Source organism: Wenzhouxiangella sp. XN24 (genome assembly GCF_011064545.1).
Lineage (GTDB): Bacteria > Pseudomonadota > Gammaproteobacteria > Steroidobacterales > XN24 > XN24.
The window spans coordinates 1-53,950 of sequence record NZ_JAAMFG010000037.1 but is presented as its reverse complement, the minus strand read 5'-3'; the positions used below and the strand labels follow the sequence as shown (position 1 = coordinate 53,950).

Sequence of the window (53,950 nt, the reverse complement as noted above, 5' to 3'; positions counted from 1 at the left end):
TCCGCGCGCCCCAGGTCTGCAACTGTTCCACCGCCGCGGCGCGGAAGGTGTCGCCGGCGGCGAGCATGACCGACCGGCCGTCGGCCTTCAGCTTGTGTGCGATCTTGCCGATCGTCGTCGTCTTGCCTGCCCCGTTGACGCCGACGACCAGCACGACGAAGGGACGGATGTCCGGCGGGATCTCGAGCGGCGCCTCGCACGGCGTGAGAATCTCGAGCATCTCCCGGCGGATGGTGTCGATCACGGCGCGGCTGTCGCCGAGTTCGTCGCGCCACAGCTTGCGCTCGAGACCGGAGACGATCTGCGATGTCGCGTCTACGCCGACGTCGCCGGTCAGCAGGCGCGTCTCCATTTCCTCGATGAATTCCTCGCCCACCTTGCCGCCCGGCAACAGGTGCGCGAGGTCGTAGGTGAGCCAGCTGTCGCCCTGGTTCAGGCGCTCGCGGAGGCGACGGAAGAAACCCTTGCGTTTCTGGCCGGACTCCGGCGCGTCGCCGTCGGTCGCGGCGCGTGGCTGGCCGGCATTGGGATCGGGTGTGGGCATCATGAACCGGTGGCAAGCGGGCGGTACCGCTATGCTAACGCCTCCGTCGGGGCGCCGGAAAGAAAGCGGGCGGCCCGGAGGCCGCCCGCCTGTAGTCACCGGCGAGAGCCGGAATCAGTCGTCCGCGGGCGGCGCCGCATTCGCGCGAGTCCGGTTCGGCGCGTTGCAGTCATCGGTGAAGTTGCCGTAGGCCGCGGGGGCGATCGGACTGCCCGTGGCGCCGAAGATCAGCGTCTGGCCGTTGGCGGGCAGCATCGCCATCGGATTGCCCGCGATGAACACCAGTTGCTGCGCCTGCATCTCGCCGGTCGCGGTCTGCGACGCGGCCTCGTCATCAGTCGGCTGGAGCTGCGAACCGTGCGAGGCGCCGTCGGTGAAGCAGACACGCGCCTTGAGGCCCGCCGGGTCGATGACGGGCGTCGGCGAGAAGGCGTAGTCCTCCAGGCCCGCGCGCTCCATCTCGGCCGCCAGGCGATTCGACGCACTGTTCGGCACGACCGAGTCTCCGTCCACCTGGATGAAGTGCACTGCGGTGTTGCCGGCCGCCCGGGCCGCGTGGCTGATCGGGTCGCCGGCGTCCACGATGTTCTGCAGGTCGCGGATGAAGTTGTTGTACAGGCTGGTGTTGGGCACCAGGCCGTTGCCGATCAGTCCTGCCTCGATCCGCGGGCCGAAGGAGAAACTGTCGAGCAGCAGGTCGGATACCGTGCCGCCGCCGACGCCCAGCGTCGCCGTGGCCACCCCGTCTTCCACCGAGAGGAAGTTGGTCCCGGTGATCGCGCCGAGCGACTGGCCGATGAAGTGCACGCGGCTGCCGTCGAAGTCGGGCGCTTCATCGCCGTCGATATCCAGTGTCGGGATCGAACGCGTGAGGCCGACCAGGTCGACGCCGGCCTGGCGCAGGTTGTCGCGGCTGACCAGACCGTTGGCGAGATTGATGAAGTGCGCGCCGCTCTCGTCGATGTTGCCGTCCGGTCCGCTTGCGCCCGTTTCATTGTCGAGCAGGTCGAGATCGAAGGTGCGCTCCGGGACCCCGGGAACCCGGAACAGGGCCGTCGGATTCGCCGCCAGGATCGCGCCGAGCTCTTCAGGCGTGATCTCGGCGAAGTCGATCTGCGCCGCGGCGATGCCGTGGAGGGGCTGGTCGATGGCGATCACGGCGTAGCCGGCGTTGTTCAGCGGTTCGGTGATGGCGAACATGTCGAGCCGGTTGCGCGTGATGCCGTGATTGAAGATCACGACCGGCCAGCCGGCTTCCGGCTTGACGGCCGTGCCGCCGATGGCCGCAGCGTAGTCGGTGTTGTCGTTCGGGATGGTGATCACGACCGGCACGCTGACGTCGGCGCGCTTCAGGGGTACCGGGTTGAACTTGTTGAGCACCGTGCTCGTGTCGTCGAGCGGGCTTTCGGTGGCCGCAACCCACGGGGCGGACAACGGCGCCGCCGGCGCTTCAGCCGTGGGCGGCGACAGGTAGTACGGGATCTGCAGTGCGCCGGCGTAGACATCGCCCTCGCCGGGGATGGCGGAGGCATCGACGTCCTGCAACCCGAGCACCAGCGCCGTGGTGACAGGCGTGCCGGCCGGCAACACGATTTCCCCGGGACCGGGCAGCGGCACGGGGGTGACGAACTGGGCGATCTGCGACGGGCCGGCGGTAGCCATGTCGGCCGCGGTCTGCAGCACGGTCTCGGTATCGAGCGTCGTGAAGCTGGCGGTCACCACGATGTTGCCCACCGGGACGCCCAGGGTCTGGCCGACCTGCAGGTGCGCGGCGATGAACAGCCCGAGCAACTCTTCCGTCGTCAGGTCGGGCGGCAGGGGCGTACCCGGCGGGGGCAGCTGGATTGCGCCCGCCAGGAAGCCCGCGCGAATCTGCGCGAAGGTGTTGTCGGGCTGCGCCGGGTTGCCCTGCGTGTCCGTGATGCCGTCCGTGAGGATCATCAGGTAGCCGTTCTCGGTGCCTGGCGTGAACAGGTTGTCGCGGTTCGAATTCAGCGGCCGCAGCGGCTTGAGCTGGATCGTCTGGCCACCGGCATCGATGTCCGGGGCGAGGCCGACCGAGTAATCGACGCCCTGCACGAGGAAGGGATTGCCCGTCGCGGCGACGCCGATGGCGGCGCAGTTTTCGGCGGGCGCCAGCGCGACCTTGCAGAGGGTCGTATCCGACAGCCCGACCACGGCCTTGTTCGTCGGGCTGATCGCCACCTCGAGCAGGAACACCGTCTGCGGCGTCAGCGTGGCCGGGTCCACCGCGCGGGTGAAGTTGGCCTGGATGCGCGCGTTCGTGGAGAAGCCATCGAGCTGGTTGACCAGCGGCGCGAGCGGCTGCAGTGGTTGCGCCGGCAGGTTGAGCGTGCCGTCGGTGCCCGGGTCCGCAACGAAACCGAGGATGTCGTTGGGATACGGCACGATCGCGCTCAGCGGATCGAATTGCGCCCGGAACGTGGCACTGGCAACCGGGAGTTCAGGCACGCCATTGCCGGTTCCGACAGATGGTGCGTCAGGATCGTTGGCGTCCGACAAACACCCGGAGAGCGCCAGCGCAACTACTGCAAGCGCCACCGAATAGAGGCTTCTCATCGTTATGACTCCTACCAAACAGGAATGATCTTTTTTCGAATCGTTTATCGTCCGGGGACGCGCGTGGCACGGCGCATGTCTCGGCTTGCGCCGCGCGGTCGTCCGGGGAAGCCTACGCTGGTTCTCATCGTCGTTTCAAGGCCTTGAGTTTGCTGCACTTGCGTCATCAGTGACGCAGGGCATCGCCGCCAGGGTTCGCCGCTCGGCACGGGACGATATGATCACGCTTTCGAGAACTCCGGGCAGGCGATGAAGGGATGACGACCAGGCGGGGCAAACCAGGCAGCTTCCGGATCATCGGCGGTGAATGGCGCAGCCGGCGACTGCCGCTGCCGGCCGGCGCCGACGTGCGCCCGACGCCCGATCGTGTTCGCGAGACGCTGTTCAACTGGCTGTCGCCGGTGATCCAGGGCGCACGCTGCCTGGACCTGTACGCCGGCAGCGGGGCGCTCGGGCTCGAGGCCCTGTCGCGCGGTGCGGCACGGGCCGTGTTCGTCGATATCGCGCCCGCAGCACTGCACCAGGTTGCGGCCAGTCTCGAGATCCTGAAATGCACGCGAGGCGAGACGATCCGCATGGACGCGCGGCGGTACCTCGAGGCGCCGGGCACCCCATTCGATATCGTTTTTCTCGACCCCCCTTACCGGCGCGACCTGCTGGCTCCGTCACTCGACGCGCTCCTGCGGCACGGCTGGCTGGCGCCCGGGGCGGCGGTGTACCTCGAGCACGAGGCGGGCATCGCGCCGCCCGTGTTGCCCGCCGGCTGGCAGCTGCATCGGAGCGCGGCCGCGGGCCAGGTGCGGTACCATCTGGCTCGCCCCGAACCTGTGAAGGCAGAGAGTTCATGAGTATCTCGGCGATGTACCCCGGTACCTTCGATCCGATCACCAACGGTCATCTCGACCTCGTCCGGCGGGCGGCCTCGATCTTCGAACGCGTGGTGGTCGCCATCGCCGCGAACCCGGCCAAGGCCCCGCTCTTCAGTCTCGATGAGCGCGTGGAACTGGCGGCTGCGGTGCTCGCGGAACTGCCCAACGTGGAGGTGCGCGGCTACAGCGGCCTCACCGTCAAGTTCGCGCAGGAACACGGCCTGCCGGTGATGATCCGCGGCTTGCGCGCCGTCTCCGATTTCGAGTTCGAGTTCCAGCTTGCGACCATGAGCCGGCACATCGCGGGGCAGGTCGAAACGGTGTTCCTGACGCCCACCGAGCAGTTCAGCTTCATCTCGTCGAGCATGGTGCGTGAAATCGCCATGCTCGGCGGCGACGTGTCGCGCTTCGTGGACCCGGTCGTCGAGGCCGCGCTGAAACGCCGCGCGGCGAGCAGGGCTGAGCGTGGCTGAACTCCACTACGGTCGCGCGACTCCCTGGTACCGCCTGGCCGGCGTGTACCGCGTGCTGGCGCTGTTTCTCCTGTGTCTGCCAGTGTTTGCGTGGGCCGGTGCGCCGGGCCAGGCCGCGATCGCGAGCGCGCATCCGCTCGCCACGCGCGCGGGCATGGCGGTCCTCGAGGCCGGCGGCAACGCCTTCGATGCCGCCGTCGCCGTGAGCGCCGCGCTCGGCGTGGTGGAGCCTTACTCGTCGGGTCTCGGCGGAGGGGGGTTCTGGCTGCTCCATGTCGCCGACGACGGCCGCCAGGTCCTGGTCGATGCGCGGGAGACCGCCCCGGGCGAAGCTCATGCCGAGATGTACCTGGACGAGCAGGGCGAGCCGGTCCCGGGACTGTCGCTGAACGGGCCGCTTGCGGCCGGCATTCCCGGCACGCCTGCGGCATTCGTCCACGTGAGCGAGCGCTATGGGCGCCTGCCCCTGGCGGAGACGCTGGCGCCGGCGATCGCGCTGGCGCGCGACGGCTACCCGGTCTACGAACGGATGCGCCTGGGGTTGAACTTCAAGGCCGAGCAACTGCGCCGCTGGCCCGGCAGTGAACTGTTGCTGCCCGGGGGCGAGGTGCCGCCGCTGGGTGCGCGCATGCGGCTGCCCGGGCTCGCCCGGCTGATGGAGCGCCTCGCCCGCGACGGACTCCCGGGGTTCTACGGCGGCGAGAGCGCGGCCGCCATGGTGGATGCGGTGCGTGCGCACGGCGGCATCTGGTCGCTGGAGGACCTGGAGAACTACCGCGTGATCGAGCGCGAGCCCCTGGCCGCGGAATTCCCCGGGGGACTGAGAATCGTGCTGCCCCCGCCGCCCTCGGCCGGTGGGGTGGCCATGATCCAGGCGCTGAACCTGTTGCAGTCCTATGACCTCGAGACGATGGAGCCCGCTGCGCGCGCGCACCTCGTCGTCGAAGCGCTGCGCCGCGCCTTTCGCGATCGCGGCTACCTAGGCGATCCCGATTTCGTGGACATGCCGCTGGAAAGGCTGTTGCACCCGCATTACGCAGCCGGCCTGCGGACCTCGATGCGCAACGACAGGGCCACTCCGAGTGCGGTGTTCTCGCCGCTGCACCAGGACGAGGACGGCGACCACACGACGCATTTTTCGGTGGTCGACGCGGCCGGCAATCGCGTTGCCGTGACGCAGACGCTGAATGGCTGGTTCGGCAGCAGCTTCATCGTCCCGGGGCTCGACCTGCTGCTCAACAACGAGATGGACGATTTCGCCACCAAGCCGGGCGAACCGAACCTGTACCAGCTGGTCGGCGCCGGCGCGAACGACATCGCGCCGGGCAAGCGGATGTTGTCGAGCATGACACCGACTTTCCTGGAGTCGCCACGCGGCGTCGCCGTGCTCGGCACGCCGGGCGGCAGCCGCATCATCAGCATGGTGCTGCTCGCGACACTCGCCTGGATCGAGGGTGCGGACGCCGCCACGATGACTTCGCTGCCGCGCTACCATCACCAGTACCTGCCCGATCGTGTCGTGCATGAGCCCGAAGCGTTCAGCGCGGAGGAAAGTGCCGCCCTTGCGGCGCGCGGGCACGCCCTGCAACCCAGTCGCCGCATGTACGGCAACATGAACGTCGTCACCTGGGATTACGCGGGCAACCGCCTCGAGGCGGCGACCGATCCGCGCGGCGAGATCGAGGGCTGGACTTACTGAGGCGCGGCTCAGCGCTGGCAGCCGGCGCAGTAGTAACTCGAGCGCTGCCCCTGCACGATGGCCCGGATCGTCCCTGCGCAGCGCAGGCAGGGCTCGCCCGCCCGGTCGTACACGGCCAGCTCGGGACGGAAGTAGCCGCGCTGGCCGTCGCCCCAGGCGAAGTCGCGCAATGTCGTGCCGCCCTGGCGAATCGCCGCTTCGAGCACTTCGCGGATGGCCGTGACCAGCGCCGCCAGGCGCGGCGCGCCGATCCGTCCGGCGGCGCGCAGCGGGTGAATGCCGGCGCGGAACAGCGCCTCGCTGGCGTAGATGTTGCCGACCCCGACCACGATCCGCCCGTTCATGATGAGCTGCTTGATCGCGATCCTGCGGCCGCGGCAGGCTGCTGCGAGGTATTCGGGACTGAAGCCGGGGCCGAGCGGCTCGGGACCGAGCTCGCAGAGCAGCGGATGGCGCAGCGGATCGCCCGCGATCCAGTCGGCTGAGCCGAAGCGGCGCGGGTCGTGAAAACGCAGCAGCCGGCCCCCTTCGAGAACCAGGTCCATGTGATCGTGCCTGCCGGGCGGCGCGGCGGCCTGGAGTATCCGCAGGCTGCCGCTCATGCCCAGGTGCAGCATGAGGGTCCGGTCACCCTCGGCCCGGAACAGCAGGTACTTGGCACGGCGCTCAGCGGCCAGCACCCTGCGCCCGGGCAGCTCGCGCCCGAGGGATGCGGGCACAGGCCAGCGCAGCTGCGGCTGGCGCAGCGCGACCGCGGTGACGCGCGTGCCCTCGATCCACGGTGCGACGCCGCGGCGCGTGGTCTCGACTTCGGGCAGTTCGGGCATGGGGCTGGCTTCGATCCGTGGCGCGCCGCCGAATGACTTCCGGCGGTCAAGCTCCTATAGTGACATTAATTATTCCAATGATTCTCAACACGGTGGTATCCAGGTGATGGAACTCCTTTTCGAATACCAGTACGGCTTGCTCGGCCTGTCGGCCTGGGGCTACGTGCTCGCCTCGCTCATCATGGTGCAGGTGACCGTGTTCGCGGTGACGCTCTACCTCCACCGCGACGCCGCCCATCGCGCCGTCGACCTGCATCCGGCGATCCGGCATTTCTGCCGCTTCTGGCTGTGGATGACCACGGGCATCAGCACCCGCGAATGGGTGGCCATCCATCGCAAGCACCACGCGCGCTGCGAGACACCGGACGATCCCCACAGCCCGCAGGTCGAGGGGCTCAAGAAGGTGCTGCTCGAGGGCGCGGAGCTCTATCGTCACGAAGCGCGCAACCAGGAAACGCTGGCCAAGTACGGCCGCGGCGCGCCGGACGACTGGCTGGAACGCAAGGTCTACGGCGCCGCCCACAACTACCTCGGCATCGTGCTGATGGTCGTGCTGTTTCTCGTGCTGTTCGGCATCCCGGGCATCATCATGATCGCGGTCCAGCTGGCCTCCCAGCCACTGCTCGCCGCCGGCATCGTCAACGGCGTCGGCCATTACGCCGGCTACCGCAATTTCGAATGCGCCGATGCCTCGCGCAACGTCACGCCCTGGGGGCTGCTGCTCGGCGGCGAGGAGCTGCACAACAACCATCACGCCTTCCCCTCGTCGGCGCGTTTCTCCATCCGGCGCTGGGAACTGGATATCGGCTGGGTCGTCCTGCGGGCCTTGTCTTTCTTCCGGCTCGCGAAAGTCCGGCGCACGGCCCCGGTGCCGGCCAGGGCGACGGCCCGCCAGCAACTCGATCTCGACACCGTGCGCGCGATCGTCGTCGGGCGGATGCACGTGATGCGTGATTATTCCCGCATGGTGACGCTGCCGGTGTTGCGTACCGAGTTCGCGGCATTGCGCAAGCGCCTGCCAGAGCGGGCCGGCCGGTTGCGCAAGCTGCTGGTGCGCGAGACGGGGTTGCTCGACGCCAATGCGCGACGGCGGCTCGGCGAGGTGCTGGACAACAGCCAGGCGCTGGCGACCGTCCACGAGTTCCGCGAGCGGCTGAAGGCGATCTGGAACGGTTCGGCGACCAGCAACGAGAAACTGGTGGCGCAGGTGCGGGAGTGGTGTGCGGAGGCCGAAGCCAGCGGCGTGCGCGCGCTGCAGGAGTTCGCCGCCAGCCTGCGGGGGTATGCCTTGCGTCCTGCCTGAGGGGCGCGTGGCCCGCTGGCGGCAGCCGACCGCTGGTCCGCACAAAGAAAAAGCCCGCCGAAAGGCGGGCTTTTTTGTCAGCGCGTCGGCCTGCAGCCAACGCTCATTTTATTTTCGCTTCCTTGTAGGCGACGTGCTTGCGCGCCTTGGGATCGAATTTGATCAGCTCCATCTTCTCCGGATGCAGCCGCTTGTTCTTGGTCGTGGTGTAGAAATGTCCCGTTCCCGCGGACGACACCAGCTTGATCTTGTCACGCATGGCTGGCTCCTCAGTACTTTTCGCCGCGGGCGCGAAGGTCGGCGAGCACCGTCTCGATGCCCTTGCGGTCGATGATGCGCAGCCCATGCTGGGACACGCGCAGCTTCACAAAGCGACGCTCGCTTTCCACCCAGATGCGGTGGGTGTGGAGATTGGGCAGGAAGCGCCGACGCGACTTGTTGTTCGCGTGAGACACGTTGTTGCCCGTGAGTGGCCCCTTGCCGGTGACCTGGCAGACTCGCGACATGATTTTGACCTCGGAAAAAACCGGCAGACCGGCCATTTGAGAGTCGGCCATTATGCCGACGCCTGTCGGACGGCGCAAGCCACCCGCCAGAAACCTAGAGCAGTCCGCGCTCGGCGAAGCTGACGCAGGCGGCGTCCCCCACGACCAGGTGGTCCAGCACCCGGATATCGACGAGGGCGAGGGCGCTCTTCAGCCGCCGGGTGATCACCTCGTCGGCCTGGCTGGGCTCGGCGACGCCCGAGGGGTGATTGTGCGCCAGGATCAGCGCCGCGGCGTTCTGCGCCAGGGCGCGCTTGACGACCTCGCGGGGGTGGACGCTGGCCCCGTCGATGGTGCCGCGGAACAGTTCCTCGAAGAGAATCACGCGGTTGCGGTTGTCCAGGTGCAGGCAGCAGAACACTTCGTGCGGGAGGTCCCGGAGACGCGCCCGGAGAAAGCGCCGCACGGCGTCCGGGGAGCCGAGGGCCGGGCCGCGCCTGACGGTCTCCTCCAGGTGGCGACGGGCGAGTTCCAGGCCCGCCTGCAGCTGGGCGTACTTGACCGGCCCGAGACCCGGCAATGCCGAGAAGCTCGCCAGGTCCGCGGTCAGCAGCCCGCGCAGGCCGCCGAAGCTGAGCAGCAACTGGCGGGCGAGATCCACGGCGCTGTGTCCCCTGGCACCGCAGCGCAGGAAGATCGCCACCAGTTCAGCGTCCGAAAGACGGCCCGGGCCCGTCGCCAGCAGCTTCTCCCGTGGCCGTTCAGCGGCGGGCCAGTCTCTTATAGGCAGGTGATTCATGGCTCAGGCATGCGCCCCGGGTTACCAGCGGAAGGGCCACTCAGGTTAAGCTGCCCGATGCAGTCCGGGCATGGAGCCTTTATGCCTACTCTCACTGGAAAACACGTGCTGCTGGGCGTGACCGGCGGTATCGCGGCTTACAAGTCGCCCGACCTGGTCCGGCGCCTCCGGGCGCAGGGTGCGGAGGTCCGTGTCGTCCTCACGCCATCGGCCGCCCGCTTCGTGACGCCGCTGACGTTCCAGGCGGTTTCCGGGCATCCCGTCCGGGACGGGCTGTGGGACGCGTCTGCCGAGGCGTCGATGAGCCACATCGAACTGGCGCGGTGGGCGGACCTGGTCCTGGTGGCGCCGGCGACCGCCGGTTTTCTCGCGCGCCTCGCAGCCGGCATGGCGGACGACCTGTTGACCACCTTGTGCCTGGCCACCGGCGCGCCGATCGTCGTCGCGCCGGCCATGAACCGTCTCATGTGGGGCAATCCGGCGACCCGCGACAACGTGGCGCGGCTGGCGGCGCGTGGCGTGCGGCTGCTCGGTCCGGGGTCCGGAGAACAGGCCTGTGGTGAAACCGGCGAGGGCCGCATGCTCGAGCCGCAGGAGATCGTCGCTGCGCTGGCCCTGCCCGGTGCGGAGGGTCCGCTCGCGGGCCGCAAGGTCGTGGTGACCGCGGGCCCGACACGCGAGGCGCTCGATCCCGTGCGGTACCTGACCAATCGGAGCTCCGGAAAAATGGGTTACGCCGTCGCAGCGGCAGCCGCGCGGGCCGGCGCCGAGGTGGCGCTCGTCAGCGGGCCGGTGGATCTTCCGGCGCCCCCCGGGGTTCGCGTGGTGCCCGCAGATACCGCCGAGGCGATGCGTGCCGCCGTGCAGGCGGAGCTCCCGGGGGCGGCATTGTTCGTCGGGGCGGCGGCCGTGGCCGACTACCGGCCGGCGCATCCGGCGGCGCAGAAAATCAAGAAGAAGGCCGGGGCGATGACCCTGGAACTGGTGCGCAATCCTGACATTCTCGCGGAAGTGGCCGCCTCTGCGGCACGCCCTTTCGTGGTCGGTTTCGCGGCCGAGACGAACGACGTGGAGGCGAACGCAAGGCTCAAGCTCGAGGCCAAGAAGCTCGACCTGATCGCCGCGAACCGGGTGGGCGCCGACTGCGGCTTCGACCGGGAGGACAATGCACTCGTGGCGCTGTGGGCTGACGGCCGCAAGGATCTCGGCGGGGGAGTCAAGGCCGAACTCGCGGACCGTCTCATCGGACTGATCGTGGAGAGGATGCGTGCAAGCCATCAAGCTCAGGATTCTTGATCCCCGGCTGGGATCGAAATTTCCCTTGCCCGACTATGCGACGCCCGGTTCTGCGGGGCTGGACCTGCGCGCCTGCCTGGACGCTCCCCTGGAGCTTGGGCCCGGCCAGACTGAACTCGTGCCCACCGGCCTGGCCATCCATATCGCCGATCCGGGCCTCGCGGCCGTGCTGCTGCCGCGCTCCGGTCTCGGGCACAAGCACGGCATCGTGCTCGGCAACCTGGTCGGACTGATCGATTCCGACTACCAGGGGCAGGTCTTCGTGTCCGCGTGGAATCGCGGCAGCCAGCCGTTCACCATCCAGCCCGGCGAGCGGATCGCCCAGATGGTCATCCTGCCGGTCGTACGGGCACGCTTCGAGGTGGTGTCCTCGTTCGACCAGAGCGAACGAGGCGACGGCGGCTTCGGCCATTCCGGCCGCCACTGAGGCCGGTCGCCACTGAGGCCGGTCGCCACCGAGGCCGGTCGCCGTTGAGGCGCAACCGGTTTACCGCTCCGGGTCGAGTCCTTCCGGCGGCGTGGGCCCTTCCGCGGTGGTGATGCTCTTGAGTTCGCGAAACCGCAGGATATCGTCTTCGAACTGCGCGCGAATGCGCTCGATCTCCGCGTTGCGGCGCTCCAGTTCGGCATCGTATTCGCCGATGCGCTGTTCGACGGTGGCGAGCTCGTTGATGGCCGCCGGGTTGCCGGCCAGTTCGGTCCGGCGCTGCTGCAGGTTCTGCAGGCGCTCGAGGGCTACGTCGTTTTGCGAATGCAGGTAACCGAGGCGATTGTCGCGGACTGCCTCGATATCGGCCACCGAGGCATAGGTCGTCAGGAGCGCCAGGTCGCGGCTGCTGTATACCGGGCCGGTGTCTTCGTCTTTCTCGCCATGGACCGTGACGCGCGTGCCGCGTCCGTCCAGCACCTCGTGCTTTTCCCTGGAATATTCCGGAGGGATTGCATCGCCGAAGTGGACCACGCCGTTTTCATCGACCCAGCGGTAGACCTTCTGCGCGTCGGCGGTGCCGGACGCGGCGACGAGCAGTATCGCCGCTGTTGCCGACAGAAAAACATCTCTCGTGCGCATGCCGTCCACCCCTGGATCGCTGTTCGGATTGCGTCCACATCATAGCGCCTCGGGCCTGCCGGCTGAAACACGCGCTTCACAATCCGGGAATGTCGCAAAACCGCCTATAACCGCGGCTGGTGGGCCCGAAAAGGCCCGCGCTCAGGCGATGCCGTAGGTTTCCCGGTAGGCGCGCAGCGCCTGGACCTGGCGCGGGTCGGTCGCGCCGCGTTCCTCGAGATCGGCCAAAAGGTCGGCGAGGGTGATGATGCTGGTGACCTGTAGGCCCATGTCCTGTTCCACCTCCTGTACCGCGGAGCGCGGGCCGCGGCCACGCTCCTGGCGGTCCAGGGCCAGCGCGACCCCGCACGGCTCGGCCCCGGCGGCACGGATGATTCCGATCGATTCGCGAATCGCGGTCCCGGCGGTGATCACGTCGTCGATGATCAGCACGCGCCCGGCCAGCGGCGCGCCCACCAGGCTGCCGCCCTCGCCATGGTCCTTGGCTTCCTTGCGGTTGAACACCCACGGCGTATCGCGGCCGTGCCGCTCGGCCAGCGCGACGGCCGTCGCCGTCGCCAGCGGGATGCCCTTGTACGCCGGGCCGAACAACACGTCGAAAGACAGGCCGGCACTGTGGATGGCATCCGCATAGCAGGCGCCCAGCTTGGCCAGGGCGGCGCCGGTGTTGAACAGGCCGGCATTGAAGAAATAGGGGCTTTCGCGGCCGGACTTCAGCATGAAGCTGCCGAACTTGAGTGCGCCCTGGGCGAGCGCCAGGTCGATGAACGCCTGCTTGTAATCTTGCATCGCGGGATCCCGGAATGACGGACGAAAACGCCGCACGACGTCAGGGGCGCGGCGGACGGTATGATACACGCCGGTCCAGGACGCTCGGTCACCATGCGCATCATCAGCCTGAATGCCAACGGCATCCGCTCCGCTGCCCGCAAGGGTTTCTTCGAATGGCTCCCCGGCCAGGATGCGGACGTCGTCTGCCTGCAGGAGACCCGCGCGCAGGAACACCAGATCGTGGACGCGATGTTCCGCCCGGCCGGCTACCACTGTTATTACCTCGATGCCGAACGCAAGGGCTACAGCGGCGTGGCCGTGTATTCCCGCGTCCGGCCGCAGCGGGTGGTGCGCAGTTTCGGCTCGGCGGAGTTCGACGCCGAGGCGCGCTACATCGAGGCGGTCTTCCCCGGCCTGTCGGTGGCCTCGCTGTACATGCCCTCGGGCTCTTCGGGCGATCCGCGCCAGGAGGCCAAGTTCCGTTTCCTCGCCGAGTTCGAGGACTTCCTGCGCCGGGTGCGCAAGCGTCCGCGGGAGTACGTGATCTGCGGCGACTGGAACATCGCGCACAAGCAGATCGACCTGAAGAACTGGCGCGGCAACCTGAAGAACTCGGGTTTCCTGCCGGAGGAGCGTGCCTGGATGGACGCGCTGTTCGACCGCCACGGTTTCGTGGACGCCTTTCGTGTCGTGGATCCGCGGCCTGATCGTTTCACCTGGTGGTCGAACCGCGGGCGGGCCCGGGAAAAGAACGTCGGCTGGCGCATCGACTACCAGGTGGTGACGCCGGGCCTCGGCCAACGTGTGCGCGCGGCGGATATCTACACGGGGCATCGCCTGTCCGATCACGCCCCCCTGATCATCGACTACGACTGGCCGACGTGATCGAACGCCTCAGGCGCCTGCTGGAGCCCTATCGCGATCGGCGCATGGCGACGCTGCTGGCGCTGGGCTTCTCGAGCGGCCTGCCGGCGCCGCTGGTGTTCACCAACCTGTCGATCTGGCTGCGCGACGAGGGCGTCTCGCGCACCGACATCGGCCTGTTCGCGATCGCGGCCACGCCCTACGCCATCAACTTTCTCTGGGCGCCGCTGGTGGACCGCATGCGGCTGCCTTTTTTCACGGCGCGTTTCGGCCGGCGGCGCGGCTGGGCCTTGTTCACCCAGTTCTGGCTGGTGGCGGCGATTCTCGTGCTGTCGCGCGCGCAACCCTCCGCCGATCTCTTCGTGGTGGCGGCCGCGGTGCTGTTCGTCACCTTCGTTTCCGCCACCCAGGACGTCGTCATCGACGCCTACCGGATCGACGTGCTGTCGCCCGAGCAGTACGGCGCGGGCTCGGCCGCCGCGATCTGGGGCTGGCACCTGGGCGGCACGTTGATCGGCGGCGCGGGCGGGCTCTACCTGGCGCAGCTGTTCGGCTGGAACACGGCCTACCTGTTCCTTGCGGCGGGCGTGGGCGTGGGCATGCTGGCCATCCTGCTGAGCCCGGAACCGCCGTATCGACCGCCGGCCGACACCGTGGAGCACGAGGCGCGGGTCGCGGACCTGCTGCATCGGGTCGCGTGGTTGCGGGGGCGCCTGGCCGGCGTGACCGCCTGGCTCTACGGCGCGGTGGTGGCTCCCTTCGTGGATTTCATGAAACGTCGCGGCTGGGTGCTGGTGCTGGCGTTCATCATCGTCTTCAAGTTCGGCGATGCGCTGCTCGGACGCATGTCCGGCGTGTTCTACCGCGAGCTGGGTTTCAGTCTCGGCGAGATTGCCGAGGTGATGAAGGTCTACGGTTTCGTCGCGAACGGCGTCGGCGTGCTGGCCGGCGGCGTGCTGGTGGCACGCATCGGCCTGTTCCGGGCGCTCGTGGTGGCCGGCTTGCTGGCGGCGGCCACCAACCTCAGCTATTCGTGGCTGGCGATGTCGGGCAACGATCCCCTGGTGTTCCGGGTGGCGGTGATCGCGGACAACTTCACTGCGGGGCTGGCCACCGTGGCCTTCGTCGCCTACCTGTCGAGCCTCTGCAACGTCGCCTATACCGCGACGCAGTTCGCGCTCCTCGCCTCCGCCGGCAACCTGGGCCGGATCTGGCTGTCTGCTTCCAGCGGCTGGATGGTGGACGCGCTGGAAGGCGACTGGGCGGTGTTCTTCGCGCTGACGGCCGGGCTCGCGTTGCTCGGCCTGCCGTTGCTGCTTTTGCTCATGCGCCGCTATCCCGAAGCGCATGTTCGTGCTCCGGAGGCGGGCGAGGGCCGGGCCGGACACGACGACCGTTGATGGATGTTCACACTCCCTGTTGACGCAAACTAGTTTGTACGGCAAACTAGTTGGCAGTGTCACAGGAGATGTACGCATGAACTCCCAGCTCGAAGACCTCGATCGACTCGCCCGCCAGGCGGAGCGTTATGCACGTTATTCACGCAGCGCGGGCGGCCTGAGTTCGGTGATCGGGGGCGGCCTGCTCGCGGCGAGTTTCCTCTTGAATGCCTACGCGGAGCTCACGCCCGTCCTGCGCGCATTGCTTGCCGCGACCCCCCTGCTCTGGCTGGGCGCCAAGGAATTGCTGCGGCGCGGGTATTACCAGCGCGAAGGCGCCGTGCTGCAGTCGCCTACGCCGAAAGAGCGCCGGGCGCATGCCTGGAACGTGGTCTACCTGACAGCGGTTTCGCTGGTGGTGCTCGGCTTCGTCGTCGCTGCCCTGCTGCGTGACGGCCGAGCGCCGGATGCGCGCGTCCTCGGCTACGTGGCGATGGTCGTCGCGATCCCGTTCGTTGCGTGGCGTTGGTTCTGGTCGGCGAGCGATTTCCTGGTGGGCGTCCTGCTGATGTGCCAGTCGGCCGTCGTGATTCATGGCGGCAACTACCCGCCGATCTGGGTCCCCTACATAGCCTTGTGCGCGGCCATCGCGGTTTTCACCGGCTGGCGGGAACACCGTGATTACCTGGTGCTGCGCGCCGAGCTGGCGGCACCGCCGGCACAGGGTGAAGCGCTGTGAAGAAACGCACCCGGGCGGCCCTCGACGGGGTCCTGGCCATGGACCGGCTGGTTCACGAGCCGGCCCGGCTCGCGATCCTGACGGTGCTCAGCCAGGCCGAGTTCGCGGAGTTCGGCTTCCTGGAAATGGCGTGCCGGCTCAGCAAAGGGAATCTTTCGAGCCATCTCAGCAAGCTCGAGGCGGGCGGGCTGGTGTCGATCGAAAAACGATTCGAGGGCAAGCGGCCGCAAACCCGCGCCGCGATCACGACGGAAGGCCGGGCAGCGCTCGCGACCTACCGTGAGCAACTCAGGGCGCTGATCGACGAGGTGCCAGTCAATACCAGAGGAGGAAAGTCATGAAATCGTTGTTGAAAAACGCAACTGTCACGTTTCTTTTGTGCATGGCGGGCGCCCAAGGCGCTAAAGCCGCGAGTGATGAAAACGCCACCCGGGACGTCGATGCGGCGGACGCCGCGCTCGCCGACGGCCGGAAATTGACCGCGAGCTTTCTCGCGGGCGATGTTGCGCCGGTCTGGGCGAGGTTCAGCGAGCAGATGCGCGCGGTCGTCGGCAGTCCCGAGGGCCTGGAGGGGTTCAGCAAGCAGGTGCGCGACGAACTCGGCAGCGAAGACGAGATTCTCGACGAGCGCGTGATCGAGGAGGGTGGGCTCAGGATCTATCGCCGCGTGGCTCGCTGGAGCGGCGTGCCGATGCCGATCGCGATCACCTGGGCCGTCGCGCCCAACGGCCGGATCGACGGCTTCCAGGTGGGCCCGGCGCCGCCCGAGGATCCGGCCGTGTCCGCCGCCCCGGAGAAGCCTTTGCCGCCCGGCCGGCTGCCCGATACGCCGGACGTCGCCGCGCGCCTGCAGGCCTTCGTCGAGAATGCCGGCGCCGCGCCGGGCGTGATCGTCGGCCTGGCGGACCGCGAAGGGGTCCGCTTCGTGGCCTGGGGCGATGCCGGCGACGGGAAGGCGCCCGATGCCGACACCATCTTCGAAGCAGGCTCGATCACCAAGGGGCTCACCGGCTTGTTGCTGGCGCGGATGGCGGCGGCCGGAGACGTCGATCCCGGGCAACCCATCGGACCGATGCTGCCGTCCGGGCTGGACCCGTCACCCGAGCTCGAGGCCCTTACCCTCGAGATGCTTGCCACGCACCGCTCCGGCCTGCCGCGCCTGGCGAGCGGGCCCGAGATGCAGGCGCGGATGACCAGCGACAACCCGTATGCGGGCAGCACGCCGGGCGAGATATTCGCCGATGCGGTCCGCGTACCAGCGGAGACGATCGCGTCCGGCCGCGGGAACTACGCCTACTCGAATCTCGGCATGGCGCTGCTGGGCCAGTTGCTTGCGCGGTCGGCGAACCAGTCCTACGAGACGTTGCTGGCTGAGCGGGTGTTCGCGCCGCTGGAGCTGGCGCCGCCGGTGCTGGCTCCCGGAGACACCGAGGGCCGCCGCGCAGTGGGCCACCAGGCCGGCAAGCCGGCGACGCCCTGGCGGCTCGATGCCTATGCGCCGACCGGCGGCTGGCAGGCGAGCGCCCGTGACCTCCTCGAGCTGGCGCAGGCGCTGCTCGCGGACGAGCCCGGCTGGGTGTCGGACGCGCTGCGCCCCCGGGGGGCGGCAGGGGCGCCGGACATCGAGATCGGTCTGGGCTGGCACCATGCGAAGATCGATGACCGCAACGTGGTGTGGCATAACGGCGGCACGGCCGGCAGCAGCAGTTTTCTCGCCATGGTGCCGGAGGAGCAGCTTGCCCTTGCGGTGCTCGCCAATGGCGGAGGCGGCGTGGTCGACCAGCTGGCCCGCGGGCTCCTGGCCTCGGGACGCTAGCCGCATCGTGTCAGTGCATCGTCCCCCGGGGGCCCGACCGGCCCACGCCCCGGTGAATCGGCCCCGCATGGTGGCTGCGCATCTTCCAGCCGCCGGGGGTCAACGCGTAGACGTTGGTGACGGTGACGAGCGCGGGTTCATTTCCCGGCGCGCCGATGACTTCGATGCCGATGTGAGCCGCCAGCGGGCCGCCGCGCAGGCGCTGCTTGCAGTCGAAACCGACCTCGACGCCGCCGCTGTTGCCGAGGATCTGGCGCCAGCTCTGCATCACATCCACGCGACCGATGATCGGCGCCTGCGCCGGATGAATGCAGATGAGCTCGCCGTCCGCTGCCCAGACGGCGTCCATGCCCTCGACATCGCCGTTGCGAAAGGCCGCGTAAAAAGCAGCCTCACAGTCGTCGGGCGTGGCGAATTTGGCCGGGGTGACGCTCGCTTTCAATCAGTGCCTGCTTTGCGGATTGCAATTGGAAACGTCCGGCCACGAGAGACTCGCGACCGGTCGCGACTTGCCTTGCAGGTTACTTGGATTTGTCCAGGTATTCGAGCGGATCGGCCGTCTTCTCGCCCGCCGGCCGGTTGAGGTCGGTATCCATGTCCTCGCGCTCGATGTCCAGCGAACCGGAATAATCCTCGGGCGGCCCCGTGAGCCGGAAATCGCTGCTCTCCCACGCCACGAAGTCGTACTCCTCGACCGTTCCGTCGAAATGCTGGAGCTCGATGGTGCGATCGTCCTCGTCGAGCGCGACGATCTCGAAGCGGTTCTCGTCGCGGTCCACGTACCACTCGCCAATTTCAGGAATTCTCAACGGCATGATGATTTCCACGGTCAGGCGGGCCTGTTATCCTTGCCCGCCTTTCGCGAGCGGCCCGCGGATGTCTTTCCTCGCCCCTACTTATAGTCCAGCAGGGCGGGCCTGCAAGCGCTCTTACTCGTCCCCCGGGAACGCACGGTCATGACCGAGCAACTGATCAAGACCTTCATCATCTTCTTCGTCGTCATCGAACCGGTTTCGCTGGTGCCGATGTTCGGCGCGCTCACGCGCGGCGGGGAGCCCGGCTACCGTCGCCGCATGGCGCTGAAGTCCGTCGCGATCTCGGCAGGGATCTTCATCGTCTTCGCGGTCGCCGGCGACTGGCTGTTACGCCTGCTGGGCATCAGCGTGTCGGCGTTCAAGATCGCCGGCGGCATGTTGCTGTTCCTGCTGTCCGTCGACATGGTCCTGGCGCGCGAGTCCGGTTTGCGCTCGACCACCGTTCGGGAACAGGAAGAAGCCCGTTACCGCGATGATATTTCGGTGTTTCCGATGGCGTTCCCGCTGATCACGGGGCCGGGTGCGCTGGCGACCCTGCTGCTGCTGACCGCGGAAACCACCGGCTACCTGGAATTCGGCCTGGTGCTCGCCATGGGGCTGCTGGCTCTCCTGGTGACGCTGGTGTTCCTCCTTTTGACGCAACCCTTGATGCGTGTCATGGGTGTCACGGGCGGTACCGTCATCAGCCGCCTGCTCGGCGTCGTGCTCTCGGCGCTGGCCGTGCAATACGTCGTGGATGGCTTCACCGAGGTGCTCGTCTAGCCGGACGGTTGATCCCCCTGGGGCGGCTGCCAGTCGGTGCGCTTGCAGAGCAGGTCGAACACCTCGTGCCCGAGACGCAACCCGCGGCGCTCGAACTTGGTCGTCGGGCGTGTATCGGGCCGCGCGGCATAGCCGCCGCCGGGCTGCGCGTTCTCGAAAGCCGGCGAGGCGTCGCAGGTGATCAGCATGTCCTCGGCGTAGGGCGCCCAGTCGGTCGCCAGGTGCAGGCGCGCGCCGGGCGGCATCACGCGGGCCAGCTGCTCCAGGAACCCGGCCTGTATGAGACGCCGCTTGTGGTGGCGTTTCTTGTGCCACGGGTCCGGGAAGAACACCAGCAGCTCGTCGATGGAGTCCGGGGCCAGCCAGTGGTTGATGACTTCGACGGCGTCGTGTCGTGCCACGCGGATGTTCTCGAGGCCCTCGCGCTCGATGCGCAACAGGAGGCGGCCGACCCCCGGGTCGTGGACCTCGACGCCGAGATAATCGCGCTCGGGGTGGCGCGCGGCCAGCGTCGCGAGGTTGTCGCCGTCGCCGAACCCGATCTCCAGCGTGCGCGCTGCGTGGCGGCCGAACACGGTGTCCAGGTCGAGGGGGGTCGAGGGCGGATCGATGCCGAAATGCGACCAGAGCGATTCGATCGCCCGGGCCTGTGACGGCGTCAGGCGTCCTGCGCGCCGGACGAAACTGCGCACGGTACGGTGATGCCCCGGCGTCTTCGGGTGGGCCGCCCCTCGATCGTTCAGAAGAACATCCCGTCGAGTGGCGAGGAGGCGGAGGCGAATCGCTTGCGTGGGATGCGGCCCGCGCGAAAAGCCTCCCGGCCGGCTTCGACGGCCTTGCGCATCGCCGAGGCCATCAGCACCGGGTCGCGCGCCCCGGCGATGGCCGTGTTCATGAGCACGCCGTGGCAACCCAGTTCCATGGCGATCGACGCATCGGAGGCGGTACCCACGCCGGCATCGACGATGATCGGCACCGTGGCGTTCTCCACGATGGTGAGTATGTTGTAGGGGTTGCGGATGCCCAGCCCGGAACCGATCGGAGCGGCCAGCGGCATGACCGAGACGCAGCCCAGTTCCTCCAGCCGCTTGGCGATGATCGGGTCGTCGTTCGTGTAGACCATGACCTGGAAATCCTCCTTCACGAGAACTTCCGCGGCCTCCAGGGTCGCGGTGATGTCCGGGAACAGGGTCTTCTGGTCCGCCAGCACTTCGAGCTTGACGAGCGAGTGGCCGTCCAGCAGCTCTCGTGCCAGGCGGCAGGTGCGGATCGCGTCGGCGGCCGTGAAACAGCCCGCCGTATTCGGCAGGATCGTGAAGCGGTCCGGTGAAAGATAGTCGAGGAGGTTGGGCTGGTTCGCGTCCTGGCCGATGTTGGTACGGCGGATTGCCACGGTGACGATCTCCGCCCCGCTGGCTTCGGTGGCCGCGAGCGTCTCGTCGAAGTCGCGGTACTTGCCCGTGCCGGTCAACAGGCGTGAGCGGTAGCTGCGCCCGGCGAGCTCGAGCAGGTCGTCTTGCATGCGTAGGGATTCCTTCTGGTGGGGCTGGCCGGCGTCATCCGCCGCCGACAGCCTGGACGATTTCGACCCGGTCGCCCGCCGACAGTTCATGGTCCGCATGAACCCGCTTGGGCAGGAGTTCGCCGTTCACTTCCATGGCATAGCGCCGTCCGGACAGGGCCAGGTCGGCCACCAGCTCGGCCGCTGTCAGGCCGTCCGCCACGTTCTTCGGCTTGCCGTTGAGGATGATTTCCATGGCGTCGGGCCGTTCAGTTTTTCGATGCCCGGTAAGCCGCGAACTGGGCCCGGGTAAAACGGACGGTCCAGTAGAGTGCGACGACACCCAGGATGCCGAAGATCGCCATGCGGAAATAGTCGGCCTTGCCGATGGCGACGAAGGTCCCGTAGAGCAGCGCTATGGTGACCAGGGCGGCCAGGACAGCCAGGCCGAGGCCGTCGATGAAGTCTCTTTGTGCCGAGTTCATTGTTCCCGTGTCCTGTCGTCGGTGCGGCTAGTTTAGCGCAGGACATCGGGGTTGCGCCGGGGCGCAGGCCTGTCGAATGTGGGACGGTGGATGGTTTCAACCGGCCTTAGCGGCCGATTTATCCGCCGAAATCTCGCTTCTAAGCGTTCCCAGTACGCCTTTTTCGCTTGTTTGTGTCATCTGATCAGTGGCTTACCGCGGTCCGACCCCACCGTCGGCACCCTCGGGTACAATGCGGCTTGTTTTTCATTGAGCCGTGGCAGCCGCAGGGCTGCTGTCGTTCACCTCGAAACCGGAGAATGCCAGTGTCGAAATTTACTGTTGCCTGCCTGCTTGCCGTGACCGCGGCCGTTTCCCTCACGGCTTGTGCGAAGGAGGAACCGCAGGTCGTGGATGCGCCAGCCGCGCAGAACATGCCGGCGACGGAATCGAACCCGTCGTCCGCACCCGCCATGCCGGAGTCGCATCCCGCGCCCTCCGAGCCCAGCGACGATGTGGACCTGTCGGGCATCGAGAGAGCCGAAGGCGGCAAGACCATCGCGGAAATCTACGCCGAGAAAGACCAGCTGGCCGGCGAAGAGATCGTGCTCCGGGGCAAGGTCGTCAAGACCAATGCCGGGATCATGGGGAAAAACTGGTTGCACGTACGTGACGGCTCGGGTGCCGAAGGCGCCGACACCCTCACCGTGACCACGCCCTTCGTCCTGCCGGAGGTCGGCGACACGGTGGTCGTGACCGGCGCGCTGGAGCTGAACAAGGACTTCGGCATGGGCTACCAGTACGACCTGATCATCGAAGATGCCGACGTGGTTGTCGCAGACGCCATGTGAGTTGCGAAAAAAAGCCCCCGCATGCGGGGGCTCAATCACCTGAATCAGACCCTCGCAAACGGGGTCGCAGCAAATTCAGCTGCGGCCCCGTTTTCTTGAGGGCTCAGCTCGACGGCGGCAGGATCACCGCGTCGATCACGTGGATCACGCCATTGCTGGCCGCGACGTCAGCTGCCACGACGTTGGCGCCGTTGACCGTCACCTTGCCGTAGCTCGACTTCACGTCGATGGTGGCGCCCTGCAGCGTGGCGGGGGAGGCCGAGCTGCCGATGTCGCCGCTCATGATCTTGCCCGACACCACGTGGTACAGCAGGATGCCGGCGAGCGCGTCCTTGTTTTCGGGCTTGAGCAGGTTCTCGACCGTCCCTTCCGGCAATGCTGCAAAAGCCTCGTCGGTGGGCGCGAACACGGTCAGCGGGCCTTCGCCCTTCAGCGCATCGACCAGGCCGGCGGCCTCGGCGGCGGCCAGCAGCGTGCCGAAGGATCCGGCGGCAGCGGCCGTGTCCACGATGTCCTTGGAGCCGTACGCCGCCTTGCCGGAATGGTGCCCCGCCTGCGCGACCGATGACATGCCGATCGCCGCCGCGGCCAGCATGACGACACCGGCGAGCACTGCAACAGGGTTCGCAGCATAAGTTCTTGCAACAGACTTCATTCGATAATCTCCCGTTCGTTTTGCGTCACCAGCCGAAAGGGCCGGCATCAAATCACCCGGGGAAGGTTTCGGTGCGCAGGGTGGGGCAGATTCAGCTGCGCCGATCGCGGCCGGTGCGGTAAACCAGCAGCACGCCGACGGCGATCACCGCCAGGCCGAGCAGGTCGCCGGTGCGCAGTGTGTCGCCGAACGCGATCCATGCCATGAGCATGGTCACCGGCGGGCCGAAGTAGAACAGGCTGGCAACGCGGGTCGCGTCCATGCGCTCGATGAGCCGCCACATCAAGTCATAGGCGGCGAGCGACACGGCAATAATCAGCCAGCCGAGGATCGCAACAAACTCTGGCGTCCAGCGTGTGGCCAGGCCCTCGAGCGCGATGGCGGGAATCGCGGCGACCAGCGCTGTGGCCACGGATTGATAGAACAGCGCGAGCGCCACCGGCACGTGGTCTGCCGGGCTGTGCACCTCGATCCGGCGCTGCAGCAGGCTGGCGGCCGTGAAGGCGACGACCGCGCCGAAGGGCACCAGGTAAGCCGGCAGCGACGGTCCGTCGTCCAGGCCCGCGCGGCCCAGCACGGCGATCAGCACGCCCGCGAAGCCGACCACCAGGCCCACCCAGCTGCCGGCCGAGGTGGGCTCGCCGGTCACCCGTCCGGACAGGGCGCCCACCGTCATCGGCTGCAACGCCACCACCAGCGCGACGATGCCCGCGGGAATGCCGAGTTGCAGGGACAGCATGACGCAGCTCAGCCATACGCCGTGCGCGAACAGCCCCACGACCGCCGTGAGCCCGGCGGCTCTCGCGCCCGGCCAGTACAACTGCCGGCGCAGCGCAAGGTAGACCAGCAAGATCAGCGCCAGCAAACCGTAGCGCCACGAGAGCAGCGTGAAGACGCCCGTGTAGTCCAGGCCGAACTCGGCGCCGATGAAGCCCGAGTTCCACAACAGCACGAAGCCGATGACCAGCAGGGCGGTGTGTTGTCGCGAGGATGCGGGCATGGATTAGGGCTGCCAGAGCCAGTAGAATTGGCGGCCACAGCGCGAGCTGCGGGTGTAGTTCAATGGTAGAACAGTAGCTTCCCAAGCTACGAACGTGGGTTCGATTCCCATCACCCGCTCCATCCTGTTTTCGCCGCTCCGCTCGGAGATCTTCATGAAAGTCGCCGTCACGAGTCAGAACCGCAAGGAAGTGACCGAGCACGCCGGGCGTTGCCGGAAATTCTGGTTGTTCGACGTGGAGGCGGGGGAGATTCGCCGGCGCGAAATCCTCGAATTGGCCAAGGAAGATTCGTTCCACGAGAGCGGCGGGGACACGCCGCATCCGCTCGACGACATCGACGTGCTGATCGCCGGCAGCATGGGGCCCGGGTTGCGGCGGCGGATGGCGCGCAAGGGCATTGCGGCGTTCGTCACCCAGGAAAAAGACCTGGAACGTGCAGTGGCCCTGTGGGCCGCCGGAGGGCTGAGCCCGGCGACGCCGCCCGACGGCAGCGGTGAGCAGGGCTGCGCTGACTGCAGCTGAGCCGGCGCGGGAATCTTCGAGGTCGGGTCCGAGAGAAGCTTGACACCGTCCGTGCGCGAGAGTATTTAGATATTTATCTAATTATCTAAATAAAAGAACTTCATGTCCGATTCGCTTTTCAAGGCCCTGGCCGACCCGACCCGCCGTGACGTGTTGAGGCGATTGCAGCGCGGGCCCGCGACCGCCGGCGAGCTGGCCGAAGAATTCCCGCAGGCGAAAGCCACGCTTTCGCATCACTTCAACGTGCTCAAGGCCGCCGGACTGGTGCGGTCCGAGCGCCGCGGCCAGCACGTCGTGTATTCGCTGAACACCTCCGTGTTCGAGGACCTGGCGCGGATGATGGCAGACCTGTTCAAGCCCGAGAGGAAGAAATGATGAGCAGTCGACCGACCCAGTGGGTTTCCCTGATGCTGTGCATGCTGGCAATCAGCTTCGGCGCGCTGGTCTACGGCGAGTTGCCGGAACAGGTCGCCACCCATTTCAACCGTGCCGGAGAAGCGGACGACTGGTCCGACCCGCTGACCGCGGTGCTCATGATGCCGGGCATCATGCTCGTGACCTGGCTGCTGCTGTGGGGCCTGCCGAAAGTTTCGCCCACAGGCTGGCGGGTGGAACCCTTTGCGCCGATCTGGAACCGCGTTCAGTTGGCGTTGCTGGCTTTCCTGCTCTTCATCCACGTCAGCGTGCTGGGTCATGCGCTGGGGTGGTGGGGTGCCGACATGGGACGGCCCGTGCTGGTCGGCGTCGGTCTGTTGCTCGTGGTCCTCGGCAACTACCTCGGCAAGACCACGCGAAATTTCTTTCTCGGCATCCGCACGCCATGGACCCTGGCGTCGGACGAGGTCTGGCGGCGTACCCACCGGCTTGGCGGCTGGGTCATGGTGGTGACCGGCGTGGTGCTGGTCGGGATGGGCATCTTTGGCGCCAATGAGATTGTCCTCGCCGTGGTGATCGCTGTGGCTGTCCTCGCGCCCGTGGTCTATTCCTTCTTCGTCTATCGCTCTGTCGAGGGCTTCAAGCCGCCGGAGTGACCGCGGCGACGGCGCCGTGCACCGCGTGCGTCACGCAGGATCTCGCGCGCCGCGTTCCTCCCGGGCAACCCGGTGACACCGCCGCCGGGGTGGGTGCCCGAACCGCACAGGTACAAGTCGGGCACGGCGCCGCGATAGTCGGCCTGGCCGAGCAGCGGACGCGCGCTGAACAGCTGGTCGAGGCCCAGTGCGCCATGAAAGATGTCCCCGCCGAGCAGGCCGTATTCGCGCTCCAGGTCCAGCGGCGAGAGAAGGCGGCGGCCGAGTATGCTGGCGGCGAAATTCGGCGCGTGGCGGTTCACCGTGGCGATCGCCAGGTCCGCGAAGGTTTCGCGGTGACGGTCCCAGCCGCCCTCGGGTGCGGGGTTGACGTGCTGGCAGAACAGGCTCGCGACGTGCCGGCCGGGCGGCGCCAGCGTGTCGTCCAGGGTGGATGAAATCACCATTTCCACCACCGGCTCACGCGCCCAGCCCGGGTTGTGCTCCCGCGAGCGTGCGTCGAAGTAGGCCTGCTCGAAATAGCGCAACGAGTCGCCCACGAGAATCCCGCTGGCATGATGAGGCTGTAACTCGGTGCCCGGCGCGGCGCGGAAGTCCGGCAACTCGGCTAGCGCCAGGTTGATGCGGAAGGTGCCCGAGCCACAGCGGTAGCGGCCGAAGCGCGCGAGGATCTCCGGGTCCAGGTCCGCCGGGTCGAACATCTGCGTGTACAGCAGTTTCGGATTGACCCCGGCGACGACCTGGCGGGCACGCAGCACTCTCCCGTCCGCCAGCACCACGCCCGTGGCGCGGCCACCCTGGACCTCGATGCGCTCGACGGCAGCATTGCATCGGATGTCCACGCCGCGGTGGCGCGCTTCGGTGGCGATGGCCTCGCTGATGGCGCCCATGCCGCCGATCGCATGGCCCCACGCGCCGGATTTCCCGTTCACCTCGCCGAACACGTGGTGCAGCAGCACGTAGGCCGTGCCGGGCGTGTAGGGGCTGGCGAAGTTCCCGACGATCGCGTCCCAGCCGAGCACCGCCTTCAGTGGATCCGATTCGAACCAGTCGTCGAGCAGCTCCCCTGCGCTCTTGGTGAACAAGTCGAGCAGGTCGCGCCGCCCGCGCATGTCGAGACCCTTGAGCTTCCTGGCGACCGACCACGACGCCAGCCAGTCGGCCATGACGAATCGGTCCGACACGTTCGGCGGCGTCTCGCCCGCGAGCGCGCGGAGTACGACGACCACCCGTTCCAGCATGGCCAGCCACGCCGGCAGCCGTTCGGCGTCGCGGCGCGAGAATCGCGCCACCTCGGCGGCCGTGTCGGGTCCGCCGAAGCGAAAGGCCGTGCCATCGCCGCGCGGCAGGAAGTTGGCCAGCGGTCGCTCGACGATCCGCAACCCGTGTTCCGCGAGCCGCAGCTCCGTGATGATTTGCGGATCCAGCAGGCTGACCGTGTAGCTGCAGCTCGAGTTGCGAAACCCGGGGTGAAACGTTTCCGTGACGGCCGCGCCGCCCAGGACGGGACGCCGTTCGAGCACTGTCACCTTCAGGCCGCGGCCGGCCAGGTAGGCCGCGCAGACGAGCCCGTTGTGGCCGCCGCCGATGACGATGACGTCCGTGTGCTGGTTCGGGAGCATCGGCTCACCCGTGAGGTGGCGGAACTGCCCGGCACTCTAGCGGTCCCGGACGGGAACACCAAGCCCGCGCGGGTGGCCTGGACGCCGGGGTAGCCTAGAATAGACTCATACGACCCAAACGCCTGGCGCAAGGCGCGCCAGGTACGACCCAAACGCCTGGCGCAAGGCGCGCCAGGGCAGACTCTGCCGAGGTGAGCCCGCGTGAAAAAACTGTTCGTGACCTGCCTGCTGGTCGTCGTCCTCGCGGCGTGCGCCACGAGCCCGACCGGCCGGCGCCAGTTGATGCTGGTCTCGCCAGACCAGGCGATCGCTTCCTCCCGCGCGGCTTACACGCAGCAGATGCAGGCTTTCGACGAGAAGGGCCTGATCAAGGCCGAAGGCGAGATCGTCGAGCGGGTCAACCGGATCACCGGCCGCGTCGTGGCGCAGGCCATAGCGCAGTATCCGAACACCGCCGACTGGGACTGGAGTATCGAGGTCATCGACGACCCCGAGACCGTCAATGCCTGGGCCATGGCCGGGGGGCGGATGGCCATCTACACCGGGCTCATCGAGCAGACCGACGCGACCGACGACGAGATCGCTCAGGTCATCGGCCACGAGATCGCGCATGCGCTCGCACATCACACCGCGGAGCGCATGTCGGTGGTCATGGCCAGCCAGATGGGCGTGCTTGCGGCCGGAATCGCGACCGGCGACCAGCGCGTCATGACCGGCGCGGCCGCCGCCGCGTTGCTGGCCATCAACCTGCCCAACAGCCGGGCGGCGGAAGTCGAGGCCGACAGGATCGGCATCGAACTGGCCGCGCGGGCGGGATATGACCCCGATGCAGCCGCTTCCCTGTGGCGGAAGATGGCCGAGGCGGGCGGCGCCGGTCCGCCGGAATTTCTCAGCACCCATCCGTCGCCCGGTAACCGCCAGGAAACGCTGGCGCGCCTTGCTGACCAGATGATGCCGTATTACGAGGCGCCCGGAGAGCGCCCGGTCTACCCCATCCGCCCGGGCGATTATTGAGCCGGGCAAAGAAAAGGCCCCCGGACTGACGTCAGAGGGCCCAAACCAAGAGGAGAGTGTCGGCAGCCAAGAATCCGACATCAAAACCGGCCGGCGGTGCCTCCTTGGCGTACCGGCCGGCGCCACTTCCATGTGGTCTCGACTGCCAGGTACATTTATATGCCTGCCGGCGACCGGTTTTATTGACCAGGATCAAGTTTCGGGCTTGCCTGCGGAATGTCCCTAGAGTCATCCAGGAACGCGTCCGCATCGTCCAGGAACGCGTCAGTGCCCGGGCACACCCGTCGTGCCCGGCCGGAACCGGTACACGTGATACGGGCCATGTTCGCGGATGTGTCCGCGCGGGCGCAGCACGACCTGGGGCAGTGCGCTGTCGGCCAGATACAGCCAGCCGTCCGGGCCGAATGAAAGGCCGTCGGCCCAGCGGATTCGCGGCGAGCGCACGATGGTCGTGAGGCCGCCGCCGGGCGCCATGCGCAATACGGCGCCGTGTTCCACGTCCGTGATGTAGACGTTCCCCGACAGATCCGCGGACAAGCCGTCGCTCAACGGCTTCTTGCCGAGGGCTTCGAGCCGTTGGGCGAGGTCACTGTCGGACAGTGCTTCATCTGCCAGCGCACTGGTCGGGATCCGGTACATCGTGTCGTGCGCCATGGCGCCGAACACCAGCCATTGCCCGGTCGGATCCACCGCGATTCCGTCCAGTCCGGGTTTCATCGTCACTGCGCCGCCGAGGAACTTCATCTCGCGGATGGGCGTGCGGATGGTCCAGTCCTGCGGGAGGGTCGATGCGTGCGCTTCCAGCACGCGACGCGTGCGCCGCGTCGCGCTGTCGTACACGAGCAGGGCCGGCGACTTGCGCCAGAAGCTCGTGTCGGCGATGTAGATCATGCGTCCCGCCGGATCGACCTGCAGGTCCTGCAGGAACGAGCCGCGGGGGGCGACCTCTCGCGAGAACACGTGTTCATGCACGACCCTATCGGTCGTGAGATCGATCGCGACGATTCTTGGTCGGCCCAGGCCGTGGGTTCCCGAATCGATGACCCAGAGGCGCTCGAAGCGATCGACCACGAGGCCCAGGGGAGTTTCCAGCAGGGCTTCGTTGAGATCCGCCGCGGGATAGGGTTCCGCCCGGCCGTTGCGCCATTCGAGCAGCGTCGGCCCGGTCGGTTGTCCCTCGGGGTGGACGGTGAAAAACACCCTTCCAGCGGCGCTGACGGCGACGTTGCCGATGGGTTCCGGATGAGACAACACCGTCTCGAGGCCGCCTTCGGCGACGATCGGCGAACCTACCAGCGCGGGATACGGTGCGCCGCCGCCGAAATACAGGCGCAGTCCGCCGAGCGCCAGCACGCCGACGAGAATCACGAAAACAATGAGTTTGAGTAGGGTTCGCATGGTCCGTCCGCCGCTTTCGTGCAGACTAGACGGGTACTCGTCTGCGGGGCGGGAACTGCGTCACAAGTTGACGGCGAGCGGTTGATTCGACGGGTTTTGCTGCGGCGCAGCGGCCCTCCTGCGGGCCGGGGTCGAGGACTAGGCCACCGGTTGGGCCAGGGCGTCGCGCACGCGCCGCAGCACGATCCGCTCGATGACCGGTTTCTGGATGAAATCCATCGCCCCGGCCCGGATGGCGTCCACTGCGGTGGCCACGTCGGATTCGCCGGCCAGCACGATCGTGGGCACCTGGCGTCCCTGCTTGCGCAGTTCGCGAAGCAGCTCGATACCGTTCATGCCCGGCAGCTCGAGGCCGGTCACAAGGACCTGCGCCTGTTTCTCGTCGATCGCAGCCAGCAGCGCTTCCGCCGAGTCAAAGGCATCGACGTCATGCTGCAGGTGGCTCAACAGTTGGACCAGCGCGTCCCGCTCTCGGGCATCGCCTTCCACGACACAAATGGTCGCCTGGTGTGCCTCAGCGCTGCTTTCAGGGACTGGGGCCATAGTTTCGAACCGGCAAGGCGTGGGGCACTGCCGCTCCGGCCCGGAGCGACGTTCTTAGTCATGTTCTTTTTCTTACCCTGCGAGTATTGAAACTCGCTCCGGGCAATGAAATACGAACATCTACCTAAGCCGCCGGTTCAGGCGCCTGGCTGATTCTCCGCCACCATGACCATCCGGACGAGGTGGGCCAGGGAGTTGGCCTGCATTTTTTCCATCACGCGGGCGCGGTGGATCTCCACCGTGCGCTGGCTCACGCCGAGGTCGCCGGCGATGACCTTGTTGGCCTTGCCGAGGACGACCTGGCCCATCACCTGCTTTTCACGCGCGGTCAGGCTGTCCACGCGATCGAGGATCTCGAGCCGCTCGAGCTGGCCTTCGCGCTGCTGCGCGGCCTGCTTCATCGCGTCGTTGATCCGGTCCACCAGCTCCTGGTCGCGGAAGGGCTTCTGCAGGAAGTCCACGGCGCCGAGCCGCACCGCCTCCACGGCCATCGGGATATCGCCGTGGCCGGTGATGAACACGATCGGAATCGTGCAGCCGATCTCGGTGAGGTGTTTCTGGAGTTCCAGGCCCGTCATGCCGGGCATGCGGATATCCAGCACCAGGCAACCGTAGTCGCGGGGGTCGAAGGCCTTCAGGAAGTCCTTGGCGCTGCCGTAGCAACGCGCCCGGTAGCCGGCGGAGCGCAGCAGCAGCCCCAGGGAGTCGCGGACTGCCTCGTCGTCGTCAACGATGAATACTGTGGCCTCGCTTGTCGCCATTATTCCTCCTCGGGGGCCGTGGGGAGCCTGATCCTGAATACACTGCCGAGCTCGGCGCCCGAATCGTATCTCAGTATGCCGCCGTGTGCCTCTATGATCGAGCGGCTCAACGACAGCCCCAGCCCCATTCCTTCCGGTTTCGTGGTGAAAAACGGCTCGAAAAGCTGTTCGAGCAGGCTGTCGGGGACGCCGGGGCCCGCATCTTCGACCGCCAGTTCCACTTCGTCTTCGCTGAGCGCCTCCGTGCGGATGACGAGTCGCCGGGACTCCGGCTCGCAGGCGTTCATCGCCTCGACGGCGTTGCGCGTCAGGTTCAGGAGAACCTGCTGGAGCTGGATGCCGTCCACCTGCACCCTGGGCAGGTCGGACTGGAACTGGAGTTTCAGATCGACCTCGTGGGAGCGGCAGTCCATTTCCACCAGCGGCAGGATCTCGACGATCAGTTCGTTGGCGTCACGGTGCCTGCGGTCGGGCGTGTGGCGGCGCACGAAAGCGCGCAGCCGGTGGATGACGTCGCCTGCGCGGCGCGCCTGCCCGGTGACCCGGCCCAGGACCTCGCCGAGTTCGTCCGCTTCCATCTGCCCCGCCGCCAGCAGGCGCTGGCAGGCCTGCGTGTAGTTCGCGATGGCGGCGAGCGGCTGATTGAGCTCATGCGCGATCCCCGCCGCCATCTCGCCGAGGGTCCCGAGCCGCGCCACGTGGGCGAGCCGTTCGCGCTGCTTGCGGGCCTCCATTTCGGCCAGCACCACGTCGGTGCGGTCCAGGATCTGGCTGATGATGAGCATCGGGCGCCCCTCGTGGTCGAGGATGACGCTGAGGTGGACGAGCGCGTGGACGATCGAGCCATTCTTGTGGATGAAGCGCTTTTCGTACTTGACGGTATCGGCGCCGCCGAACAGCGTGCGGAACTGGCGCAACGTATCGGGAATGTCATCGGGCGGCGTCACGTCGCGCACCGAGCGGGCCAGCAGCTCGCTTTCCGTGTAGCCCAGCATGTTGCACAGCGCCTGGTTCACGGTCAGGTAATGCCCGTCGATTTCGTGCGCGGCCGAGAGCGTCGCCATGCCGACCGGGGCCCGGCGGAAAATCAGCCGCAGTTCCTCCTCCGCCTGGCGGAGCTGGGCCTCGGTCTCGCGCTGCTCAGTGACATCCTCGCCGGCGCTCAGCACGCCGTTGATGGAGCCGGTGTCATCGCGCAGGAACTGGTTTCGCCAGAAAACCCGTCGCGTATGGCCGTCGCGCGTCAGGACCGGGCCTTCCAGCAGGCTGAAACTGGATTCGCGCCCGGCCAGCGCCTCCTCGAAGAGGATTCTCGAGCGTCCGGCAAAACCCGGCGGCTGGCAGGCGGCAAAAAAGTCCTTGCCGATCAGTTCGTGTTCCGGCGTGCCGAAGAGCTCGCAGGCCTTGCGATTCACCAGCGTGATCCGCCCGGCACGGTTCACGGCGATGATCATGACGTTCACCAGGTCGAGATAACGCTGGGCGCGATCGCGCTCCCGCCGCAGCGCTTCCTCGGCGTGCCGCCGGAAGGTCTGGTCGAGTATCGTGCCTTCGATCCGCCGCTTGCCGGTGATCGGGTTGGCGACGATCTGGTAGATCGTCTGGATATGGCGGATGGTCCCGTCCGGCCGGATGATCCGGTACTCGAGTTCCCCGCCGCCGGAGGACTTTGATGCATCTTCCGCCAGGCGTGCTTCGACGTGCGGGCGATCGTCGGGATGCGCGAAGCGGGCGACGAAGTCCGCCTGGCTCATGGGGGCCTGGTCGGGACTGAGCCCCGCGATGCGGAAGAATTCGTCGGACCAGAAGTTGGCGCCCGAGGCCGGCCAGTCGCCTTCGAAGCTGCCCACGTGTGCCAGCGACTGGGCGGTGAGGAGGTTGGCTTCGACCTGGTGCAGCCGCGCCTCGGCGGCGACCCGCTCGCTGATGTCGCGGATGATGCCGATAAAGCTCGACAATTCCGCGCCGTCCACCTGGCCCACGGAGACTTCGGCCGGAAACAGCGAGCCGTCCTTGCGACAGGCCTCGACCTCGCGCGGCGCCAGCATGAAGCGCGCCTCGCCGGTCCGCTGGTAGCGCTGGATATAGCCGTCGTGCCCGGAGCGGACCGGCAACGGCATCAGCATGGCGACGTTCTGGCCGACGATTTCCTTCGCACTGTAGCCGAAGATCCGTTCTGCGCCCGGGTTGAAGGACTCGATGATGCCGTTGCCGTCGATCAGGATCACGGCATCGGGCGTCGCGTTCAGCAATGCCGCCAGCTTGCTCTGGGCGCGCCGGCTTTGTTCGGGCGGGGCGGTGGCCGGCATCGTGTCGGAAGTATCCATCGGCTCGGGGTGTTCCTTTGGCGGGCCCCGGCTGGGCCGGGCGCGTGGCCGGTCTGCAAATGCCCGACTAGAATAACCGTAGGGACATGCCCGACGCATCCCGCGTGTCGCGGGCAGGGCAGCCGGCAAGGCATCATGAGCAACTTCGGACGAATCCTGGTGGGTGTCGATCCGCGCGCCACATCGCTGGCCGCGGCACAGGTCGGCGCACGCCTCGCCGGGCAACTCGGCGCCGCGCTGGAGTTGTTCAGTCCCGTCTACAATCCCCACGTGTCGCTGGCGCATTTCGCGACCCGGGAAAGCATGGAGCATGCGCGCGACTCGCTCTGCGCGCGGAATGTCGAGCGTTTGCTGGCCGCCGCGCCGGAACTCGGCTTCGCCGGCCACGTCGAGGCGCACGCCGTCTGGGACCACCCGTTCGAGGAAGCCCTGATTCGCCGCGTACTGGAGCGCGCCGCGAACCTGCTGGTCGTCGCGCTGCCGGGACAGGACGATCCCCGTGGCGGGGCACTGTCCGCGGCCCACTGGCAACTGGTGCGTCATTGTCCCTCGCCGGTGTTGCTCACGCACGGGAAGCCGTGGCGCGATTCTCCCGTGATCGTCGCGTCGATCGACCCGACGCAGCGCCATGGCCGCCGGGAGGAGCTCGACGCCGGCATCCTGCGGCTTGCCGGCCAGTTCGCTGCAGGTGCCGGTGGCACGTTGCACGCTTTTCACGCCTGGCAGCGGAAACTCCGCGCCTTCGTCGGCGAGGCCGAGCACCCGCTGATGCCGGACTTTGCCGACCCCGAGACGGAGCAAAGGCACCGGGAAGCCGTCTACGCGGCGCTCGCCGCGGTCGATGCCTCACCCGCACGGGTCGCCCTCGTCGAAGGCCGACCGGAGATCGAGCTGCCGGAATACTGTAGCGAGACGGCCGCGGACCTGGTCGTGATGGGGGCCATCGCGCGCAATCCCTTCGGCCGCGTATTCATCGGCAGCACGGCCGAGCGCGTCCTGGACCGGCTACCTTGCGACTTGCTGGTGGTCAAGCCGGACGACTTCCAGACAGCAATCCCGCGGGAACGCTGGCCGCGGGACGACGGGGCGACTATCCTCGGCGTGCCCGGGATCTGAGCCCCCGCGCAAGGACGCGGGGCCGGGTTCGTGGTAATTTCGCCGTGCCACCCGTCGAAGGATTGCCAGACCGCGATGTCCCAGTCCCTGCGCATACTGCTGCTTGCAGACGACCCGGAAGTCATCCGCCGGGTGGGCCAGGGCCTGCAGCGCGAGGAATCCGGGCTGATCATGATCGAAGGCGCCGAGAGCCTGGCCACTGCGCGCCGGCGTCTCGGGGCCGACAGCTATGATCTCGCGCTGGTGGATCTCGCCATGGGCCTGGGTGACGGCCTGCACTTGCTTTCCGACCTGGCCGGTATCGCCCCTGACCTGCCGGTGGTCGCGCTGGGCACGGCGGGTTCGGGGCCGGACGCCGCCGCCTGTCGCGCGCTCGGAGCCCAGGATCGAATCGGGCCCGAAGCCGTCGAATCGGCGGGACTCGTCGATCGGCTGCACAGCGCCGTGGCGCGCGCCCGCGCCGACACCGTCTCCCGTCGTCGCCAGCAGCGCGTGGCTGCCAGCCTGGGCGCGACGGGCGATCTCGCATGGCATTACGAACAGGGCGGGTCCGAGGTCTGGCTCGCCGCCAGGAACCCCGCGGACTGGCAGCTGCCGGCGCCGGAATGCGCCGAATCGCTGGAGGCCGTGCGGGAGCGGGTCCATCCTGATGACCGGGAACTGGTGCTGCGCCAGGTCGCCGAGCACCTGGCGACGGACCAGCCCTGGCAGCTGGACGCGCGCATCAAGGTGGGCGGGGGCGCCTATCGCTGGTGCACCGTGCGCGGCCGCGCGCAGTTCGACGACAAGAACCGCCTCCTGCAGGCGGCGGGCACGCTGGCCGACGCGCAGCGGCAACAGAAGCGGATCCGCGAGACCGAACAAGGCCGCCGTTTCCTGCGCGCGGTCTTCGATTCGGCCCGCGTGGCGCGCGCCGTGCTCGATTCCTCGGCCGTGATCATCGATTGCAACCAGGCCTGGACGGCATTCGAGGAACCCGCCTGTCACGCCGGCCGCGCTTTCGGTCCCGGCCGCCGTTTTATCGAGAAATCGGAAGATCCAGAGGTATTCGGCGACCTGGATTGCACCGCGTTGCGCCGTGGCGTGCGCCAGGTCCTCGGCGGCGTGGTGGATCGTTTCAGCATCGAGTACGACGCCGCGGGACGCCGCTGGCGGATCGCCGTGAACCCGCTGCTGAATCCCGGCATCGCCGGGGCGGTCGTCAGCCATGAAGACATCACCCAGGCGCAGCAGGCGACGACGGAACTGAGGGCCGCGACCGCCGAACTGGAGGCCGATTTCGGCGCCCTCGGTGGTCCGATGTTCCGGGTCGCGCCCGACTTCGAAGTCCTGGCGGCCAATGATCATGCGGAGGCATTCGGACGTGCGCCGGTGCGTGGGCGCGACGTGCTCAAGGTGTTGCCGCGCCCGGATGCGGAGGCCGTCGGTGATGCACTCGCGGCAATCGCGGCCGGCGGGGAATCGGCCGTCCGCGACGTCCATGCCGAGGACGGCCGGCTGATGCGCTGGGTCGTTTCGCCCCGGCGCGGCGCCGCCGGAGACGGGCTGGGCTTCGTGGTCTACGGCGTCGATTGCACGGACCTTGCGCAGCGTGAGGTCGCCGCGGAGGTCGCGCCCACCAAGGTGGACGACACGGAGAACACCCGGCTCGCCGAGTTGCTGGAGGCTGAGCGGCAACGGTATGCGGAGCTTGCGGAAACACTGGACGCGGAGCGCAGCGGGCAGGAACAATTGGCGGCGACGCTGGAAGCAGAGCGCGGCAGTCACGAACAACTGGCGCAGACGCTCGAGGACGAGCGCGGCAGGCACGAGGAATTGGCCCAGGCGCTGCAGGCTGAGCGCGCCAGGTACGAGGAATTGTCGAAAGCGCTGCAGGCCGAGCGCGCCAACTACGAGGAATTGTCGAAAGCGCTGGAGGCCGAGCGCAGCAGGCATGAGCAACTGGCCGAGACCCTCGAGGCAGAGCGTCAAAAGCAGGATGAGCTGGCGGCCGCTTTGGCGGCCGCGGAGCAGGTGCCGGCACGCTTGCGCGCCGAGCTGGGCGATGTCCGGCAGGGTTTGCGGTCGCACCTCGATGACATCGTGCAACGCGTGTTCGAGCCATTGCTGAATGATTCCGAGACCGGGGGGCGAGACGCCCGCCTGGACCAGGACAAAGACAAAGCGAGCTAAGCGGTGCACGAAACCATTCAACTCCGGCGGCTCCTGATCGTCGGCAACGACGATTTCGCCCTGCAACCGGTCGAGGAGGCCGCCACGGCCTATGGCCTGCTCGCGCGGCGTATTCCGGGTGGCGACGGGATCGCGGATGCGGTGGCCGGTTTCGGCCCGGATGCCGTCGTGCTCGATCCGGCCGTGCTGGATGATCCCGTAAACGAGATCCTGCCGGCGGTCGCGGCCTCGGGCGCTTTCCTGCTGTTGCTGGGCGGCCCGGACGATCGCGCGGTTCGTGCAGCGCGGAGCATGGCCGAGCAGCAGGGCCTGGCCGTGGCGGGGATTCTTGCGAAGCCCGTGTCGCAGGAAGGCCTGGAAGTGGCCCTGCGGGCGCTTGCCGGTGAACTCGAGTTCACCGCCGAGGACATCAGCGCGGCCGTCATGCGGGGCGAGATCGGCGCGTGGTACCAGCTGCAGCTGATGCGCAGCGAGTCCGGCTGGCGCGCGGATGGCGCGGAGGCGCTGGCGCGGTGGGAGCATCCGCAGCACGGCATGGTGCTGCCCGATGCATTCCTGCCCGTGGCGGAGGCCGAAGGCCAGATCGCTGCAATCACGGATTGCGTGCTGCTCAGTTCGGTGCAGCAGCTGGGTGTCTGGCATCGCGCCGACATGCCCCTGCGCGTGGGGGTCAACCTGTCGCCGGCCCTCGTGACGGACCCGGATTTCCCCGAGCGGCTGCGCCGGCTGGTGCTGGAGTACGACGTGCCCGCCCGTTCCCTGGTGCTGGAGATTCCGGAGCCGGGGCTCGCGCTCGCGCCCGGGGGCTTCCTCGGCATGCTCGCCCGGCTTCGCATCCACGGTTTCGGCCTGGCGCTCGAGCATTTCGGCAGCGGCAACTCGTCCCTGACCGACCTGTACAGGACGCCGTTCAGCGAGATCAAGATCGACCGGCGGCTCGTAGCCAATCTCGACGACGACGAGGATGCGCGCAGGCTGGTGCGCGGCATCATCCTGCTGGCGCACGAACTCGGCCTCGAGACGACCGCCGAGGCCGTCGAAACCAGCGAGACGCTGGAGTTCCTGCATGCCGCCGGCTGCGACAGGGTGCAGGGTTTCGTCATCAGTCGCCCGATGCCGGCGACCGAGTTCCAGGCGGTGGTCGGTCACTGGCTCTGAGTTCCGGTCGGCTCCGGCTTCTATAATCGGAGCGACAGGCGTCCACAGTACGTCGTTGCCGGGAGCTGCAAGCTCATGACCAAAGCGCTGAAAATCATTCTCGGCCTGTTCGGGCTGCTGGTCGTCGTGGTGCTGGCCGCGGTGATCATCATTCCGCTGGTCGTCGATCCCAACGACTACCGGGACGACATCGCGCGCGCGGTGACCGAGGAAACCGGGCGCGATTTCGAAATCGCCGGCGAGGTGTCGCTGAGCGTGTTCCCGTGGCTCGGGCTGGAAGTGGGACGGATGCGGCTCGGCAATCCGCCGGGGTTCGGCGATACGCCTTTCGTGGAAATCGGTTCCGCTGCGGTCGGCGCGCGGCTCATGCCGCTCCTGTCGCGCCGGCTCGAGGTCAGCACGCTGCGCCTGGAAGGCCTGCGCATCAATCTCGTCCGACAGGCCGACGGCACCGCAAACTGGGAGGGTCTCGGTGCTGACGACGGGGGCGCGCGAGGTGAGGCTGGCGCGGCCGAGGAGACCGGCGACGGGCGCGGCCCGCCGCCGGATGTCGGACCCGATGGCGCGGACGGCACTTTCCGGCTGGAGCGCATCGCCGGACTGCAGCTCGAGGATGCGCTCGTACGCTTCGAGGACCGCGCGGCCGGGACGATCATCGAGGCTGCGGTACCCACGCTCTCGACAGGGGAACTCGCGCCGGGCCGGCCTTTCGAGCTCGAGGCCGAGACGATGGTGACTATCGGTGACGGCGAATCGACGCTCGACGCGCAGCTGGAGGCGACCGTGCAGTTTGCCGAGGATTTCGGCGCCGTCACGCTGCGCGATTTCGGACTCACCGGCGGTTTCGAGACCGGGGAGAGCCAGCGCCGGGCGTTCGCCTTGCGCATGCCGCAGCTCGATGCCGACCTGGAGGCCCAGACGCTGGCCATTCCCGATGTCTCTGCCGAAGCGGCGGGTGTCGATGCCACCCTGGACGTCACGGGCGAGCGCATCATCGATGCGCCTGCGTTCCGCGGGCGCATCGTCGTCGAGGAATTCTCGCCGCGTGATGTTTTCGAGCAGCTCGGGATCGAGGCGCCCGAGACTGCCGATCCTGCCGTGCTGGGGTCGGCGTCGCTGCAGGCGGAGTATGTCGCGGATCCCTCCGAGGCCCGGCTGCAGGACCTGGTCGCCGTGCTGGATGATTCGACGCTCGAGGGCACGGCGTCGATAGGGCTCGGCGAGATTCCCCGAATCCGTGCGGACATGGCCCTGGATGCGATCGATCTCGACCGTTACCTGCCCCCGGAAACCGACGCGCCGGCCGAGGAGGCGCCGGCCGGTGATGTCGAGCTTGCGTTCGAGTGGCTGAAGACCCTGGACCTGGACGCATCGTTCACAGCGGGCAGGGTGAAGCTCAACGGCCTGGTGATGACGGGGGTGGAGGCGCGGGCCGTGGCGCGTGACGGCGTGCTCGAGCTGCAACCGCTCGGGGCGGCGCTGTACGAGGGCCGGATGGACGGCAAAGCACGGCTCGATGCGCGCGAGGCGCCGGCGCGGTTGAGCGTGGAACAGTCGCTGTCCGGGTTCCAGCTGTTGCCGTTCGCGCGCGATCTCGCCGACTTCGAGCGCCTCACGGGCGTCGCCGAGTTCGATGCCGACCTCAGCACGCGTGCGGCCACGACGGCTGGACTGGTGTCCGGGCTCGACGGCGAACTCGCCTTCGACCTGGCGGATGGTGCCTTCAAGGGCGTCAACCTCTGGTACGAGATCCAGCGTGCCTATGCGCTCGCCAGGGGGCGGGAGGCGCCGACGCGCACGTCGCCGGATACCGAGTTCCGGCGGCTCACCGGTACGGCGGTGATTCGCGACGGAAAACTCGTCAACGACGATCTCACCGCCGGGCTCCCGTTTCTCGGCGTGACAGGAAGCGGCGAGGTGGACCTCTCCGCCGGCACGCTCGATTACCGGCTCAATGCCACCGTGCTGCGCGAGGTCGAGGACGAGGCGACCGGCGAAACTGCCGAGCTGGCCGGCGCCACGCTGCCGCTGCGTCTCAGCGGCACCCTGGATTCACCGTCCGTCAGCGTGGATATCGCGGGGATGTTGCGCGACAAGGCGACGGAGGAAGCCTTGCGCCGCCTCGGCGTCGATCCGGCGGAGGGCGAGTCGCTCGAGGACAGCCTCAAGGAGCGGGCCGAGGACAAGTTTCGCAGCCTCAGGGACCGGCTGCGCAAGGACGACGGCGGCTCTTGACGGGGAACAGCGTCCCGGCGCCCGTCTGCCCAGCGATCGCCGCACGCGCCACCGCGTTCGCCGCCGCGTTCGCCACCGCGCTCGCAATCGCCTTGCTGCCGTTCGCCGGCGCCGCGGCGTTCGAGCTGGATACGGCGGAAATGCAACGCGACGGTCCCGCCTTCGTGCTGGAGATCGAAGCCCGCTTCGAGGCATCCCCCGAGGCGCTGCTCGCGGTGCTTACCGATTACGCCCGCGTCCACGAACTCCATCCGCAGTTGCTGGAAAGCCGCTCGCTGGGCCCGGTCGGGCCGCAGACCGAGGAGGTTTATACGCGCCTCGAGGGCTGCGTCCTGCTGTTCTGCAGGACATTGCACCGGGTCGAGCAGATCCGTCGCCGGGACGATACCCTGGTCGCCACCGACGTCCCCGGCCGCGGCTCCTTCAGCGAAGGGCGCACGGAATGGCATTTCACGCCTCACGAGGGCGGCGCCCACCTGCGTTACCGGACGCGTTTCGTGCCGGCTTTCAGCGTGTCGCCGCTGTTCGGGGAGACCGCCCTGGCGCGCTCCGTGGAGCGGATGACGCTCGAGACCATGGCGGAAGTGGACAGGCGGGCTGTGAGACGGCATGAGTGACACCCTGGCTGCGAGGCTGCTCGACTGGTACGACCAGGAGGGCCGGCACGATTTGCCATGGCAGCAGGGCCGGTCCGCCTATGCCGTATGGATCTCCGAGATCATGTTGCAGCAGACCCAGGTCGCCACCGTGATTCCGTATTTCGAGCGCTTCATGGCGCGGTTCCCCGATATCCCGAGCCTGGCTGGCGCACCCCTCGACGAGGTCCTGCATCACTGGTCGGGGCTGGGTTACTACGCCCGGGCTCGCAACCTGCACAAGGCCGCGACTGTCCTGGTCGAACGGCATGACGGCCGGTTTCCCGAGGACTTCGATGCCGTGTCTGCACTTCCCGGCATCGGTCGCTCTACAGCCGGCGCGATCCTGGCCCAGGCCTTCGGCCAGCGTCACCCGATTCTCGACGGCAACGTGAAACGGGTGCTCGCCCGCGTTCATGCGGTGCCCGGCTGGCCGGGGACCGCGGCCGTGGAGCGACGGCTCTGGGCACTGGCCGAGGAACACACGCCCGCCGGGCGTGTCGCCGACTACACGCAGGCCATCATGGACCTTGGCGCGACCGTCTGCCGGCGTGGGCGGCCGATCTGTCCGGCCTGTCCGCTGGCGGCCCGCTGCGAGGCGCACCGGCAGCAGCGCGAGACCGAGTTCCCGGCGCCGCGGCCCAGGCGGGCCCGGCCTCTGCGCCGGGTGCGGATGCTGTTGTTGCGCGACGCTGCGGGCGCGTTGCTGCTCGAACGTCGTCCCCCGCAGGGGATCTGGGGCGGGCTGTGGTGCCCGCCCGAGCTCGGCGAGGAATCCGCGCCGGGCTGGGCGACGCGCATGCTCGACGCGCCGGTCGTCGCCCGCGAGCCCCTGGCCACGCTGCGGCACGGTTTCACGCATTTCGAACTGGAAATCGAGCCGGTGCCCGCCGATCTGTGCGCGCCGCCGCGGACGCTGATGGAGCCCGGCCGGTGGGTCTGGTATAACGCCCGCTCCCCGGCGAAGCTTGGACTGGCGGCCGTCGTCAGCCGTCTCATCGAGGCGCATTCGCCGCATCCGGCCGCCGCTACACCGAAGGAACAGCCATGAGCAGAACCGTCCAATGCATCCTGCTGGGCCGCGAGGCCGAGGGCCTCGACCGCCCGCCGTACCCCGGCGAACTCGGCCAGCGCATTTACGAGCAGGTGTCCAAAGAAGCGTGGCAGAAATGGCTCGGCCACCAGACCATGCTGATCAACGAGTACCGGCTCGTGGTGATCGAACCGAAGGCGCGCGAGTTCCTGCGCGAGCAGCTGGAGCAGTATTTCTTCGGCGGCGGGGCCGCCGCGCCCGAGGGTTACGTGCCGCCGCCGGAGGACTGAGGGGCCGCTGTCTCCGGCACCACCAGCAGCTGCACTGAAAACAGTTGCTCGGGATCGGTCCAGACCCGGGCGACCTCGAAACCCGCCCCCTCGGCCAGCGCGCGGAAGCCCGCGAGCGAGTACTTGTGAGAGTACTCGGTGACGAGCACTTCACCCGGCTCGAAACGGAACGGGTGACCCGCGATGCGGACCTGTTGCGCGCGCAAGCTGACCAGGCGCATCTCGATCCGCCCGGCGGCCCCGTCCCAGACGGCCTCGTGGCGGAACCCGTTTACGTCGAAATCCGCGCCCAGTTCGCGATTCAGGCGCACGAGGAGATTCAGGTTGAATTCGGCCGTCACCCCGGCGGCGTCGTTGTAGGCCCGTTCGAGCGTCGCGCGATCCTTTTCCAGGTCCACGCCCACGAGCATCGCACCGCCGGGTCCGACCTCGCGGCGTGTCGCGTCGAGCAGGTCGGCGGCCATCGACCGTGGGAAATTGCCGATCGTGGAACCCGGAAAGAAGGCCACGTTCCGCCGCACTTTGCCGCGTGTCGGTTCCGGGAGGTCGAAGGGTTCCGTGAAGTCGGCCGTGACGGGCAACACCTCGAGATCCGGAAAATCCGCCGCGATGCGCGCGGCCGCGGCGCGCAGGTGGTCCAGGGAAATCTCCACCGGCACGTAGGCTGCGGTGGCGTCGAGATTGGCCAGCAGCAGCTCCGTCTTCACGGCCGAGCCGGAACCCAGCTCGATGAGGCGCACGCCGGGCCCGAGCGCGGCGGCCATCTCGGCGCCGTGCTGCTCGAGAATCGCGATCTCGGTGCGAGTCGGGTAATACTCCGGCAGCTCCGTGATGGCGTCGAAGAGCTCGGAGCCGCGCTGGTCGTAGAAGTACAGCGACGGGATGTTCTTGTTTGGCAGGGAAAGGCCCCGGAGGACCTCGGCGAGCATCACTTCGTCGTCCGGGCTGAAGTCGGAGACGACGCGAAGGTTGTCCGTCATGAGCCGTCCCTGGCGAGGCGCACGCCGCTGAACTGCCAGCGCTGGCCGGGATAGAAAAAATTACGGTAGGTCGGGCGCACATGTCCGGCCGGGGTGGCGCAGGAGCCGCCGCGCAGCACCATCTGGCTGCACATGAACTTGCCGTTGTATTCACCCAGCGAGCCGGCCAGCGGCTGGAAGCCGGGGTAGGGGGTGTACGGGCTGGCGGTCCATTCCCAGGCATCGCCATATAGCTGCCGCAGCCCCTCGCCGGGTGTCGCCGGCTGCGGCCTGAAGGTTCCGCTGTCCGCCCAGTTGCCCTCGCGCAGACGGTCTCGGGCGGCCACTTCCCATTCGAACTCCGTCGGCAGCCTGCAGCCCGCCCAGCGGGCGAACGCATCCGCCTCGAACAGGCTCAGGTGGGTGACCGGCGCGTCGGCCTCGATCGGCATGAGTCCGCCGAGCGTGAAGGCCTGCTCGAGGTCTTCCTGCCAGTACAGGGGGCGGTTCCAGCCCTCGGCGAGCACGGTGGACCAGCCGTCGGACAGCCAGAGGGACGATTCGGCATAGCCGCCGTCGTCGATGAACTCGCGGAATTCCGCATTGGTGACCAGCCGCGAGGCCAGCGCGTGTTCGCGCAGCAGGACCTCGTGACGGGGGCCCTCGTTGTCGAAAGCGAAGCCGTGGCCGTCGTGGCCCACCTCGACGCGGCCGGATCGGCCTGCCACCCAGGTTAGCGGCAGGGCCGCGGCAGGCGCCGCAGGCAACGCGTCGGTAGCCGCGGGCGCTGCAGCCGCCAGGTCGGCATAAGCAGGCAGCAGCGGGTTCTGGGCGAACAGGTGCTTGATGTCGGTGAGCAATAATTCCTGGTGCTGCTGCTCGTGGTTGATGCCCAGCGTGACGAGAAAAGCCAGTTCGTCGTCGCCCTGCTCCCGTTCCAGCAGCGACTGGATGCCGGCATCGACGTGGCTACGGTAGTCGAGCACCTCGGCCAGCGACGGCCGGGTCACCAGGCCGCGCTGCGACCGGGCGTGCATCTGCCCCGCCGTGTAGTAGTAGGAGTTGAACAGGTAATCGAAGCGCTCGTCGAAAACCCGGTAATCCGGGGCTCGCGCCGCGAGAATGAAACGCTCGAAAAACCAGGTGGTGTGGGCGAGGTGCCACTTGGCGGGGCTCGCGTCGGGCATGCTCTGGACGCAGGCATCTTCTGCGGAGAGCGGCGCCGCCAGGGCGCGCGAGCGGGATCGCACCGCGTGGTAGGCGTCCGCGACCGTCGCGGCCGGCGATTCATGCTGAAACAGGGAGTTGCTGGAGGTCACGAGGGATCCTGCCTGGCGGTGACTGAGATAATCAGGGTAGTCGTTCCGCCGCAGACGGGTCAAAGTCGGGCGCCCGTCGAACCTGCCTTGACGGGCCAGCGGCCGCCCGGGTCTAATACGCGCCTCGCACCGATGGCCAGGTAGCTCAGTTGGTAGAGCACGTGACTGAAAATCACGGTGTCGACAGTTCGATTCTGTCCCTGGCCACCATTCCATTGATGGCTTGCAGCGTTCCGCGGGATTGTATGTAACGGGCCCCGGCGGCAGGTGATCGTGCCAGCGAGTCCTCGCGAAGGCGCGGGTTTTAATTTTCCCCCCCTCTATCGTGATTGCATTACAGGCTTGCGCTCTTTATAAAGGCAGAGTACTCTGAAAAACAGAGTACACAAGGGAGGCCCACGATGACACAAGTTCAAGATGACCTCGCCTATGTCCGGCGCATTGTCGAAAACAGCCGTGCAGCGTTGAGCGTCGACTCACTGCCGTTGCTGGTCTGGGGAGCCCTGACGCTCGTTGGCGTCGGGCTGGTATACACGGTTGAGGCGCTGGACGGCCCCTGGTTGTGGGCAGTGCTGATCGCGATCGCGTGGCTCTATACGGGCTGGCGCATGGCGAGGACGCGCGGCCAGGCCAGATTGTTCGCGCAACGCGTGCTCGCCACGACCTGGTTCGCCGTGCTGACGTCGATGACACTGATCGGGTTCGTGGGTACTTTTTCGGGCGCCCTGCCCACGCAGACGATCCCACCGGTTTTCGCCGCCTTCTTCGGTCTTGCTTACCTCGCGAGCGCGGTCCTGACCGGACGGCAGGTGTTGGTCGGTCTGGCCATCGCATGGTGGGTCGGTGCAGCGCTCTTGTTTTTCGTGCCGCCATCACTGCGACTGGTCGTTTTCGGCGGGTTGTTGCTGGTGCTGTTGATTGTGCCGGCCCTGGCGCTGCACAGGAGCGCGGCGACGCAATGAGCGTCAGTCATGACTACCGCCAGATCGATCCCCTGCTCGCGTCACGTATCCGGCTTGCTGCGATGACACTCCTGGCAACGGTGGAGAATGCGGACTTCAGCTTCCTGCGTGAGCAGATCGGCGCCAGTGACGGCAATCTCGGCGCGCATATGCAGAAGCTCGCGGCGGCCGGGTACGTCGAGGAGACCAAAAGCTTCATCAAGCGAAAGCAGAACACGAGTTACACCCTCACCAGCAGGGGACGGAGCGCGCTGGACAACCATCTTGCCTTGATCCGCGCGATGCTCGACCCGAAGGGTTCGGCGTGACCTCGATCTTCCCGATGCTGCTGACTGGGATCGCGCTGTCCTCGTCTGCGGCAGCACCTGGCGCCGCATCCAGAGTCGTGCTCGAGGATCAGTTCGGACGGGAAGCCGTCGTCTTGCCGGTACCGGCTGGCCCGGTCGTAGTTTTGTACAGCGACCGAAAAGGCGTCCGTGAAGCAGGGGAGTGGCTGAGCGCTCTGGAGACCGGCGTTTGCGTTTTGATCGAAGTGGCCCAGCTTGCAGAAGTGCCGGCCATAGCGAGGCCGTTCGTGCGGCGGAGCTTCCGCAACTCCAGTGCCGTGCTGTTGGACTGGCGGGGCCGATTGGCTGAGCGGCTCGGTTTCGAGCCAGGGCGTGCCAACCTGTATCTCTTCGATCGCGCTGGTCGCTTGTCGCGCCACTACCATGCCGGACTCGGCGGCACGGCCTTGCACGAGTTCGTCGCCGACCTGAGGGCGCATTGCAATGTGGCCATTTGAAGCGGGCGCGACTTTCGGTGCTGCTGGTCAATTGATGACCGGGTTGTGGGTTCTGCTGTTAGTGAGTCTCTGGGTTTCCCGGCTGGCAAGTGCTGTGAAGTGGATAGGCTTCTTTGGGCTGCCGCTGCTGTTCGGCCTGGCCTATGTTCTCCTGATATTCCCGCATGTGCCGTTCCAGGATGGCGGCTTCGGCAGCCTTGGCGCCGTTCGAGGACTGTTCGGATCAGACCAGATTCTGCTGGCCGGCTGGTTGCATTTCCTGGTGTTCGATTACTTCATCGGTTGCTGGATTGCAGGCCAGCAGCGCAGCGAGCGTCTGCCGCGATCGCTCGTCGCGTTGTCCCTCGTATTCTGTTTCCTGGCCGGTCCGGCCGGATTACTTCTCTACCTGCTCATCCGCACCGTCTGCAGGTGGCGTAACGGTCGTGCATGGTGGCGGGCTTGCGTGCCCTGATCAACGAGTTTCATCGGCGTGGGGCGTGGTTGACGCGCGTGGCGCTAGCGCATTTCCTTCTTTTCGGGCTGCTTTTGGTGCTCATGGTGCTCGATCCACGGCAGATTACCGGGGTGAATGCCTGGCTCAAGCCGGCCAAGTTCGCGCTTTCGATCACGGTATACCTGCTGACCATGGCGTGGTTGCTGGGAGAGCTTGGGCCTGCGCGCCGCGTGGTTGTGTTGCTGGCGGCAGTGATTATTGGCTCGATGGTAACGGAACAGGTCCTGATCACCATGCAGGCCGCTCGAGGCACGACCTCACACTACAATGCTTCGACACCTTTCGACAGCGCCGTGTTCAGCCTGATGGGTTTCGGCGTCGCTGCCAACTCGGCAGCCGTATTTGTTGCATTGTTGCTGTTCATGACGGAGCGCCGACCAGCCGCTCCCGCCTACCTTTGGGGCGTCCGCCTGGGCCTGGCGGTCTTCCTGGTCGGGAGCGCGCAGGGCTTCGTCATGATCGCCAACGCCGGCCACACTGTGGGCGCGCCTGATGGTGCTGCGGGAATTCCCGTGCTGGCCTGGAGTTCAGTCGCCGGCGACCTGAGGATCGCGCATTTCATTGGCATTCACGCGCTCCAGGTGCTTCCGCTGGCCGGGCTGCTGATCGATCGCTGGGTTGCGTTCCCCTCGGCGCGAGTAGCTGCCGTGTGGTTCGCTGCGGCAGCGTACGCGGGTTTCGCCGGGGTGGCCCATCTGCATGCGCTGCGTGGTCTGACCTGGTTCCCGCTCGGAGATGCCGCTACGGGATAGTTGCAGGCCGGCTGCGCGGCGGCTGTCGAAACCTGGGCCTTTCCGAGCGCGCAGGAATCTCACCATCGCGTCCGGCTGGTCGATGAACAGCCCGTCCACGCATTGCACCTCGAGCAACAGGTGGAGCAGTTCCTCGACTGAGAGCCGGTGGGGCAGATTGTCGGTTCGCACGGTATAGGGGTGCACCGACAGCCCCACCTGCCTGGCGTCGGTTACCAGCGTGCTGAATTTCTGCGTACCGTCGGCCTGCGCGCCGAGCAGGATGCGGCTGATCGGCGGGCCGATGCCATCGGCAAATTTCGCGATCTCCGCGAGGCCTTCGGGCGTGTACATCGGCGTGTAATCGACATCGTTCATGTCCCAGTCGTTCTCGCCGAGCAGCTGCACCAGGCGCAGGCGAACGCCTTTCTCGCGGAGGCGGCGCAACGGCTCGGGCTCGAAGGACTGGATGATCGCGTAGTCATTCCTTTCGCTGTAGCCATGGCGTTCCAGTTCCGCGGCCACGATCGCCGCGAGGTCATGGCCGTGTTCCGCATGGAAGGCGGGAAACTTGGTTTCCGGGTAGATGCCGACGTTCCTGCCCGTGCTCGTGTTCAGGCCCTGCACCAGTTCGATCAGCTCGGCCAGCGTCACGATGCCGAAGTTGCCCGTCCCGGCGGGAAACCGCGCCGGGTACCGCGGCTCGCCGGTCCCGGGCTCGATGCGTTCGAACACGCGCAACTGCCGCAGCTCGGCCAGCGTGAAGTCGAGCGCGTAGTGCAGCCCGTCGGCGCGGGCCCGGCCGGGGAACCGCTCGCGCACGTCGGTGGTCGCGTCGAGTGTCAGGTCGTGCAGCGCGACCGGATGGCCGTCGCTCGTCAGGACGATGTCGGGTTCGATGAAATCAGCCCCCAGGGCGTAGGCGAAGGCGTAGGCCGCGAGGGTGTGCTCCGGCAGGTAACCGGAGGCGCCGCGGTGGGCGATGACGACGGGGTGGACGGCCTCCGCGGTGTCTGCTCCTGGCTGCGGTTCACCGGTGCGGCCCGCTGGCGGCGTATCCGCGCGGGTCGCCGACGGCACGATCACCGCGGCGCTGACCAGCAGCACCGACAATCTGAAAACACGGGGAATCGACATGGTGGCCTCGATCGCGTCTGCGCGTTGCGGTCTCCGAGGACCTACTCCATCACCCGCACGTTTCGAGGCGATGACACTCAGTGCGCGCGGATGATGGCGAGAAAGTCCTCGCCGTAGCGCTCCAGCTTTTTCTGGCCCACGCCGGAGATGCCGAGCAGGGCGGTGGCGTTGGTCGGCAGCTCGCGGGCCATCTCGATGAGCGTGGCGTCGCCGAAGATGATGTAGGGCGGCACGCCCTGGGCGTCGGCCAGCGACTTGCGCAATGCGCGCAAGGCGTCGAACAGCGATTCGTCGTAAGGACCTCCGCTCGCGGCGATCCGCGCCGGCTTGCGCTTCGCTGCAGCCTTGACCCGGGGGCGCGCCAGCTCGAGTGTTTCCTCGCCGCGCAGCAGGGGTCGCGCGGCCGGCGTGAGCCGCAGCACCGAGTAGCGCGCGATGTCCTGCTCGAGGTAACCGCGATGGATCAGCTGGCGCAGCAGCGAGGCCCATTCCTGCATGCCGTGGTGCGCGCCGATGCCGAAGGTGGAGAGGCGGTCATGCCCGGCGGCGAGAATGCGCTCGTTCCGCGTGCCGCGCAGCACGTCGATGACGTACTTGATGCCGTATCCCTGGTCCAGGCGGTACACGCAGGACAGCGCCTTGCGCGCGTCTTCGGTCGCATCGAAGCGCTCCGGCGGCTCCAGGCAGACGTCGCAATTGCCGCAGTCCTCGGCGAGGCGCTCGCCGAAGTAGCCGAGCAGCACGCGGCGTCGGCAGGTCAGGCTCTCGGCCAGCGCGACCATCGCGTTGAGCTTGTGCACCTCGATCCGCTGGCGCGCCTCGTTGGCGCCCCGTTCCACGAGCGCGCGGGCGGTGACCACGTCCTGCGCGCCGAACAGCAAGAGGGCCTCGGCGGGCAGGCCATCGCGCCCGGCGCGGCCCGTTTCCTGGTAGTAGCCCTCGATGTTTTTCGGCATGTCGTAGTGGACGACGAAGCGCACGTTCGGCTTGTCGATGCCCATGCCGAAGGCGACCGTCGCCACCACGATATCCAGCTCGTCGCGCAGGAAGGCTTCCTGCACGCGGTGGCGTTCCGTCGCCGCCAGTCCCGCGTGATAGGCGCCGGCCCGCAGGCCCCGGGCGCACAGCTTTTCGGTCAACTCGTCCACCCGGCGCCGCGACAGGGCGTAGATGATCCCCGCCTGGCCGTCCCGCGACGCGAGAAAGGCCGCGAGCTGCTCCAGCGGCTTGTGCTTCTCGCGCACCGTGTAGCGGATATTGGGCCGGTCGAAGCTCGCGACGTACCGCGTGGCGTGCTCGAGATCGAGCACCCGGACGATATCCTCGCGCGTCTGCGGATCCGCGGTGGCGGTCAAAGCGACCAGCGGAATACCGGGAAACCGCCGGCGCAGGGCGCCGAGCTGGACGTACTCGGGACGGAAATCATGGCCCCATTGCGACACGCAATGCGCCTCGTCCACCGCGAACAGCGCGATCTCGATGCCGTCGAGGCGGCCGAGAAACGTGTCGCTCATCAGCGTCTCGGGCGCGACGTACAGCAGGTCCAGCTCGCCGGCGTGGAGCCGGGCGAGCGTCCGGCGGGCGGCGTCGCCCTCCAGCGAGGAGTTATAGAAGGCCGCGGCGACCCCGTTGGCCAGCAGCGCATCGACCTGGTCCTTCATGAGCGAGATCAGGGGTGAGACGACGATCGCCGTGCCGCGCCGATGCAATGCCGGGACCTGGTAGCACAGCGACTTGCCGCCCCCGGTGGGCATGAGCACGAAGGCGTCTTTCCCCGCCACGAGGTCCGCGATGATCTCTTCCTGGCGGAGGCGGAAGGCGGCAAAGCCGAACACCCGCGACAAGGTGTCCAGCGGTGACGCGGCGACGCGCCCGCCGGGGGGCGGCAAGGCGTGGCCTGCGGACGGCATGGAGGGGCTGGACATGGGCGCGGCGACGGGGGCTGACGGAACAGCGTCCCATCATAACGGCCGCGCCCGGGAGCGCCATCCTCAGAACAACGCCGGATTCAGAACAATTCGACGCTGCCGGCCTGCATGCTGGTCTGCGACACCGGGCCGTGCGGCCGCGGCGGGGGAGCCGGGGCGGGTGCAGGCATCGCCACCACGCTGGGTTTCTTCGGCGCCGGCGCCGGCCGGGCCGCGGGTTTCTCCGCCGGCTTGCCGTTTCTCAGCTGCTCGCGCAGCGCCTCGAGGTGCTCCACGCTTTCCACCGCGACGCCCAGCGACTGCGAGGAGATATCCTCGAACTGCAGCGAGCGCACCGCGTCGCCGACCGCGGCGCCGAGCTGCTCGCCGAGCGGCGCCATTTCGGCGATGGCCTCGCGCAACTGCGCCCGCACGGCGTCCGCCTGGGTGATCATGCGGGTGATGCGTTCCTTTTCCTGCAGCGTCTCGCCCATGTCGCGAGCGGCCATCTGGTTGACCTTCTGCTGCACGCGGGCCACGGCCTCGCTGGTGTCGGTGACGCGCTCGCGGATCTGTTCGTTGAACTCGGCGGAGCGGATCGACAGCTTGCGGACCTCGTCGGCGACCACCGCGAAGCCGCGCCCTGCCTCGCCGGCGCGCGCCGCCTCGATGCTGGCGTTCAGCGCCAGGAGATTGGTCTGTTCGGCCAGGCTGCGCGCGTCCTCGAGCAGCTTGAAGATGCCCTGCAGGTGGCTGAGCATCTTCTCGGTCTCGTTGGCCATGTGCACGCTTTGCTGGCTCGACTGGATCAGCGCATCGACGAAACGCTCCAGCGCCTCGCTGGTCCGCTCGTTGCTATCGGCACGCTCGTCGACCACGGCGCCGCTGAGGCCTTTCTGCAGCAACGCGGCCTGCGCCTGGGTCACCCCGTGCATCTTGTTGAAACTGCGGGACAGCTGGGCGACCGCGTCGGAGATGAGTCCCTTGACGCGCGCCACCTGGGTGTTGATTCGGGGCAATTCGTCGGCCAGCGCCGCGTCCACGGTCTCGGCGACCGCTTCGCTGTGTTCGGCGCTCTGGCGGGCGCTGGAGGCTTCGCTGAGCACCCCCGCACCGAGCAGGGCGACCACGACGAGGGCCAGGCCGGCCTGCAGCCAGGCGCCGTTGCCGACGCTGAGGCCGAGGACGGCCAGCGCCAGCAGCGCCGCGACCAACATGAAATTACGAGAAGAGATGCTGTGCATGACGTCCATTCCGCTCGGCGGTGTTACGTGAGAGTGTTATCGGCCGGACCCTGCAATAGCTTGAGCGCCGGCGCCGGGATGTTTGCCCGCGCCGGTTTTGCCGGCCGGCGCCGCGAGCAGGGCATTCGCGATCCTGCCCAGCGGCAGCACCTCGGCGGCCGCGCCGATCTTGACGGCTTCGCCCGGCATGCCCCAGACGACGCTGGTGGCCTCGTCCTGGGCGACGGTGTGGGCGCCGGCTTCGCGCAGCTCCAGCAGGCCCTTCGCGCCGTCGGCGCCCATGCCCGTGAGGATCGCGGCCACGGCGCGGGGGCCCGCACAGTCCGCGATCGAACGGAACATGACGTCTACGCTGGGCCGGTGGCGGTTCACCGGCGGGCCGTCGTTGATGCGGCAGATGTAGCGCCCGCCGGAGCGTTCGACCAGCAGGTGATGGTCGCCTGGGGCGACGAAGGCATGGCCCTGCAGCACCACGTCGCCGTCCTCCGCTTCCTTGACCCGCAAGCGGGTGAGCTTGTCCATGCGCTCCGCGAAGGCGCGGCTGAAGCCGGGCGGGATGTGCTGGGCGATGACGATACCGGGCGCGTCAGGCGGCATGCCGAGCAGCACTTCCTTGATGGCCTCGGTTCCGCCGGTGGAGGCGCCGATGGCGATCAGGCTGTCGGTGGTGTTCAGGTGCCGGCGGCGCGGCGGCGGCAGGACCGCGTCCGCCGACAACGAGGCGGCTGGCATGGCGCCGCGCACCTTGGCGCGCGCCGCCGTCTTCACCTTGGCGCAGAGTTCCTCGCCGAGTTCGGTCAGCTGGTTGCCGAGGTCGCCCTTGGGCTTGGTGATGAAGTCGATCACGCCGAGCGACAGGGCCTCGAGCGTGACGTCCGCGCCGCGCTCCGTCAGCGACGACACCATCACGACGGGCATGGGGCGCAGGCGCATCAGGTTGCGCAGGAAGGTCAGGCCGTCCATGCGCGGCATCTCGACGTCGAGCGTCAGGACGTCCGGGTTGAGTTCCTTGATCTTCTCACGCGCGATGATCGGGTCGGGCGCGGCGCCGACGACCTCGATGTCCGGATCCTTGCGCATCATCAGCGTCAGGATTTTCCGCACCAGCGCCGAGTCGTCGATGATCAGTACCTTGATGGGCGAGTCTGGCATCAGTACGTCCTCAGAAGAGTTCCACGCTGCCGGTGTCGGGCAGGTGGTCGATTTCATCCAGGTAGCGCGTCTCGCGCTTGATGATCGTGTCGTTGCGCAGCACCTGCAGCCGCTTGACCTTCACGCGCCCCGTGTCCGGCATGTAAACGACCTTGCGCGGCCAGTCGCCGCCGAGGTCCTCGCCGGCGATCGGCAGCTTCTCGGTGCGCAGGAATTCGCGCACGAAAGTGGCGTTCCGCGAACCGATATCCGACATCTGCACGAGCACCCTGCCGCCGCCGACGACCTTGATCTCCAGGCGTTCACGGCGCGCGCCCAGCTTGTACATCTCGTTGAGCAGGCTCTCCATCGCGAAGGTGCCGTAGCGCGCGGCCTGCGAGAGGCACTGGCCCCAGCGGCTGTCCGGATGGCCGTGGGGGAGCATGAAGTGGTTCATGCCGCCGATGCCCAGATCCCGGTCGCGGATGCACGCGGAGACGCAGGACCCGAGCACGGTGACGATGATCTCGCCGCGGGTCGAGACGTAGAACTCGCCCGGCAGGATCTTGACCGCCATGGTGCCGTGATCGCGGTCGAAATAGAGGTTCGGAACCAGGGCGCTGCCGAGCGGCGGGGTGGTAGTGGCCTTGGCGGGCTTCATTTCCGCTGCACCGGGGTGTAGACGGTCTTGCCGCGGGAGGCGAACAGGTCGATCGCGTGCGAGAAGCTCTCGGCATGACCGGCGAACAACAGCCCCTCGGGGCGGAGGATCGGCACGAATTTCTGCAGCACCCGCCGTTGCGTCGGCTTGTCGAAATAGATCATGACGTTGCGGCAGAAGATCGCGTCCAGCGGGGGACGGATCGGCCACTCGTCGGCCAGCAGGTTGAGCGGCCGGAAAGTGACGAGCCTGGCGAGCTCGGGACGGATCCGTACCAGTCCCTCCCGTGCGCCCTTGCCCCGCAGGAAGAAGCGTTTCACGTCCTGCTCCGGGATGCCCGCGATCCGGTCGGCGCTGTAGACGCCTTCCTCGGCATGCAGCAGCACGTTGGTGTCCACGTCGGTGGCGATGATCTTCACCGGGGGCTCGAAGGTGCCGAAGGCGTCCACCATGGTCATGGCCATCGACCAGGCTTCCTCCCCGGTGGAACAGGCCGAAGACCACAGCATGACGTCCCGGCCGCGACAATGCTCGAGCACGTGCTTCGCCAGGATCGGAAAGTGATGCGATTCGCGGAAGAACGCCGTCAGGTTAGTGGTCAGCGAGTTGATGAAGTGCTGCCACTCGCCTGCGTCGTTGTTGAGCATGTCGAGGTAGTCGTCGAAGCGCGTCATCTGGAAATTGCGCAGCCGGCGCGCCACGCGGCTGTAGACCATGTGGCGCTTGCCAGGATGCAGGGAGATGCCCGCGTGTTCGTGGATCAATCGGCGAACTTCCTCGAAGTTCCTGTCGCTGAATTCAAACTCGCGCTCGACTGCGGCCATGTGGGCAAATTCCTGTCAGTGCGCCGGGGCGGCGTCCGCCATAAGCGATCCGGCGAGCGTTGCGGCGGATTGTTGTTCTCGTTCTCACGGAATCCTGGAGAGCGCCTGCTCGTACTAGTTAAGTCGGCAGTTGCCGGCGTTTCTTTAGACGGCGTTGATGTACCTAGAACTCAGCCCATTCCTCCCCTGCTTCGGCGGGCTCGGCGCGCTTGGGCGCAGCGCCATGGCTCTTGGCGGCGCTCGCCTTGGGCGCGGGCGCCTTCGCCGGCGTGCTGCGCGGCGCGGCGATGCCGGAGAGCTTGGCGTCGTCGATGCGGAACACGGAGACGGCCTGGGCGAGACCATGGGCCTGGTCCTCGAGGGAGGAGGCGGCCGC

57 protein-coding genes, 2 tRNA genes and 1 pseudogene (1 of these 60 cut by a window edge) are annotated in these 53,950 nt (G+C 67.6%); 30 read left to right on the top strand and 30 right to left on the bottom strand.

What is annotated here, in order from left to right; genetic code table 11:
* Window positions 1-547, bottom strand: the 5' portion of a protein-coding gene (gene ftsY, locus G6032_RS14780) for a signal recognition particle-docking protein FtsY (protein WP_165282935.1). 470 nt of this gene lie to the left of the window's left edge; the window shows 547 of its 1,017 coding nt (coding positions 1-547); the start codon lies at window positions 545-547; its stop codon lies off the left edge, out of view.
* A gap of 111 nt (window positions 548-658) precedes the next feature.
* Complete coding sequence (locus tag G6032_RS14775) at window positions 659-3,124, bottom strand: hypothetical protein (RefSeq protein ID WP_165282934.1); 2,466 nt, start codon at window positions 3,122-3,124, stop codon at window positions 659-661.
* A gap of 257 nt (window positions 3,125-3,381) precedes the next feature.
* On the opposite strand from G6032_RS14775, the gene rsmD reads away from it, so the two are divergent.
* The 3 genes from rsmD to ggt are packed head-to-tail and all read left to right on the top strand — an operon-like array spanning window position 3,382 to window position 6,165.
* On the top strand, window positions 3,382-3,972 hold the full coding sequence (gene rsmD, locus G6032_RS14770; RefSeq protein ID WP_165282933.1) for a 16S rRNA (guanine(966)-N(2))-methyltransferase RsmD: 591 nt from the start codon (window positions 3,382-3,384) through the stop codon (window positions 3,970-3,972).
* Complete coding sequence (gene coaD, locus G6032_RS14765) at window positions 3,969-4,466, top strand: pantetheine-phosphate adenylyltransferase (RefSeq protein ID WP_165282932.1); 498 nt, start codon at window positions 3,969-3,971, stop codon at window positions 4,464-4,466. Before rsmD ends, coaD begins: the two co-directional genes overlap by 4 nt.
* Window positions 4,467-4,509: 43 nt before the next feature.
* Window positions 4,510-6,165, top strand: a complete 1,656-nt coding sequence (ggt, locus tag G6032_RS14760; RefSeq protein WP_346763835.1) for a gamma-glutamyltransferase — start codon at window positions 4,510-4,512, stop codon at window positions 6,163-6,165.
* Window positions 6,166-6,173: 8 nt separating this feature from the next.
* On the opposite strand, the gene mutM is transcribed toward ggt, so the two are convergent.
* Window positions 6,174-6,992, bottom strand: a complete 819-nt coding sequence (mutM, locus tag G6032_RS14755; protein ID WP_165282931.1) for a bifunctional DNA-formamidopyrimidine glycosylase/DNA-(apurinic or apyrimidinic site) lyase — start codon at window positions 6,990-6,992, stop codon at window positions 6,174-6,176.
* A gap of 106 nt (window positions 6,993-7,098) precedes the next feature.
* Between mutM and G6032_RS14750 the strand changes: the two genes are divergently transcribed.
* Window positions 7,099-8,295, top strand: a complete 1,197-nt coding sequence (locus G6032_RS14750; protein WP_165282930.1) for a fatty acid desaturase — start codon at window positions 7,099-7,101, stop codon at window positions 8,293-8,295.
* A 103-nt stretch (window positions 8,296-8,398) separates the two neighbouring features.
* On the opposite strand, the gene rpmG is transcribed toward G6032_RS14750, so the two are convergent.
* The 3 genes from rpmG to radC form a co-directional block, all read right to left on the bottom strand.
* Window positions 8,399-8,554: a 50S ribosomal protein L33 gene (gene rpmG, locus G6032_RS14745; RefSeq protein ID WP_165282929.1), complete on the bottom strand. Its 156-nt coding sequence runs from the start codon at window positions 8,552-8,554 to the stop codon at window positions 8,399-8,401.
* A gap of 10 nt (window positions 8,555-8,564) precedes the next feature.
* On the bottom strand, window positions 8,565-8,801 hold the full coding sequence (gene rpmB, locus G6032_RS14740; protein WP_165282928.1) for a 50S ribosomal protein L28: 237 nt from the start codon (window positions 8,799-8,801) through the stop codon (window positions 8,565-8,567).
* A gap of 94 nt (window positions 8,802-8,895) precedes the next feature.
* A complete protein-coding gene (gene radC / locus G6032_RS14735) occupies window positions 8,896-9,570 on the bottom strand; it encodes a DNA repair protein RadC (RefSeq protein WP_165283057.1) in 675 nt (224 codons plus the stop codon).
* Window positions 9,571-9,660: 90 nt separating this feature from the next.
* Here radC and coaBC point away from each other — a divergent pair, with 90 nt between their 5' ends.
* Together coaBC and dut are read left to right on the top strand one after the other, a co-directional pair.
* Window positions 9,661-10,875 carry a bifunctional phosphopantothenoylcysteine decarboxylase/phosphopantothenate--cysteine ligase CoaBC gene (gene coaBC, locus G6032_RS14730; protein ID WP_165282927.1) on the top strand — a complete coding sequence of 405 codons (1,215 nt, stop codon included), beginning with the start codon at window positions 9,661-9,663 and terminating at the stop codon, window positions 10,873-10,875.
* Window positions 10,847-11,302 (top strand): dUTP diphosphatase, encoded by a 456-nt coding sequence (gene dut, locus G6032_RS14725; protein ID WP_165282926.1) that lies wholly within the window; start codon window positions 10,847-10,849, stop codon window positions 11,300-11,302. Before coaBC ends, dut begins: the two co-directional genes overlap by 29 nt.
* Before the next feature lie 60 nt (window positions 11,303-11,362).
* Here dut and G6032_RS14720 read toward each other — a convergent pair whose 3' ends face one another.
* Together G6032_RS14720 and pyrE are read right to left on the bottom strand one after the other, a co-directional pair.
* Window positions 11,363-11,944 (bottom strand): DUF4124 domain-containing protein, encoded by a 582-nt coding sequence (locus G6032_RS14720; RefSeq protein ID WP_165282925.1) that lies wholly within the window; start codon window positions 11,942-11,944, stop codon window positions 11,363-11,365.
* Window positions 11,945-12,085: 141 nt separating this feature from the next.
* Window positions 12,086-12,733: an orotate phosphoribosyltransferase gene (gene pyrE, locus G6032_RS14715; protein ID WP_165282924.1), complete on the bottom strand. Its 648-nt coding sequence runs from the start codon at window positions 12,731-12,733 to the stop codon at window positions 12,086-12,088.
* A 93-nt stretch (window positions 12,734-12,826) separates the two neighbouring features.
* Here pyrE and G6032_RS14710 point away from each other — a divergent pair, with 93 nt between their 5' ends.
* From G6032_RS14710 to G6032_RS14690, 5 genes are all read left to right on the top strand, one after another.
* A complete protein-coding gene (locus G6032_RS14710; protein ID WP_165282923.1) occupies window positions 12,827-13,600 on the top strand; it encodes an exodeoxyribonuclease III in 774 nt (257 codons plus the stop codon).
* Window positions 13,597-14,979, top strand: coding sequence for an MFS transporter (locus G6032_RS14705; RefSeq protein ID WP_346763833.1), 1,383 nt, complete (start codon window positions 13,597-13,599; stop codon window positions 14,977-14,979). Before G6032_RS14710 ends, G6032_RS14705 begins: the two co-directional genes overlap by 4 nt.
* A gap of 76 nt (window positions 14,980-15,055) precedes the next feature.
* Window positions 15,056-15,697: a hypothetical protein gene (locus G6032_RS14700; RefSeq protein WP_165282922.1), complete on the top strand. Its 642-nt coding sequence runs from the start codon at window positions 15,056-15,058 to the stop codon at window positions 15,695-15,697.
* Window positions 15,694-16,038: a transcriptional regulator gene (locus tag G6032_RS14695; protein ID WP_206212013.1), complete on the top strand. Its 345-nt coding sequence runs from the start codon at window positions 15,694-15,696 to the stop codon at window positions 16,036-16,038. Before G6032_RS14700 ends, G6032_RS14695 begins: the two co-directional genes overlap by 4 nt.
* Entirely contained in the window at window positions 16,035-17,513 is a 1,479-nt protein-coding gene (locus G6032_RS14690) for a serine hydrolase domain-containing protein (RefSeq protein WP_165282921.1), read from the top strand. The genes G6032_RS14695 and G6032_RS14690 overlap by 4 nt, the downstream gene beginning before the upstream one ends.
* A gap of 10 nt (window positions 17,514-17,523) precedes the next feature.
* Here G6032_RS14690 and G6032_RS14685 read toward each other — a convergent pair whose 3' ends face one another.
* Window positions 17,524-17,955 (bottom strand): nuclear transport factor 2 family protein, encoded by a 432-nt coding sequence (locus tag G6032_RS14685; RefSeq protein WP_165282920.1) that lies wholly within the window; start codon window positions 17,953-17,955, stop codon window positions 17,524-17,526.
* A 79-nt stretch (window positions 17,956-18,034) separates the two neighbouring features.
* Entirely contained in the window at window positions 18,035-18,328 is a 294-nt protein-coding gene (locus G6032_RS14680; protein WP_165282919.1) for a DUF6763 family protein, read from the bottom strand.
* Between the two features lie 141 nt (window positions 18,329-18,469).
* Here G6032_RS14680 and G6032_RS14675 point away from each other — a divergent pair, with 141 nt between their 5' ends.
* On the top strand, window positions 18,470-19,090 hold the full coding sequence (locus G6032_RS14675) for a MarC family protein (protein ID WP_165282918.1): 621 nt from the start codon (window positions 18,470-18,472) through the stop codon (window positions 19,088-19,090).
* On the opposite strand, the gene trmB is transcribed toward G6032_RS14675, so the two are convergent.
* From trmB to G6032_RS14655, 4 genes are read right to left on the bottom strand one after another with little or no spacing between them, the layout of a single operon-like run.
* On the bottom strand, window positions 19,087-19,782 hold the full coding sequence (gene trmB, locus G6032_RS14670; RefSeq protein WP_346763832.1) for a tRNA (guanosine(46)-N7)-methyltransferase TrmB: 696 nt from the start codon (window positions 19,780-19,782) through the stop codon (window positions 19,087-19,089). The genes G6032_RS14675 and trmB overlap by 4 nt on opposite strands.
* Before the next feature lie 47 nt (window positions 19,783-19,829).
* The gene (locus tag G6032_RS14665) at window positions 19,830-20,612 is read right to left on the bottom strand and encodes a thiazole synthase (RefSeq protein ID WP_165282917.1); all 783 of its coding nucleotides are present in this window, start codon (window positions 20,610-20,612) and stop codon (window positions 19,830-19,832) included.
* A gap of 34 nt (window positions 20,613-20,646) precedes the next feature.
* Window positions 20,647-20,847 carry a sulfur carrier protein ThiS gene (gene thiS / locus G6032_RS14660; protein ID WP_165282916.1) on the bottom strand — a complete coding sequence of 67 codons (201 nt, stop codon included), beginning with the start codon at window positions 20,845-20,847 and terminating at the stop codon, window positions 20,647-20,649.
* A 13-nt stretch (window positions 20,848-20,860) separates the two neighbouring features.
* The gene (locus G6032_RS14655) at window positions 20,861-21,076 is read right to left on the bottom strand and encodes a hypothetical protein (protein WP_165282915.1); all 216 of its coding nucleotides are present in this window, start codon (window positions 21,074-21,076) and stop codon (window positions 20,861-20,863) included.
* Window positions 21,077-21,381: 305 nt separating this feature from the next.
* On the opposite strand from G6032_RS14655, the gene G6032_RS15515 reads away from it, so the two are divergent.
* Entirely contained in the window at window positions 21,382-21,906 is a 525-nt protein-coding gene (locus G6032_RS15515; RefSeq protein WP_206212012.1) for a hypothetical protein, read from the top strand.
* 103 nt (window positions 21,907-22,009) lie between these two features.
* Here the strand turns inward: G6032_RS15515 and G6032_RS14645 are convergent, their stop codons facing one another.
* Window positions 22,010-22,561, bottom strand: coding sequence for a fasciclin domain-containing protein (locus tag G6032_RS14645; protein WP_165282914.1), 552 nt, complete (start codon window positions 22,559-22,561; stop codon window positions 22,010-22,012).
* Window positions 22,562-22,652: 91 nt separating this feature from the next.
* Window positions 22,653-23,561 (bottom strand): DMT family transporter, encoded by a 909-nt coding sequence (locus tag G6032_RS14640; protein ID WP_165282913.1) that lies wholly within the window; start codon window positions 23,559-23,561, stop codon window positions 22,653-22,655.
* A gap of 48 nt (window positions 23,562-23,609) precedes the next feature.
* On the opposite strand from G6032_RS14640, the gene G6032_RS14635 reads away from it, so the two are divergent.
* The 4 genes from G6032_RS14635 to G6032_RS14620 all read left to right on the top strand — a co-directional run bounded on the left by G6032_RS14635 (window position 23,610) and on the right by G6032_RS14620 (window position 25,115).
* Window positions 23,610-23,683 (top strand) — tRNA-Gly (locus G6032_RS14635).
* Window positions 23,684-23,715: 32 nt separating this feature from the next.
* Window positions 23,716-24,084 carry a NifB/NifX family molybdenum-iron cluster-binding protein gene (locus tag G6032_RS14630; protein ID WP_165282912.1) on the top strand — a complete coding sequence of 123 codons (369 nt, stop codon included), beginning with the start codon at window positions 23,716-23,718 and terminating at the stop codon, window positions 24,082-24,084.
* Window positions 24,085-24,186: 102 nt separating this feature from the next.
* On the top strand, window positions 24,187-24,459 hold the full coding sequence (locus G6032_RS14625) for an autorepressor SdpR family transcription factor (RefSeq protein WP_165282911.1): 273 nt from the start codon (window positions 24,187-24,189) through the stop codon (window positions 24,457-24,459).
* The gene (locus G6032_RS14620) at window positions 24,459-25,115 is read left to right on the top strand and encodes an SdpI family protein (protein WP_165282910.1); all 657 of its coding nucleotides are present in this window, start codon (window positions 24,459-24,461) and stop codon (window positions 25,113-25,115) included. Before G6032_RS14625 ends, G6032_RS14620 begins: the two co-directional genes overlap by 1 nt.
* Here G6032_RS14620 and G6032_RS14615 read toward each other — a convergent pair.
* Window positions 25,079-26,737, bottom strand: coding sequence for an NAD(P)/FAD-dependent oxidoreductase (locus G6032_RS14615; RefSeq protein ID WP_165282909.1), 1,659 nt, complete (start codon window positions 26,735-26,737; stop codon window positions 25,079-25,081). The two genes, G6032_RS14620 and G6032_RS14615, sit on opposite strands and share 37 nt — an antisense overlap.
* 201 nt (window positions 26,738-26,938) lie before the next feature.
* Between G6032_RS14615 and G6032_RS14610 the strand changes: the two genes are divergently transcribed.
* On the top strand, window positions 26,939-27,751 hold the full coding sequence (locus G6032_RS14610) for a M48 family metallopeptidase (RefSeq protein ID WP_346763831.1): 813 nt from the start codon (window positions 26,939-26,941) through the stop codon (window positions 27,749-27,751).
* Window positions 27,752-28,015: 264 nt separating this feature from the next.
* Here G6032_RS14610 and G6032_RS14605 read toward each other — a convergent pair whose 3' ends face one another.
* The 4 genes from G6032_RS14605 to G6032_RS14590 form a co-directional block, all read right to left on the bottom strand.
* Window positions 28,016-29,149 carry an L-dopachrome tautomerase-related protein gene (locus tag G6032_RS14605; protein ID WP_165282908.1) on the bottom strand — a complete coding sequence of 378 codons (1,134 nt, stop codon included), beginning with the start codon at window positions 29,147-29,149 and terminating at the stop codon, window positions 28,016-28,018.
* Window positions 29,150-29,287: 138 nt separating this feature from the next.
* Window positions 29,288-29,692 carry a response regulator gene (locus tag G6032_RS14600; protein ID WP_165282907.1) on the bottom strand — a complete coding sequence of 135 codons (405 nt, stop codon included), beginning with the start codon at window positions 29,690-29,692 and terminating at the stop codon, window positions 29,288-29,290.
* Window positions 29,693-29,829: 137 nt separating this feature from the next.
* Window positions 29,830-30,453, bottom strand: coding sequence for a response regulator FixJ (fixJ, locus tag G6032_RS14595; RefSeq protein ID WP_165282906.1), 624 nt, complete (start codon window positions 30,451-30,453; stop codon window positions 29,830-29,832).
* Complete coding sequence (locus G6032_RS14590; protein WP_165282905.1) at window positions 30,453-32,780, bottom strand: PAS domain S-box protein; 2,328 nt, start codon at window positions 32,778-32,780, stop codon at window positions 30,453-30,455. The genes fixJ and G6032_RS14590 overlap by 1 nt, the downstream gene beginning before the upstream one ends.
* A 135-nt stretch (window positions 32,781-32,915) precedes the next feature.
* Between G6032_RS14590 and G6032_RS14585 the strand changes: the two genes are divergently transcribed.
* The 7 genes from G6032_RS14585 to G6032_RS14555 all read left to right on the top strand — a co-directional run bounded on the left by G6032_RS14585 (window position 32,916) and on the right by G6032_RS14555 (window position 41,419).
* On the top strand, window positions 32,916-33,896 hold the full coding sequence (locus tag G6032_RS14585; RefSeq protein WP_165282904.1) for a universal stress protein: 981 nt from the start codon (window positions 32,916-32,918) through the stop codon (window positions 33,894-33,896).
* A gap of 75 nt (window positions 33,897-33,971) precedes the next feature.
* Complete coding sequence (locus G6032_RS14580) at window positions 33,972-36,068, top strand: response regulator (RefSeq protein ID WP_165282903.1); 2,097 nt, start codon at window positions 33,972-33,974, stop codon at window positions 36,066-36,068.
* Between the two features lie 3 nt (window positions 36,069-36,071).
* Window positions 36,072-37,226: an EAL domain-containing protein gene (locus G6032_RS15765; protein WP_165282902.1), complete on the top strand. Its 1,155-nt coding sequence runs from the start codon at window positions 36,072-36,074 to the stop codon at window positions 37,224-37,226.
* Between the two features lie 75 nt (window positions 37,227-37,301).
* Window positions 37,302-39,461 carry an AsmA family protein gene (locus tag G6032_RS14570; RefSeq protein ID WP_165282901.1) on the top strand — a complete coding sequence of 720 codons (2,160 nt, stop codon included), beginning with the start codon at window positions 37,302-37,304 and terminating at the stop codon, window positions 39,459-39,461.
* The gene (locus G6032_RS14565; protein WP_165282900.1) at window positions 39,458-40,078 is read left to right on the top strand and encodes an SRPBCC family protein; all 621 of its coding nucleotides are present in this window, start codon (window positions 39,458-39,460) and stop codon (window positions 40,076-40,078) included. Before G6032_RS14570 ends, G6032_RS14565 begins: the two co-directional genes overlap by 4 nt.
* Window positions 40,071-41,147: an A/G-specific adenine glycosylase gene (mutY, locus tag G6032_RS14560; protein ID WP_165282899.1), complete on the top strand. Its 1,077-nt coding sequence runs from the start codon at window positions 40,071-40,073 to the stop codon at window positions 41,145-41,147. The genes G6032_RS14565 and mutY overlap by 8 nt, the downstream gene beginning before the upstream one ends.
* On the top strand, window positions 41,144-41,419 hold the full coding sequence (locus G6032_RS14555; RefSeq protein ID WP_165282898.1) for an oxidative damage protection protein: 276 nt from the start codon (window positions 41,144-41,146) through the stop codon (window positions 41,417-41,419). The genes mutY and G6032_RS14555 overlap by 4 nt, the downstream gene beginning before the upstream one ends.
* Here G6032_RS14555 and egtD read toward each other — a convergent pair.
* Both egtD and egtB read right to left on the bottom strand, forming a co-directional pair.
* Window positions 41,395-42,399, bottom strand: coding sequence for an L-histidine N(alpha)-methyltransferase (gene egtD, locus G6032_RS14550; RefSeq protein ID WP_165282897.1), 1,005 nt, complete (start codon window positions 42,397-42,399; stop codon window positions 41,395-41,397). The genes G6032_RS14555 and egtD overlap by 25 nt on opposite strands.
* Complete coding sequence (gene egtB, locus G6032_RS14545; RefSeq protein ID WP_165282896.1) at window positions 42,396-43,697, bottom strand: ergothioneine biosynthesis protein EgtB; 1,302 nt, start codon at window positions 43,695-43,697, stop codon at window positions 42,396-42,398. Before egtB ends, egtD begins: the two co-directional genes overlap by 4 nt.
* A 134-nt stretch (window positions 43,698-43,831) precedes the next feature.
* Here egtB and G6032_RS14540 point away from each other — a divergent pair.
* The 5 genes from G6032_RS14540 (at window position 43,832) to G6032_RS14520 (ending at window position 45,897) form a co-directional block, all read left to right on the top strand.
* Window positions 43,832-43,907: transfer RNA gene (locus G6032_RS14540), tRNA-Phe, on the top strand.
* 191 nt (window positions 43,908-44,098) lie between these two features.
* The gene (locus tag G6032_RS14535; RefSeq protein ID WP_165282895.1) at window positions 44,099-44,659 is read left to right on the top strand and encodes a hypothetical protein; all 561 of its coding nucleotides are present in this window, start codon (window positions 44,099-44,101) and stop codon (window positions 44,657-44,659) included.
* Window positions 44,656-44,967, top strand: a complete 312-nt coding sequence (locus G6032_RS14530; protein WP_165282894.1) for a transcriptional regulator — start codon at window positions 44,656-44,658, stop codon at window positions 44,965-44,967. Before G6032_RS14535 ends, G6032_RS14530 begins: the two co-directional genes overlap by 4 nt.
* Window positions 44,964-45,443, top strand: coding sequence for a hypothetical protein (locus G6032_RS14525; RefSeq protein WP_165282893.1), 480 nt, complete (start codon window positions 44,964-44,966; stop codon window positions 45,441-45,443). The genes G6032_RS14530 and G6032_RS14525 overlap by 4 nt, the downstream gene beginning before the upstream one ends.
* Complete coding sequence (locus G6032_RS14520; RefSeq protein ID WP_165282892.1) at window positions 45,430-45,897, top strand: abscisic acid-deficient protein Aba4 family protein; 468 nt, start codon at window positions 45,430-45,432, stop codon at window positions 45,895-45,897. Before G6032_RS14525 ends, G6032_RS14520 begins: the two co-directional genes overlap by 14 nt.
* A 569-nt stretch (window positions 45,898-46,466) precedes the next feature.
* Here G6032_RS14520 and glpQ read toward each other — a convergent pair.
* The 7 genes and pseudogenes from glpQ to G6032_RS14485 form a co-directional block, all read right to left on the bottom strand.
* Window positions 46,467-47,807, bottom strand: a complete 1,341-nt coding sequence (gene glpQ, locus G6032_RS14515; RefSeq protein WP_165282891.1) for a glycerophosphodiester phosphodiesterase — start codon at window positions 47,805-47,807, stop codon at window positions 46,467-46,469.
* A gap of 77 nt (window positions 47,808-47,884) precedes the next feature.
* A complete protein-coding gene (recQ, locus tag G6032_RS14510; RefSeq protein WP_165282890.1) occupies window positions 47,885-49,717 on the bottom strand; it encodes a DNA helicase RecQ in 1,833 nt (610 codons plus the stop codon).
* Window positions 49,718-49,815: 98 nt separating this feature from the next.
* Window positions 49,816-50,958 (bottom strand): methyl-accepting chemotaxis protein, encoded by a 1,143-nt coding sequence (locus G6032_RS14505; protein ID WP_165282889.1) that lies wholly within the window; start codon window positions 50,956-50,958, stop codon window positions 49,816-49,818.
* Between the two features lie 36 nt (window positions 50,959-50,994).
* On the bottom strand, window positions 50,995-52,110 hold the full coding sequence (locus G6032_RS14500) for a chemotaxis response regulator protein-glutamate methylesterase (protein ID WP_206212011.1): 1,116 nt from the start codon (window positions 52,108-52,110) through the stop codon (window positions 50,995-50,997).
* Window positions 52,111-52,120: 10 nt separating this feature from the next.
* Entirely contained in the window at window positions 52,121-52,750 is a 630-nt protein-coding gene (cheD, locus tag G6032_RS14495) for a chemoreceptor glutamine deamidase CheD (RefSeq protein ID WP_165282888.1), read from the bottom strand.
* A complete protein-coding gene (locus tag G6032_RS14490; RefSeq protein WP_165282887.1) occupies window positions 52,747-53,574 on the bottom strand; it encodes a CheR family methyltransferase in 828 nt (275 codons plus the stop codon). Before G6032_RS14490 ends, cheD begins: the two co-directional genes overlap by 4 nt.
* Window positions 53,575-53,737: 163 nt before the next feature.
* Window positions 53,738-53,950 (bottom strand): annotated as a pseudogene (locus G6032_RS14485) (hypothetical protein); the annotation flags it as partial.

What these genes read in the sequence shown, in the direction of transcription:
- G6032_RS14775 (WP_165282934.1), bottom strand. Translation starts at nt 3,124, where the DNA reads ATGAGAAGCCTCTATTCGGTGGCGCTTGCAGTAGTTGCGCTGGCGCTC.
- rsmD (WP_165282933.1), top strand. Translation starts at nt 3,382, where the DNA reads ATGACGACCAGGCGGGGCAAACCAGGCAGCTTCCGGATCATCGGCGGT.
- coaD (WP_165282932.1), top strand. Translation starts at nt 3,969, where the DNA reads ATGAGTATCTCGGCGATGTACCCCGGTACCTTCGATCCGATCACCAAC.
- mutM (WP_165282931.1), bottom strand. Translation starts at nt 6,992, where the DNA reads ATGCCCGAACTGCCCGAAGTCGAGACCACGCGCCGCGGCGTCGCACCG.
- G6032_RS14750 (WP_165282930.1), top strand. Translation starts at nt 7,099, where the DNA reads ATGGAACTCCTTTTCGAATACCAGTACGGCTTGCTCGGCCTGTCGGCC.
- rpmG (WP_165282929.1), bottom strand. Translation starts at nt 8,554, where the DNA reads ATGCGTGACAAGATCAAGCTGGTGTCGTCCGCGGGAACGGGACATTTC.
- rpmB (WP_165282928.1), bottom strand. Translation starts at nt 8,801, where the DNA reads ATGTCGCGAGTCTGCCAGGTCACCGGCAAGGGGCCACTCACGGGCAAC.
- coaBC (WP_165282927.1), top strand. Translation starts at nt 9,661, where the DNA reads ATGCCTACTCTCACTGGAAAACACGTGCTGCTGGGCGTGACCGGCGGT.
- G6032_RS14720 (WP_165282925.1), bottom strand. Translation starts at nt 11,944, where the DNA reads ATGCGCACGAGAGATGTTTTTCTGTCGGCAACAGCGGCGATACTGCTC.
- pyrE (WP_165282924.1), bottom strand. Translation starts at nt 12,733, where the DNA reads ATGCAAGATTACAAGCAGGCGTTCATCGACCTGGCGCTCGCCCAGGGC.
- G6032_RS14710 (WP_165282923.1), top strand. Translation starts at nt 12,827, where the DNA reads ATGCGCATCATCAGCCTGAATGCCAACGGCATCCGCTCCGCTGCCCGC.
- G6032_RS14700 (WP_165282922.1), top strand. Translation starts at nt 15,056, where the DNA reads ATGAACTCCCAGCTCGAAGACCTCGATCGACTCGCCCGCCAGGCGGAG.
- G6032_RS14690 (WP_165282921.1), top strand. Translation starts at nt 16,035, where the DNA reads ATGAAATCGTTGTTGAAAAACGCAACTGTCACGTTTCTTTTGTGCATG.
- G6032_RS14680 (WP_165282919.1), bottom strand. Translation starts at nt 18,328, where the DNA reads ATGCCGTTGAGAATTCCTGAAATTGGCGAGTGGTACGTGGACCGCGAC.
- G6032_RS14675 (WP_165282918.1), top strand. Translation starts at nt 18,470, where the DNA reads ATGACCGAGCAACTGATCAAGACCTTCATCATCTTCTTCGTCGTCATC.
- G6032_RS14665 (WP_165282917.1), bottom strand. Translation starts at nt 20,612, where the DNA reads ATGCAAGACGACCTGCTCGAGCTCGCCGGGCGCAGCTACCGCTCACGC.
- thiS (WP_165282916.1), bottom strand. Translation starts at nt 20,847, where the DNA reads ATGGAAATCATCCTCAACGGCAAGCCGAAGAACGTGGCGGACGGCCTG.
- G6032_RS14655 (WP_165282915.1), bottom strand. Translation starts at nt 21,076, where the DNA reads ATGAACTCGGCACAAAGAGACTTCATCGACGGCCTCGGCCTGGCTGTC.
- G6032_RS14645 (WP_165282914.1), bottom strand. Translation starts at nt 22,561, where the DNA reads ATGAAGTCTGTTGCAAGAACTTATGCTGCGAACCCTGTTGCAGTGCTC.
- G6032_RS14640 (WP_165282913.1), bottom strand. Translation starts at nt 23,561, where the DNA reads ATGCCCGCATCCTCGCGACAACACACCGCCCTGCTGGTCATCGGCTTC.
- G6032_RS14630 (WP_165282912.1), top strand. Translation starts at nt 23,716, where the DNA reads ATGAAAGTCGCCGTCACGAGTCAGAACCGCAAGGAAGTGACCGAGCAC.
- G6032_RS14625 (WP_165282911.1), top strand. Translation starts at nt 24,187, where the DNA reads ATGTCCGATTCGCTTTTCAAGGCCCTGGCCGACCCGACCCGCCGTGAC.
- G6032_RS14620 (WP_165282910.1), top strand. Translation starts at nt 24,459, where the DNA reads ATGAGCAGTCGACCGACCCAGTGGGTTTCCCTGATGCTGTGCATGCTG.
- G6032_RS14615 (WP_165282909.1), bottom strand. Translation starts at nt 26,737, where the DNA reads ATGCTCCCGAACCAGCACACGGACGTCATCGTCATCGGCGGCGGCCAC.
- G6032_RS14605 (WP_165282908.1), bottom strand. Translation starts at nt 29,149, where the DNA reads ATGCGAACCCTACTCAAACTCATTGTTTTCGTGATTCTCGTCGGCGTG.
- G6032_RS14600 (WP_165282907.1), bottom strand. Translation starts at nt 29,692, where the DNA reads ATGGCCCCAGTCCCTGAAAGCAGCGCTGAGGCACACCAGGCGACCATT.
- fixJ (WP_165282906.1), bottom strand. Translation starts at nt 30,453, where the DNA reads ATGGCGACAAGCGAGGCCACAGTATTCATCGTTGACGACGACGAGGCA.
- G6032_RS14590 (WP_165282905.1), bottom strand. Translation starts at nt 32,780, where the DNA reads ATGGATACTTCCGACACGATGCCGGCCACCGCCCCGCCCGAACAAAGC.
- G6032_RS14585 (WP_165282904.1), top strand. Translation starts at nt 32,916, where the DNA reads ATGAGCAACTTCGGACGAATCCTGGTGGGTGTCGATCCGCGCGCCACA.
- G6032_RS14580 (WP_165282903.1), top strand. Translation starts at nt 33,972, where the DNA reads ATGTCCCAGTCCCTGCGCATACTGCTGCTTGCAGACGACCCGGAAGTC.
- G6032_RS14570 (WP_165282901.1), top strand. Translation starts at nt 37,302, where the DNA reads ATGACCAAAGCGCTGAAAATCATTCTCGGCCTGTTCGGGCTGCTGGTC.
- mutY (WP_165282899.1), top strand. Translation starts at nt 40,071, where the DNA reads ATGAGTGACACCCTGGCTGCGAGGCTGCTCGACTGGTACGACCAGGAG.
- G6032_RS14555 (WP_165282898.1), top strand. Translation starts at nt 41,144, where the DNA reads ATGAGCAGAACCGTCCAATGCATCCTGCTGGGCCGCGAGGCCGAGGGC.
- egtD (WP_165282897.1), bottom strand. Translation starts at nt 42,399, where the DNA reads ATGACGGACAACCTTCGCGTCGTCTCCGACTTCAGCCCGGACGACGAA.
- G6032_RS14535 (WP_165282895.1), top strand. Translation starts at nt 44,099, where the DNA reads ATGACACAAGTTCAAGATGACCTCGCCTATGTCCGGCGCATTGTCGAA.
- G6032_RS14530 (WP_165282894.1), top strand. Translation starts at nt 44,656, where the DNA reads ATGAGCGTCAGTCATGACTACCGCCAGATCGATCCCCTGCTCGCGTCA.
- G6032_RS14520 (WP_165282892.1), top strand. Translation starts at nt 45,430, where the DNA reads ATGTGGCCATTTGAAGCGGGCGCGACTTTCGGTGCTGCTGGTCAATTG.
- glpQ (WP_165282891.1), bottom strand. Translation starts at nt 47,807, where the DNA reads ATGTCGATTCCCCGTGTTTTCAGATTGTCGGTGCTGCTGGTCAGCGCC.
- recQ (WP_165282890.1), bottom strand. Translation starts at nt 49,717, where the DNA reads ATGCCGTCCGCAGGCCACGCCTTGCCGCCCCCCGGCGGGCGCGTCGCC.
- G6032_RS14505 (WP_165282889.1), bottom strand. Translation starts at nt 50,958, where the DNA reads ATGCACAGCATCTCTTCTCGTAATTTCATGTTGGTCGCGGCGCTGCTG.
- G6032_RS14500 (WP_206212011.1), bottom strand. Translation starts at nt 52,110, where the DNA reads ATGCCAGACTCGCCCATCAAGGTACTGATCATCGACGACTCGGCGCTG.
- cheD (WP_165282888.1), bottom strand. Translation starts at nt 52,750, where the DNA reads ATGAAGCCCGCCAAGGCCACTACCACCCCGCCGCTCGGCAGCGCCCTG.
- G6032_RS14490 (WP_165282887.1), bottom strand. Translation starts at nt 53,574, where the DNA reads ATGGCCGCAGTCGAGCGCGAGTTTGAATTCAGCGACAGGAACTTCGAG.